Below are 56,593 nucleotides of genomic sequence, written 5' to 3'. Positions count from 1 at the left end.
CGGCCGTGATGGCGCGCTTCACGCGTGCGTCGTTCGTCGAGGTGCTGAACGAGGATTTCGTGCGCACAGCGCGCGCGAAGGGCGTGCACGAGCCGATGGTGGTGCTCAAGCACTGCCTGCGCAACGCGATGATCCCGGTCGTCACGATGATGGGGCTGCAGTTCGGCTTCCTGCTCGGCGGCTCGATCGTCGTCGAGGTCGTGTTCAACTGGCCGGGGCTCGGGCGCCTGCTCGTCGATGCCGTGACGATGCGCGACTACCCCGTGATCCAGGCGATCGTGTTGCTGTTTTCGCTCGAATTCATCCTGATCAACCTGACCGTCGACGTGCTGTACGCGGTCATCAACCCGACCATCCGGTTCAAGTGAGGCGCGCATGAACGCGACTGTCCAGACCGCGGCGCCGGCCGCACCCACCGCGATCCGCACGCCGTGGCGCGAATTCTGGCGCAAGTTCCGCAAGCAGACCGTCGCGCTCGTCGCGGGCGGCTTCGTGCTGGCGCTCGTCGTGCTGGCGTTCGTCGGCCCGCACGTCGTGCCGTTCGATCCGGAGAACTATTTCGACTACGACGCACTGAACGCGGGGCCGTCGGCCGTGCACTGGTTCGGCGTCGATTCGCTCGGCCGCGACATCTTCAGCCGGATCATCACGGGCACGCGCATCTCGCTCGCGGCCGGCTTCTTCTCCGTCGCGCTCGGCGCGGTGATCGGCACGTTCTTCGGGCTGCTCGCCGGCTACTACGAAGGCTGGTGGGACCGCATCACGATGCGCGTGGCCGACGTGCTGTTCGCGTTCCCGGGCATCCTGCTCGCGATCGGCGTGGTCGCGATCCTCGGCAACGGGATGGTCAACGTGATCTGCGCGGTCGCGATCTTCAGCATCCCGGCGTTCGCGCGGCTCGTGCGCGGCAACACGCTGATGCTCAAGCACATGACCTATGTCGAGGCCGCGCGCAGCATCGGCGCATCGGACTGGACGATCATCATGCGGCACATCCTGCCGGGCACCGTGTCGTCGGTCGTCGTCTACTTCACGATGCGGATCGGCACGTCGATCATCACGGCCGCGAGCCTGTCGTTCCTCGGGCTCGGTGCGCAGCCGCCGACGCCGGAGTGGGGCGCGATGCTCAACGAGGCGCGCGCGGACATGGTGACGGCGCCGCACATCGCGATCTTCCCGAGCCTCGCGATCTTCCTGACCGTGCTCGCGTTCAACCTGCTCGGCGACGGGCTGCGCGACGCGCTCGATCCGAAGCTGGAGCGCCGCTGATGCGCATCGCACCGATGTGGGCGGCGACGCTGCCGGCCGGGCCGCGCGGCACGATCGCCGACGTGCCGGGCGTGACGGTCGGCCATTGCACGCTCGATGCCGGCAACGTGCAGACGGGCGTGACCGTCGTGAAGCCGCATCCGGGTGATGTGTACCGCAGCAAGGTGCCGGCGGGGGCCGCCGTGATCAACGGCTTCGGCAAGAGCGTCGGGCTCGTGCAGGTCGACGAGCTCGGCACGCTCGAGACGCCGATCGCGCTGACCAATACGTTCGGCGTCGGCGCGCTCGCGCACGCGCAGATCCGCGCGGCGATCGCCGCGAATCCGCAGATCGGCCGCGACTGGCCGACCGTCAACCCGCTCGTGTTCGAGTGCAACGACGGCTATCTGAACGATATCCAGGCATTCGCGGTCACGGCCGCGCATTACGACGACGCGTGCCGCGCGGCGTCGCGTGACGTCGCGCGCGGCGCGGTGGGGGCCGGGCGCGGGATGTCGTGCTTCGACCTGAAGGGCGGGATCGGTTCGGCGTCGCGCGTTGCGGTCGCGGCCGGCCGGCCCTATACGGTCGGCGCGCTCGTGCTCGCGAATTTCGGCCGGCTGCCGATGCTGACGCTCGGCGGCGTGCCGCTCGGGCGCATCGTCGCGCAACGGCGGGCGGCCGAGGCCGCGCACGCGGTGCCACCCGAACAGGGCTCGATCATCCTGTTGCTGGCCACCGATGCGCCGCTCGACGCGCGGCAACTGTCGCGGCTCGCGCGCCGTGCGGGCGCGGGGCTGGCCCGCACGGGCTCGGTCTACGGGCACGGCAGCGGCGACATCGCGCTCGCCTTCTCCACCGCCTACACGATCGCGCACGATGCGTCGACCCTCGCGCTGCCGGCCCTCGTCGCCGACGCGGCGCTCGATCCGCTGTTCATGGCTGCCGCCGAAAGCGTCGAGCACGCCATCGCCGATGCGTTGCTGCAGGCCGTGACGGTGGCCGGGCGCGACGGCCACGTGCGGCAATCGCTGCGCGGCGCGGTGCCCGATCTCGATCGCCTGTTCAACGAAAGTCACGAAGGACGTATTGCCCAGTCATGAAGATCCTGATTTCGACCGACATCGAAGGCGTCGCCGGCGTGTTCGCCACCGAGCAGACGCGTGCCGGCAATCCGGAATACGAACGCGCGCGGCGCTGGATGACCGCCGAGGCGAATGCGGCGATCGAAGGCGCGTTCATGGGCGGCGCGCAGGCCGTGTGGGTCAACGATTCGCACGGCGGTTTCCGCAACCTGCTGCCCGACGGACTCGATGCGCGTGCGCGTGTCGTGCTCGGCAAGCCGCGCACGCTCGGGATGATGGCGGGCCTCGAACAGCAGCCCGACCTCGTGTTCATGATCGGCTATCACGCGAAATCGCAGACGCGCGGCATCCTCGCGCACACGATCAACAGTTTCGCGTTCACGCAGGTGTGGCTGAACGGCGTCGAGCTCGGCGAAGCCGGGCTGTACGGCGCGCTGGCCCGCGAATATGGCGCGCACGTCGCGCTGGCCACCGGCGACGACGTGTTCGCGGAAGAAACGCAGCCGCTGTTTCCGGATGCGCATTTCGAGACGGTCAAGACGGCCGGCGGCGCATCGAGCGGCGATACGCTCACGCCGTCCGCATCGTGTGCGCGGATCGCAGCCGCCGCGCGCGAGACGGTCGCGCGGGCACTGTCGGCAGGCGTGCGCGCCGGCACCCGTCGGCCCGCGCCGGCCGCCTGCACGTTGCGTGTGCAGACGGCAGCGCTGGCCGACCTGTTCTGCGTGCTGCCGTCGCTGGAGCGCGTCGATGCGGTGACGCTGCGCTTCGACGGGCCTTCGGTCGAGCACGTGGTGCGCACGTTGAACAGCCTGTCTGCGATGTCGTTCATGCTGCGGTGATGCGTGCCGCGGCGATGTCGCCGGCGTGCGACCGGTCAATGGGCGGCTGCAGGGCTCGCTGTCACGGCAAGCAGGAACGTTTCCATGGCCGCGACCAGCGCGAGCGGCGTCTCGTTCATCGGATAGTGGCCCGCATTGCGCAACACGTCGACGGTGGCGCGCGGGTAGCGCCGCAGGTAAGTGCGGGCCATCAGCGCCGCGTCGAACGCCGGATCGTGCTCGCCGATCAGCACTTTCACCGGATGGGTGCCGGCGATCTCGTGGCTGAAATCCGTATCGGCCCACGCGCGGAAGTACGCGCCGAACGCCGGCGGCGACGAACGGGCTGCCGAATACGCGGCTTTCCACGCGACCCAGGCGGCGGGCAGCCGGCCGCCGGTGCTGCGATCGATGATGGTCCGGCGATCGGCGACGTGGTCGGCGGCCCGCTCGAATAGCGCGCGTTTCTCCGCGTCGAACGGCAGGCCGCCGCAAGGCACGGGCGTGACCGGCACGAGCGCGCGCACCCGGTCGGGCGCGATGACGGCGATTTTCTCGGCCGCCATCGCCCCCATCGAGTGGCCGACGACGCTGAAGGTCGGGAATTCGAGTGTGTCGGCAAGCGCGAGCGCGTCGGCGGCGATCTCGTCGATCGTGTAGTCGCCGGCTGTGTCGCGCATGCGGCCGTAACCTCGGTAGTCCATGAACACATAGCTGAAACGCTCACGCGACAGCCACGCTTCGACGGGTTCGAACGCGTGGGCGTCGCCGAACCAGCCGGGCAGTACAAGAACAGGGTGGGGGCCGTTCCCCACGCGATGAAACGTATTCGGCATGTCCGCTCCGATGCAGTGGTAATCCGGCCGATCAGGCCGACGGGTCTTGCGGCCGCGAGGTCGCGCAAGGGGTGGAGCGGATCGTAGATCGCGCGAAGGAGACCCGCCTTCGATATCGGGTCATTGATGATGGAATTCGGGCCGTGAGAAATACGCTGCTAGATCCCTACGAACACATTCCGCGAAGCGTGGTCGTGACCGCGAACGACTACGCGGCGGGTACGACGTTTCCGGAGCACGCGCACGTGCGCGGGCAATTCGCGTTCGCGTCGCGCGGCACGATCAGCGTGTCGACGCCGCACGGGCGCTGGCTGGTGCCGCCGCAGCGCGCGTGCTGGGTGCCGGCCGGCGTGCGGCACGAAATGACGATGACCGGGCCGGTCACGATGCTCAACACGTTCGTGTCCGGCGACGCCGCGCTCGAGGCGGGCCTGCCCGAGCAGTGCGGCGTCTATGGCGTATCGGCGCTGCTGCGGCAACTGATCGACGATGCGATCGACCTGCCGGCTCTGTACGACGTCGACGGGCGCGCGGGCAAGCTGATGGCGCTGCTGGTCGCGGAAATCGCGACGATGCCGCGCCTGTCGCTGCATGCGCCGCTGCCGGCCGACGCGAGGCTGGCGAAGGTGTGCCGGCACCTGCTCGCGTCGCCGTCGATCGCGGCCGATCTCGACCAGGTGGCCGCCGATGCCGGCGTGAGCCGGCGCACGTTCACGCGGCAGTTTCGCGCGCAGACGGGCGTGAGTTTTGCCGCATGGCGCCAGCAGGTGTGCATGCTCGCGGCGATCGCCCGCCTGAGCGACGGGCAGCCGGTCACGCGCGTCGCGCTCGATCTCGGGTACGCGAGCGCCAGCGCGTTCACGTCGGCGTTTCGCCGCATTCTGGGCGATACGCCGAGCCGCTATCTGGAGATTCGGCGCTGACCGGAAGGCATCCGAGCGCACTACGCCGATGTGCCGGTCGCCGAAAAAAAATACGCGTCTGCCAACTTCGGTCAGACGCGCTTAAAGGCACTCGGTCAGAAAAAATGCGCGCACGGCCCGGTGGGCCGATATCGCGCATGACATGCGTAATTGTTGCCGATCCTGATTTAATTCCGTTTGAACGTTGCGGATAACGCAGGATACGCCGCATAACGCGCAAACGATATCCTGCCGGGGCGATGATTCATGTGCAGTCGCAGCATGCGTTTCAATCGAGCGTTCGATGCGGGGGCGGCAGCCCCCGGCGCCGGGCATCGATACCCGCGGCCTGGCGTGCTGCGATGCAGCATCAAATGATGGCGCCGCAACACGAAAAACGCCGCGTGGCGCGATGCCTGTCGGTATCGCGCCACGCGGCGTTGCGGTTTGCGGTAGCGGGCGAAGCCGGCGTGCGCCGGCTCGCGCGTCACACGTCGAAGAACACCGTTTCGTCGGGCCCCTGCATGCGGATGTCGAAGCGGTAGACGACCGGGCGGCCCGGTTGCGCGTCGCGTTTCGCGACGAGCGTCGCGCGACGCTCGGCGGGCACCGCGTTCAGCACCGGGTCGGCGGCGTTCGCGGCGGCTTCGTCGTCGAAATACACGCGCGTGAACGCATGGGTGAGGATCCCGCGCATCATCACGGTCACGTTGATGTGCGGCGCCTCGCCGGCGGTGATGCGGCCCGGCTTCACCGTCTCGACGACGAAGCGCTGCTGTGCATCGGTGCCGGTGCCGACCCGCGCGAAGCCCGTGAAGCCGGATTTCGCGATGTCGTCGCGCGACGCGGGGTAGCGGCCCGCGCTGTCCACCTGCGTGAATTCGAGCACCGCGTCGCCAACGACGTTGCCGTCGCCGTCGAACACCTGGCCGACCAGCAGCACGTGCTCGCCTTCGGCGTGTGCCGCGGCGATCGTCGGCGTGAACAGGCTTTTCAGGTCGTAGTCGTATTGCTGCGGGCACAGGCCGTACGCGAAGTACGGGCCGACCGTCTGCGAAGGGGTTTGCTTCAGCGTCGTCATGGTTCAGCGCTCCATCGGGGTAGCGTCGCGGCCGCGCAGCACGATGTCGAATTCGTAGCCGAGCGCATAGCCTTCTTCGGTGATGTCCATCGAGAAGCGCGAGATCAGGCGGTCGCGCGCGGCCTCAGGCGTGCCCTGGAAGATCGGGTCGTACGCGAGCAGCGGATCGCCGGGGAAGTACATCTGCGTGACGAGACGCGAACCGAAGTAATCGCCGAACAGCGAGAAATGGATGTGATTCGGGCGCCACGCGTTCGGATGGTTGCCCCACGGATACGCGCCGGGCTTGATCGTCAGGAAGCGGTAGCGGCCTTCGTCGTCGGTCAGGCAGCGGCCCGCGCCGAGGAAGTTCGGGTCGAGCGGCGCATCGTGCTGGTCGACCTTGTGCACGTAGCGGCCGGCCGCGTTCGCCTGCCACACCTCGACGAGCGTGTTGCGCACGGGCTTGCCACCTTCGTCGAGCACGCGGCCCGTGACGACCATGCGCTCACCGAGCGGCTCGCCGTTCTTCACGGCGTTCTTCGTCAGGTCGTGGTCGAGCGCGCCGAGATCCTCGGCGCCGTAGACGGGCGCGTACTGGTCGCGCAGTTTCTCCTTCAGCGGGATCAGCGGGCGGGTCGGGCCGCGCTTCACGGACGAACGGTACTCGGGGTGGATATAGGCCGGATGCGACGGCCAGTCGCGCGGCGTGAGGATCGTGGGGGAATCCATCGGGCGTCTCCTGATAGGTATTTCGCGAAGTGGATGGCAGGACTTTAGCCAATCCGGAAAGTTATGCAAAATGACCTTTTTTCGCGAATCGCATAACCGTTCGTTATGTTCGACGCGCCAATGAAAATTCCGCCGGACAGGATGCCTGTCCGGCGGAAAAAGCGATCGGGCTTCGCGTCGTCGGTGACGACCCCGTGCACGGCCCTCCAGCCAGCCCGTCGCTGCTTTTTGTGTTTTCGTTCTTGTTGTTATCCGGCCTCCCTGAGCGCGCCCGTCATGACTGGCGGCCGGGATCGAACACGATCCCGTCGAATTCGAGTGACAGCGTGCCGCCGCGCAGCAGTGCCGCAGGCGTCGCGTCCCGGTCGGCGCCGAGCACGTCGCTCACGTAGTCCGCGCAGAACGCGCGCCGCGTCCGCAGGTTGAAGCGGTTGCCGAGCAGCGCGTCGATCCGTTGTTCCGCCGTTGCATGCACCCGGCGCTGCGCGTCGGCGGTCGGTGCCGCGACGCGGCGTGCCAGTGCGATGCGCCCGCCGTCGGTACGGGCGACGAAGCGCGACAGCGGCGTGAGTTTCGTCCACGCAAACCCGGATTCGGCGATCACGGGCTCGTCGCCCGACGTATCGACGACGACGCCGAAGCGATTGGCCCACGTGCCCGTCGTGCCCGCTGCGTCGCGCGTCGCGCTCGCCGGCACGCGGATGAACACGAGATCCCCGACGTGCGCGCTGGCGGCCAGCGTGCGGATCGTGGCGAGCGGCATCGTGCGATCCGTGTCGCGTGCATCGCGCGGGGCGGTGTGGCGCGATTCGTAGGCGGCGGTTTCGGTTCGGGTGGTCATTTCGGCTCCGTCGTTCGGTGACAGCACGGAGCGGATTATGCAGACAAGTATCCGAAAGTGTTCATTTGCGTGTGCAGGTAGCCTAATATCTGACCTTGAGCATCATTTTTCGATACCAAAATGACCGAAACCGCCCAACTCATCGAAATGCTGAAGCGCCAATTGAAGGCGCAGGGCATGACCTACCGCGACGTCGCGCGGGCGCTCGACGTCTCCGAGACGAGCGTGAAGCGGCTGTTCGCCAGCGGCCGCTTCACGCTGGAGCGTGTCGTGGAGATCGCCCAGCTGCTCGGCTATACGCTCGCCGAACTCGTGCAGGAGGCTTCCGCGTCGGCGCCGAGGCTGCGCGTGCTGACCGAGCAGCAGGAGGCGCTGCTCGTGTCGGACGACAAGCTGCTGCTCGTTGCCGTCTGCGCGATCAACTACTGGACCGTGCAGGACATCGTGTCGACCTATCAGGTGACCCAGGCCGAGTGCGTGAAATACCTGCTGATGCTCGACCGGATGAACGTCGTCGCGCTGCTGCCGGGCGACCGGATTCGCGTACGCGTCGCGCGCGATTTCGACTGGCTGCCCGGCGGGCCGATCCGCCGCTATTTCCATGCGCACGCGCTCGGCGATTTTCTCGACAGCCGCTTCGACGGGGAGGGCGAGACGATGACGTTCTCGCAGGGGATGCTGACGGAGGCTGCCGCCGCGGAGCTCGAGCTGGAGTTGCGCCGGCTGCGCAGCAAGGCGGCCGCGCTGCATGCGGAATCGTCGTCCGCGCCGCTCGCGCAGAAGCACGGGACGAGCTTGCTGATCGCGAAGCGGATGTGGGAGCCGGCCGGTTTCCAGGCCCTGCGGCGTCGCGCGTGATGCCTCGTCGAACGCTTGGGGCGATCCGGAAAGTTATGCAAAATGGCGTTTCATCGTCAATCGCATAACCACCCGTTATGAATAACCGTATCGCCGACGGCCGTGTCAAGTTCCGGCACCTGCAGTGCTTTCTCGCGGTCGCGCAGCTGGGCGGCGTGCAGAAGGCGGCGGAAAGCCTGTCGATCACGCAGCCGGCCGTCTCGAAGACGATCGCCGAACTGGAGGCGATCCTCGGCGTGAAGCTGTTCGAGCGCGGCCGGCAGGGCGCGCAGCCGACCCGCGAGGCGCAGCTGTTCATGCCGCATGCGAACGCGTGCGTGCTGGCGCTGCGGCAGGGTGTCGGGCTGCTTGCGCGTGAGGGCGGAGCCGCCGCGGCGACGCTGGAAATCGGCATGCTGCCGACGGTCGCGGCATCGCTTGCTCCGGCGTTGATGAAGGCGCTCGCCGCGCGCTGGCCGCGCGTCGTCGTGCGGATCACGACGGCCGCGAATGCCGATCTGCTCGAGCGCCTGAAGTCCGGCGCGATCGAGTGCGCGATCGGGCGGCTGTCGGAGCCGGAGCGGATGATCGGGCTCGCGTTCGAGCAGCTGTACAACGAGCCGCTCGTCGCCGTCGTGCGTGCCGGACATCCGCTGCTTTCAAGCGCGGCACCGGCGGCCGAGCTCGCACGCCATCCGGTCGTGCTGCCGCCGTTCGGCACGCTGATCCGCCAGTCGGCCGAGCAGTTGCTCGGCGCCTGCGGCGCGCCGCCGCTGGATTCGTTCATCGAGGTGCTGTCGGTATCGGTCGCGCGCGCGCTGACGCTCGAGAACGATGCGGTCTGGTTCGTGCCGCTCTATGCGGCCGAATACGACCTGTCGGCCGGGGCGCTGGCACGCCTGCCGCTGCCGTCCGCGGGCACCGACGAGCCGGTCGGGCTCATCCTGCGCACCGATGCGCAGCCGTCGCCGGTCGCGCGGACGCTGATCGATGCCGTGCGCGACATCGCGCGGTCGCGGTTCGGCGATGCGCGAGCGCATCAGTCGCCACGCGCGACGCGCAAGCGGGCTCGTCGCGACGAATAACCCGGGGCGGATCGCGCGGCATGCGAGGACCGAGCCGTCCCCGGCTATCGAATTGGCCGTCCGGCCAGTAGCTGTCCCGGTGGTGCTTGGCTTATCGTATCGATTTTGGTACGATGAGTGTCAAGACGATGACGAGACAGCAGATCCAGGTCACGCTCGGCGTGCGGTTCTTCCAGACGGCTCGTGGCAACGAGCCGGTGCGCGAATGGCTGAAGTCGCTTGGGCAAGCGGAGCGAAGGGTGATCGGCGAGGAGATCAAGACCGTTCAACTCGGCTGGCCGCTCGGCATGCCGCTGGTCCGGAAGATGGCACCGGATCTGTGGGAGATCCGCGTGGCGCTGCCCGGGCGGAGTGCCCGTGTGCTGTTTACGGTCGTCGGCGACACGATGGTCCTGCTGCACGGCTTCTTCAAGCAGTCGCGGGCCACGCCGTCGGACGATCTCGATGTCACCGTCGCACGTCTCAAAGCGTTGACGCATGCCATCTGAATTTCCCGGTTGCGCCGGAACGCACCGTCTTCGACGGGCAGGCAGCCGGCAACGCCATGCACTGGAGTACCTCATGACGACCACGAACCATCCGCATATCGGCAGCGATTTCGATACCTTCCTCGAGGAGGACGGCAATCTCGAAGCGGCCACCGCCACCGCGATCAAGCGCGTGATCGCGTGGCAGATCGGGCAGGAAATGAAGGCGCAGCACATCACGAAAACCGCGATGGCCGCGCGGATGAAAACCAGCCGCGCCGCGCTCAACCGGCTGCTCGACGAAACCGACACGAGCCTCACGCTCGCGACGCTCGCGAGCGCGGCCGCCGCGCTCGGCAAACGGCTCAGCTTCGAGCTGGTGCCGGCCTGACGAGCGTGAAGCAGCGGCGTCTGGCCGGGTTCGCGACCGTACGTGTGATGCGCACGATGCGCACGGCGCAGTGGCCGGCCCTCCGGCCGGCGGGTCGGCCATGATTCGCCGGCGTGTCGCCGCAAGCCGGCGAGTGCCGGCCCGCGCGCACATGCCGGGTCACTGGCGCGGTCCGGTCACCCGCAGATAGAGCAGCGCACCGCCCGCGAGCAGCAGCGGGCACAGGATGGCCCAGCCGGTCGTCAGGAACAACCCGGCAACCGCGACCAGCGAAACCCACGCACAGCGGTAAGCGATGCCGCCGCGCGGCAGCAACTTCAGCGCGGCGGCCGCACCGAGCCCATACACCATCACGAAACATCCGGACGTCACGAGCACGAGCGGTTTCGGCCCGACGTCCGAGAGCGTCGTCGCGGCCAGCGCAACGGCTGCGAGCGTGGCGATCACGCCGAGGCTGCGGCGCGGGACGCCGCCGACCTGGCTGCCTTGCGCGAGCCACGCGGGTAATGCACCGTCGCGACCGAGCGCCGCACCGAGCTTGGCCGCGCCCGCGAAATACGCGTTCATCGTGCCGAGCGTGAGCAGCAGCGCGGCCGCGGCGGCGAGCACCTGGGCATGACCGCCGATGCCGCCAGCGATCAGTTCGGCGAGCGGTGCCCCCGAAGCGCCCGCGGAAGGCCCGAGCACCGTCACGCTCGCGGCGGCGACCGACAGATACAGGAATCCGACCACCACGACGGCGATCCCGGCCGAGCGCGGCATGTCGTGTGCGGGCCGTCGGAACTCGGCCGCGAGGTGCGTGATCGCTTCCCAGCCGGCGAAACTCCACACGAGCAGCGCGGCGGCCTGGCCGACCGAGAGCCAGCCGTGCGGGGCGAACGGATGCAGGTTCGCCGTGCGCGCATGCGGCGCGGAGGCGAGCACCGCCGCGAGCAGCAGCGTGACGAGCAACGCCGACAACACGAGCTGCATGCGGCCCGAAACGGTGACACCGAAAGCATTCGCGGCCGACACGGTCGCGATCAGCGCGGCAGCGGTAACGATGACGGTCGTGTGCCCGCCGCCCGTCACGGCCGCGACGTATGCGCCGGCGAACATCGCGGCAGCCGGCGCGCCGGCCGGTACCGCGAAGTAGAAGCACCATCCGACGACCGCCGCGGCTTTCGGCCCGAATGCGCGCCGGGCGTAGGTCGAGACCCCGCCTGCATCGGGATAGCGCGCGCCGAGTGCGGCGAAGGTGGCCGCGAGCGGCCCGGACAACACGACCAGCGCGGCCCACGCGAGCAGGGATGCCGGGCCCGCGACCTCGGCGGCCAGCGCGGGCAGCGCGATCACGCCGGTGCCGAGCACCGCGCCGATATAAAGCGCGGCGCCCTGGAAAATCGTCAGCGAGCCCGCGTGATGTGCGGCGGGCGAGTCGGCGTGCGAGGGCATGGACAGCAGTCTCCGGAAATCTTGTTGTGCTGGAGCGCGGGCGCCCGCGCGGAAAGTCGTTCGATGCTACCCGAAGGCAGGCGGTCGCGCGGCCCCGCGATCAGTAGTCTGTGTGGTGCCGCGTGTCAGCCGATGTCAGTGGCTGCGCGCGAGCCGCAGGCGCGCTTCCTCGCGCGCGGCGGGCGACAGTTCGGGGGCGTAGTGGAACGCCCCGGAAACCAGCGAGGCGACGGGCACGCCGTCGCGGAACAGCACGCGATTTCCCGCGAGGGCCGGCACCTTGTCGCCGGGCAGCAGCGTGCCGGCAAGATTCAGCGGATCGGCGCCCGTCACGCAAACGTACTGTCCGTCGCCCGGTTGCCGCCGCAGTTCGCGCAGGACCGGGATCGCTTCAGGCAGCGCGAACTGTTCGCCCGCGAGCCCGGCGACGAAGCGTCCGCCGCGAATCTCGCCGCGCGCTTCGAGGCGTTGCAGCACGCGCACGAGCTCGCGCCAGTTCGGCAGCCAGTCGGCTTCGCGTTCGAGCAACCGCCAGAACACGACGCCGTAGCGGCGCAGCAGCGTCCAGACGATGTGTTCGAGTGCGTCGGGATCGGTCGCGGGCGCACCGCGCTTCGGTGCCGGCGTTGGCGTGTCAGCCGGTGCCGAAGCGCGTTGCACGAGCGCCCAGCGGCCGGCGTCGTCCATTCCGCCGATCAGCGCACCGCCGCGCCGCGTGCGGGGTGCATAGGTCGCGCTGCGCTTGACGGCAGGCTTCAGCAGTGCGCGGAGGCCCGCGTAGCTGTCCGCATTCACGAGGCCGGCCGAAACGAGTTCGCCGAGCGCCTGTTCGAGTTCGACGGGCAGCATGTGCAGGTCGTCGAGCAGCGCATCGAAGAACATCGCGCCGTGCGCGGCGAGGGTGTCGCGCACCTGGGCGGCCCGTGCGGACAGCGCCGGTTGCGCGTCGGGATCGCGCAGCGCCTGCCAGGCAGAGAGGTGGCGGCGCGGCAGCAGCACGATCGGCGTCGTCTTCACGGGCGTGCCGGCTGCGCGGGCCGGCGCGCCGATGCGCGTCCACACGAGCTTGCCGGAGCGGCACAGCTCGTCGAGCCCGCCCGCCGTGTAGTCGCTGAGCCGCGCGGGCAGCAGTGCGTCTTCCCATGCGCTCGCCGCGGCCTCGAAGCCTTCGAGCTGTTCGACCACGGCCGCGAGTGCATCGCGGCCCGTACCGCGCGTGTCGGGTGTCAGGTGTTGCCAGTGGAACAGGAAGCGCATGAAGTCGGCGCGCTCCACCGGCTCGATTTCGCGGCGCAGCCGTTTCACCGTGTAGCGATGAATGCGTGCAAGCAGATGGCGTTCGCACCATTCGTCGGTCGTCGTGCCCGGTGTGAACCGGCCACGCATCACATAACCTTCGCGCTCCAGCGCCGCGAGCGCCGTCGCGACCGAGGCAGGCGGCAGGCCGAGCGGTGTCGCGATCGCGTCGAGTCCAAGCGGGCCGAAACCGGTGAGCCGCGCGCGGATCACGTCGACGAGCGCGGTATCCGCTTCCCACGGCTGCGCGCAGGCAGCCGGCACCTTGAGCGCCGGCGCGATGCGGGCATCGGGATGCAACGCACGCAGGCACACGAGTCGTTCGACCGGCACCCACAGGGCGCCGCCGCCGGGCGTCACGAGTTTCGTCGCGCGACGGCGTTCGGCAAGTTCCGCGAGCCGGTCGGGCCAGCCTTCGTGCACGTGCGCTTCGCTGTCGGCGATGCATGCGAGCGTGAGCAGCGCGTCGTGCATTTCGTCGGCGTCGCGCACGAGCGGCCAGGCTTCGTCGCGCACGGCATCGATCGCGTCGGCGTCGAGCGCGCCGAGATCGTCGGCCGATTCAGGGTCGCTCCAGCGGCGCGACTGTACGGCCTGCGTGCGGCGCTCTTCCAGCGGCGCGTCGTCGAGGAACGCATACGGTTTCGCGTTCAGGATCTCGGCCGCGAGCGGCGACGGCGCGGGCAGGTCGCGCGCGATCAGCTCGATCGCGCCGCTCTCGATCCGGCGCAGCAGCGCGAGCCAGCCGTCGGTGTCCATTGCGTCATGCAGGCAGTCGTCGAGCGTCTGGTCGACGAGCGGGTGATGCGGTATCTCGCGTTCGCCGACGATGTTCTCGAGGCACGCGACCTGATCGGGAAACACGGTCGCGAGCAGATCCTCGCTCTTCATCCGCTGCAGTTGCGGCGCGGTGCGCTTGCCGCCGGTGAAGCGCGGCAGCGCGAGCGCCGTCGTCGCGTTCCAGCGCCAGCGCACGCCGAACATCGGCGCGTCGAGGAGTGCCTGGACGAGGACGTGTTCGGCGCTGGCCGAACGCAGGTAACGCCACACTTCGTCGAGCGCGAAGCTGTGCGCGAGCGACAGCGACAGGATGATCGCGTCGTCGGTCGCGGCCGCCTGCAACTCGAAGTTGAAGCTGCGGCAGAAGCGCTTGCGCAGTGCGAGCCCCCATGCGCGGTTGATGCGGCTGCCGAACGGCGAATGGATCACGAGCTGCGTGCCGCCCGATTCGTCGAAGAAGCGTTCCATCACGAGCGTGTCCTGCGTCGGCAGCGCGCCGAGCGCGGCGCGGGTGCGGGCGAGGTAGTCGACGATCTGGCGGGCGGCGTCGGGCGACAGCCGGAGATCGTCGACGAGCCAGCGCAACGCCGGCGCGAGGCGGCTTTCGGCGGTGGCGGCGACGACGGTGTCATGCCGCGAGCCGGTCGAGGCGTCGGTATCGGCTTCGATCCCGGCCTTCGATTTCGCCTTCGCACCCGCTTTGGCGTCGGTCCGGGGTACGGGCTTTCCGCCAGTCCCTTCACCGATGCGTTCACGGTTCTTGCCATGTGCGAGCCGTTCGCCGTCCGCGAACAGTCCGTCGAGCCGCGCGCGCAGCCGGCCGACCGCCGCCGACAGCTCGTCGCTGCGCCCCGGCGCCTCGCCGAGCCAGAACGGAATGTTCGGCGACTGGCCCTGCGCGTCCTCGACACGCACGCGGCCCGTTTCCACGCGAATGATCCGGTACGACTGGTTGCCGAGCTGGAACACGTCGCCCGCGAGGCTCTCGATCGCGAAATCCTCGTTGACCGTGCCGACCTGAATGCCCTGCGGTTCGAGCAGCACCGCGTAGTCGGCCATGTCGGGGATCGTGCCGCCCGACGTGGTCGCGGTCATCATCGCGTTGCGGCGCCCGCGCACGGTGCCGCCGACCACGTCGCGATGCAGGTACGCGCCGCGCACGCCGCGGCGGCTCGTGAAGCCTTCGGCGAGCATCTTCATCACTTCGTCGAAGCGCTCGCGTGTCAGCCGCGCGTACGGCGCCGCGCGCGTGAAGCTCGCATACAGCGCGTCTTCCTGCCATTCCGTGCACGCCACTTCGGCGACGATCTGCTGCGCGAGCACGTCGAGCGGCGCTTCGGGAATCCGCAGCGCGTCGAGCTCGCCGCGTTGCACGCAATCGAGCAGGGCCGCGCATTCGACGAGCTCGTCGCGCGACAGCGGGAACAGGCGCCCCTTCGGCACGCCGCCGACATGGTGTCCGGAGCGGCCGACGCGCTGCAGGAACGGTGCGATGCCGCGCGGCGAGCCGACCTGGCAGACCAGATCGACGTCGCCGATATCGATGCCGAGTTCGAGCGATGCGGTGGCGACGAGCAGCTTCAGTTCGCCGCGCTTCAGCCGCTGTTCGGCGTCGAAGCGGTGCTCCTTCGAGAGACTGCCGTGATGCGCGGCGATCGCATCCTTGCCGAGCCGGTCGGCGAGATGGCGCGCCATGCGCTCGGCGGTGCGCCGCGTGTTGACGAACACCAGCGTCGTGCGGTGCGCGGCCGCGAGGCCGGCAATGCGGTCGTACACCTGTTCCCACACGTCGGTGGCCATCACGGGTTCGAGCGGCACGTTCGGCAGTTCGAGCGCGAGGTCGCGCTCGCGTGTGTGGCCCGTGTCGACGATCGTGCAATCGCGCGGCGCATCGGCCGGGCCGCCGACGAGGAAGCGCGCGACCGCATCGATCGGCTTTTGCGTGGCGGAGAGCCCGATACGCGGCAGCGCACGGCCGGCCAGCGCGTCGAGACGTTCGAGCGACAACGCGAGATGGCTGCCGCGCTTGGACGATGCGAGCGCGTGGATCTCGTCGACGATGACCGAGCGCACGTTCGACAGCATCTGCCGCCCCGACGTGGACGACAGCAGCACGTACAGCGACTCGGGTGTCGTGACGAGGATGTGCGGCGCGCGCTTGCGCAGCGCCGCGCGCTCGGCCTGCGTCGTGTCGCCGGTGCGCACGGCGGTGCGGATCGCCGGCACCGGCAGGCCGAGTTGCGCGAGCGAATCGGCGATGCCGGCGAGCGGCGCATCGAGGTTCACGTGGATGTCGTTGGACAGTGCCTTCAGCGGCGACACGTACACGACGAGCGTCGCGTCGGGCAGCGTGCCGTCATGCGCGAGCGCATCGCGCACCAGATCGTCGAGCGCGCACAGGAACGCGGTGAGCGTCTTGCCGGAGCCGGTGGGCGCGGCGACCAGCGTCGAGCGGCCGGCCTTGATGTGCGGCCACGCGAGCGCCTGCGCGCCGGTGGGCGCGGCGAACGTGCGCCGGAACCACGCGGCGACGGCCGGGTGGAACACGTCGAGCGCACGGGCGGCAGGGCGGGTAGCGGTGACGTCCATCGGAGCGTTGAAATAGGGTGCAAGCAGGGCGCAAAGCGTGCGCAAGGCGCACACGAATCGAATCGCCAGTGTGCCAGACGTCGCGCGTGCGTGCCGGGTGCGCGTGTCGGCGAACGGGACTCAAATGGGGGCCTGCACCGTACTTTCAACGGACGGAAAGTTGCATGCGCGCCGGCGTGCCGATAGCACGCCGAATCGCGTCAAATTGCGCCGAATTGCAACTAGACGCGATGCAGCCAGCCGAGCCAGTGTTCGAGCAGCGGCGTACGCGAGCACAACGACTGCGCGAGCCACAGCGTGCCGCCCCATGCGGCGCCCACGACGATCAGGTCGCAACGCCCGCTGTTCCACAGGTTGAGTGAATGACGCCGCCAGATCCACGGTACGCCGAGCGGGTTCGGCCAGTCGGCGAGCAGGTGCATCACGCCGCCGCATGCGAAGCCGAACAGCGGCGCGGCCCACAGCGGATGCGGATGATGGATGAGCCCGTGCCAGCCGAGCGCGAGCAGGGCGATCCAGCCGATGCCCCAGTGCGTGATGGTTCGATGCGTGACCCACAGGCGGCGCTTGCGGCGCCACCATGCGACTTCGAGCCAGTCGGGCGCGGTACCGCCCGCGACGCCCGCCGCGAATGCGGCGAACATGCCCGAATGCCACGGGCCCGTGGCGCCGGTTTGTGCGACGAGGGCGGCGGCGGCGACGCCGGCCGCGAAGCCGGACGCATGATGCGCGTTGTGTGATGCCATAGGAAGCGAGACGAAGAAACGTGAGGCGGCGCGTGAACGAACCAGTGATGCGGTGCGAAAGCGGGGCGCTATCTTCGCAGATCGGATCGTGCAGCGGGACGGACGTTTGCAGATTTTTTTTCACGCGTCACGTGGCCTGTCGCGCAGTTCGCAACTTTCGGTTTTTGTGCGCTGCGTGATGACGTGAACCGGTGTGAGCTGCGGCCGCGCGCCCGGTGCAAATTCGACCTGTCCGCATCCGTGTCGAGAAGCGGCGGCATGACCAGGCGCACACAGCGAATGCGCTTTCATCGTATGTCACGTGTTCGACCCTTTTTGTCCCCCTATACTACGAAACCGGATATGGCCGTCGGTGCGCCGGCGGCCATGCGCGGGACAGGTGCTTTTCCTGCCTGAAGGAGATCCACATGGGGGACATGCAATGACTACGCTGAATCGCTTCAAATCATCCGCGGTCGTGCTCGCGACGGTGGCCGGCATCGGTTTCCTGCCGAACGCACCCGTCTATGCGAAGGGGCCGCAGCCGGCCGTCCTGACGAGCTCGGCGGTTGCGGTGGCCGACAAGTACAGCGCGGATGCCGCGGAGCGGATCTTCAAGGAAGGCGGCAACGCGATCGACGCGGCCGTCGCGATCGCCTTCACGCTCGCCGTCACGTATCCGGAAGCTGGCAACATCGGCGGCGGCGGCTTCATGACGATCTACAAGGACGGCAAGCCGTACTTCATCGACTACCGCGAGCGTGCGCCACTCGCCGCGACGAAGGACATGTATCTCGACAAGGACGGCAACGTCGTCAAGGGCATGAGCCTGTACGGCCCGCGCGCGGTCGGCGTCCCGGGCACGGTCGCGGGCATGTGGGAAGCGCAGAAGCGCTTCGGCAAGCTGAAGTGGAAGCAGGTGCTCGCGCCGGCGATCCACTATGCGCGCGATGGCTTCGTCGTCGACGAGCAGCTCGCGCAGCGCGGCGTCGACGCGTCAAAGGAGTTCGGCGGCAAGACCAACTTCGACAAGTATTTCTCCGGGCTGAAGGCGGGCGTGAACTTCAAGCAGCCCGATCTCGCCGACGTGCTCACGCGCATCGCGAACGACGGCGCGGAAGGTTTCTACAAGGGCAAGACGGCCGAGCTGATCGCCGCGTCGATGAAGACCGGCGACGGCAACGGGCTGATCACCACCGAGGATCTCGCGCAGTACCGCGCGGTGTGGCGCCAGCCGGTGCAGGCGAAGTGGAACGGCTATGACGTGATCACCGCGCCGCCGCCGAGCTCGGGCGGCATCGGCCTCGTGCAGTTGCTGAAGATGAAGGCCGACCTCAAGCAGGACTTCGAGGGCGTGAAGCTCAATTCGCCGCAGTACATCCACCTCGTCGCGGAAATCGAGAAGCGCGTGTTCGCCGATCGTGCGCAGTATCTCGGCGATCCCGATTTCTACAAGGTGCCGATCGCGCAGCTGACCGACGACGCCTATATCGCGAAGCGGGCGGCCGAAGTCAACCCGAAGGAGCCGTCGGATACGAAGAGCGTGCAGCCGGGCCTCGGCACGACGATGCCGGAGAAGGCTGAAACGACGCACTTCTCGGTGGTCGACAAGTGGGGCAACGCGGTGTCGAACACCTACACGGTCAACGGCTATTTCGGTTCGGGCGTGATCGCCGACGGCACGGGCATCGTGCTGAACGACGAGATGGACGACTTCTCCGCGAAGCCGGGCGTGGCGAACATGTTCGGCGTGGTCGGCAGCGACGCGAACGCGATCGAACCGAAGAAGCGCCCGCTGTCGTCGATGTCGCCGACGATCATGACGAAGGACGGCAAGGTGTCGCTCGTGATCGGCACGCCGGGCGGCTCGCGCATCTTCACGTCGATCTTCCAGGTGATCAACAACATCTACGACTTCAAGATGCCGTTGAAGGAGGCCGTCGGCGCGATGCGCTTCCATCACCAGCTGCTGCCGCCGAACACGATCTTCTGGGAGCCGTACCACCCGATCGAAGGCGAACTCGCGAAGCAGATCGAGGCGCGCGGCTACACGCTGAAGGGGCAGGATTTCAGCGGCGACATCCAGGTGATCAAGATCGACGGCAAGACGCCGGAGGCGATGGCCGACCCGCGCGGGCGTGGTGTGACGCGGGTCATTCGCTGATGTGAAGCGATGCGTGCGCGGTTGCGAAGGCGGCCGCGCACGCCGTGTTCCGCGGCTGGGCGCCGGATGCCCGCTGCGGAACGCACTCAGCCGGTCGTCCGGATGAATCCGGCGATCCGCGCCGCGATGGCGTCGGGCGCATCCTCGAAACAGTAATGCCCGACACCCACCAGCCGCTCGACGGGCGCGGACGGAAACAGCGCAGTGAAGAGCGGCAGGAAATGTTCGGCGCCGAGTGTCCGGTCGGCGTCTCCCCAGATCGCGAGCGCGGGTTTCTCGCGTATCGCGCGCAATGCCGCCGCATCGGGCACTTCGAACCGGTGCGCGCCCGCGGCAAACCCGCGGGCCCATCCGATCGCGCCGAGACAGTCGGCCGGTTGCGCGAACGGCGCACCGTATGCGGCGATCCATGTGTCGGTGATGACTGCGTGGTTCTCGAAACCGTTCAGTTTCAGCGTGCTCAGGATGTTGAAGCCGAGCTGACCGAGCACGGTTTCGAGCGTGTCGTCGGCCGCCGCGCGCATGATCCACTGGAACCACGGCGCATCGCGACCGTTCGCATTCAGGCGCTCGACGAGATCGGGCTGGCCGAACGGCGTCGGCCCGTTCGCCGACACGATGCGCCGGATCCGGTCCGGATGACGCGCGGCGAGCCCCATGCCGACCGGGCCGCCGAAATCGTGCATCACGAGCGTGATGCGCTCGAGGCCGCGCGCGAGCACGAAGCGCTCGAGGTTGTCGATATGGTCCTGCAACCAGTAGCTGCGATCCTGCGGCGTCGCGCTTTTGCCGAATCCCATGTGATCGGGCACGACGATGCGGTGCGTCGGACGCAGCGCCGCAACCAGATGGCGGAACAGGTAACCCCACGTAGGTTCGCCATGCAGGCACAGAACGGTTTCGCCGTCGTGCGGACCTTCGTCCACGTAGTGCATCCGGAAGCCGGATGCGTCGTCGAAATGCGGGGTGAAAGGAAAGGTGCCGTCGAACGTGGCATCGGACCGGATCATCGAACGCTCCTTCGGTAGTCGGATAGTTTGGTTTCAAGTTGAAACCGAATCGAAGCGTAGGATATCGGGTTTCAAGTTGCAACCAAAAAGAGGGCCGCGGCAATCGACGGATGCTCGGCACGTTGGTGCGGGATGATGTGCCGGAACGGGGAAATGCCGGAATTTATAGGCCAGATGTACGAACTGAAGTGCCAATGAGACCCGAATCGGCCATGGCGTTCATCGATCGGGAACAGTCGAGCCCCGCGCGATTGATCTTTCGTGTGACGAGTTTTATATTGCAACCATTCATTTCAACGAGCGTAACCGCCGTTCCGGCCGCATTCCCGGAACGGCATTGCCTCATGCATCGATGAACAGACGAACCACGCACGAAGATTCCCTTTGCGGCGTTGCCCGCCCGCTGGACGCGATCGGCGACTGGTGGTCGCTGCTGATCGTCCGCGACGCGTTCGACGGGTTGCGCCGCTTCGGCGAATTCCAGAAGAACCTCGGGCTGGCCAAGAACATCCTGGCCGCGCGTCTGCGCAACCTGGTCGCGCACGGGATCATGGACATCGTGCCGGCCGCGGACGGCGGCGCGCATCACGAATACGTGCTGACCGAGAAAGGGCGCGGCCTGTTTCCGCTGCTCGTCGCATTGCGGCAGTGGGGCGAGGATTTCTTCTTCGAACCCGACGAGGCGCACGTGCTGCTCGTCGACCGGAAGACCGGGCTGCCCGTCAGGAAGCTCGAGCTGCGTTCGCAGGACGGGCGCGTGCTCGGGCCGGAGGACACGGTCGTGTTGCCGCCGCCGGACTGACGCGCCTGACGTGCGGCGATCGGCGATCGCGTCCGCGTTACCGCTTCAACAGCGCATGCGCGTGCACGATCTGCTCGGCGAGCTGGTTGATCGAGATGCGCCGCTCCATCGCCTGCGAGCGGATCTGCTGATATGCCTCTTCCTCGCTGATCGCGTTGTGCTGCATCAGCAGCGTCTTCGCTTCCTGCAGCGTGCGCGCGGACATCACGCGCTGTTCCAGCTGCGCGATGCGGCGCCGGTATTCGTCGTGCCGCCGGCTCTGGTGACACGCGAGCGCCATCGCGCTCAACAGGCCGAACGAACGCACCGGCGTCGTTACCGCGCTCTGCGCATCGATTCGCAGCATCAGTTCGAGGATCGTCGGGCTTTCGTAGGTCGTGACGGCGATGAGCGGCGGCCGCGCATCGTCCTCGAGCCATGGGATCGACAGGTGCAGCAGGTCGGGCCGGACCGCGAGGATCACGAGGTCGACACTCTCCGGCAGCGCGGCGGGCGGCGGCCAGCGCTGCTCGCTCGGGCAACCGATGCGCGAGAGCTGCTCGACGAGCAGCAGGCCGTTGTCGTCATCCGGGTAGTACACCATCACGCGCAGCGAGCGCAGTTCGGCGAGCAGGCGCGGCGTCGAGCGGATCGGGGTGCGGGCGCGCATCGTCGGTTACGCCTTCTGTTCGTCGGGCGCGTGCACGCGGTCGCCGAGCGAATGCGTGACGAGGTACGGATCGGGATGCACGCGCCGCGTCGCTTCGCGCACGATCGTGAAATTGCCGTCGGCCGTCGCGCAGCCGATGCGCGGGTACAGGCACGTGTGCTGCGTGAGCCGGTCGATCTTCACGCGGCCCTGCGGCGCGTCGAATTCCGCGTCAGCGAGATGTTCGACGAGGCGGTCGCGCTGGTCGGTGCCGGCGCGCGCGAGTGCATTGGCGAACAGGTGAACCTGGAAATACGCGGCTTCCCACGGCGCGGAGGCGTTCGCGTCGTCGCCGAAGCGCGCCTTGAGCTGCGCGATGCAGCGCCGGTTCACGTCCGAATCGATGGTCTGGAAGTAGGGCGACGACGTGTAGTGGCCGGCCGCGGCCGCGCCCATCTGACCGAGCTCGATCTCGGAGGTCGTCAGGCTCGCGATCGGCATCCTGCGTGCATCGAGACCGGCTTGCGCATACGCACGGTAGAACGCGGCCGTGCTGTCGCCGACGAGCGTGCTGAACACGAAGTCGGGCGCCTTCGCGCGGATGTCCTCGACGACCGCCGCGAAATCCTGCTCGGACGCGACGAGCGGCATGTAGACCTCGCCGAGGATCTGGCCTTCCGGATGCTGCGTGACGAGGTCGATCATGATGCGGTTCGACTCGTACGGGTAGATGTAGTCGGACCCGACGAGATACACGCGCGCACCGAACTGCGCGGTCATGAACGCAGCGAGCTGCACGCTGTTCTGGTTCGGGGCCGCACCTGTGTAGATCACGTTCGGCGAGAACTCGAAGCCTTCGTAGAGCGTCGGGTAGAACAGCAGCTTGTCCCACTTCTCGACGATCGGAATCAGCGCCTTGCGGCTGCTCGACATGTATCCGCCGAACAGCACGTTCACGCGCTCGGTGGCGATCAGTTCCTCGGCGAGCCGCGCATAGACGGCCGGGTCCGAACAGGCGTCGTGCACGACGGGCACGATCTCGCAGCCGTTCGCGCCGCCCGCTTCGTTGATCTCGGCGATCGCCTGCAGCGTGCCGCGCAACTGGCTCCGGCCAAGGTGCGACGTGCATCCGCTCTGCGAGAACAATACGCCAACCTTCACACTGTTCATTCGGTCGTTCCTGTCTCTTCCGGGTGGGGCCGTCACGCGGTCAGTCGTCCGGCCGCGTGCGCGACGACGGCCGGCAATGCGTCGCCGTTCGCCGCGTGCACGCAGCGCGGGCCGACGCCAAGTATTGTAGACAACCCGGGCGGCTCGCCGAACGACAGACCGGCAATCGCGACACCGCGCCGCCGGCCCAGGCGTGCCGCGTGACGCGCATCTTCGACGAGGTAGCGTGGGTCGAACACGTCGACGTCGGCGGCTTCGCCGTCGCCGATCAGCAGCACGGCGGCCCGCGCGCTCGCGGCTTCGCGGCGCAGCAAGGCCAGCGCATGCCGCAGTGCCGCGCCCGTGCGCGTGCTCATCCCGCTGTCGGCCGCGAGCAGCGCCGCGCGGCGGCCGGCGTCGAACGCTTCGCCGAAATCCTTGAAGCGCGCGTAGTACACGCGATGCCGTCCGTCCGACGTGTAGCCGTGCACGGCCCAGCGGCGCCGCTGCCGGTCGAACAGGTCGCCGAGCACGAACGCCGCGCGTTTCTCGAGCGTGGCGACCTGCGCGGCCGTCGACGCCGACAGGTCGAGCAGAATCAGCACGGGCCCGCGCGCGTCGTGCGGCACGCGGCGACGGAACACGCGCGGATCGGGCGCGTGCCCGGCGCACCGGGCGATGCGTGCGGCGATCGCCGCATCGACGTCGAGCGCATCGCCGTCGAGCTGGCGGCCCACGCGCCGCAGCAGCTCCGATGCGCGCGCGGCCGGCATTCGCTTTGCCGCGCGCCGGTCGGCGTCGATCAGTGCGGAAAGCGACGGCGGCGGCGCCGACGTGGCGGGCGCGCGTTCGACGATCGTTGTCCAGTCGCGTCGTTCGCGCTGCGTGTGGCAATTCCACTCGGGATAGTGCGGCGCATCGGGTGCGGACGGCGGTGCGTCGTCGCGCTCGTCGCTGTGGCCGCCGGTCGAGGCCGACATCTCGACGCCGTCGTTGCCCGCCTGTTCGGCCGCCGCGGTGGCCGGCTGCGCCCACAGCCACGCGTTGTCGTCGCGATAGGGCAGCCATGCGCCGTCGTCGGGTTCGAAGCGCACGCGCATCTGGCCGAGATCGTTCGCGAGCCTCGACGCAATCGTGCGAAACGCACGGTAATCGTCGAGCGTGTCGCGCCGCTCGGCGAACAGCTGCGCGCCCTTGTCGACCCACGGGTTGCCGTCGCGATACGACGGATCGAACAACGCTTTCGCGAGCCGCGCGCACAGGCAGCCGAACGTGAGCCCTTCACGGCCGATCGGTGCGAACGCCGGCGCCCAGAACGTTGCGAGCCCCGGCCATTCGCGGGCCAGCAGCGCCTCGACGCGCGCATCCTCGATCACGCCGGCGACGGCCGAACCGATCTGCGTCAGCGTGTCGGCCGGCTCGCCGGACGGCGAGTGCCGCCAGTGAGCCAGCGCGTGCGCGGCCGCCGCGATGCGCGCATCGGGCGGCAACGCACGGGGCACGCGCAGCGCGGCATGGCCGAGCGTCGCGCGCGGCGCCGCGTCGTCGAGGCGCACGTCGGTCTCGTGCGCGGTCATCCCGTGCAGGAAGCGGGCGAGTGGCAGTGCGCTCATGTCGCGAAGTACGCGGCGGCCATCGTCTGCAACGCGGCACGCGTGTCGGCGTCGTCGGTCGCCGCGTCGCTGATCGCGATCCGGCAGGCATCGAGTGGCGCGAGCCCCGCGACGATCAGCCTTGCCGCGTGCACGAGCAGGCGAGTCGACGCGCCTTCGTCGAGCCCGTTGCCTGCCTGCGCCAGCGCCCGCGTGCGCTGCGCGAGATCGACGAGCCGGCGCGTGGTTTCGCGGTCGGCGCCGCTTTCGCGCACGACGACGTCGGCCTCGTGCGCTGCATCCGGATAGCCGAAGTCGATTGCGACGAAACGTTGCCGCGTCGACGGCTTCAGCCGCCGGTGCTCGCCGTGATAGCCGGGGTTGTAGGAGATCACCAGATGGAAATCCGGATGCGCATGCACGACTTCGCCGAGCCGGTCGAGCGGCAGCACGCGCCGAGAATCGGTCAGCGGGTGGATCACGACCGTCGCGTCGGGGCGCGCCTCGACGATCTCGTCGAGATAGCAGATCGCGCCATGCCGTGCCGCGAGCGTGAGCGGCCCGTCGGCCCAGTAGGTGCCGTCGGCGTCGAGCAGGTGGCGGCCCGTCAGGTCGGCCGCCGACGTGTCGTCGTTGCACGCGACCTGGATCAGCGGCAGGCCCATGCGCCACGCCATGTATTCGACGAAACGCGTCTTGCCGCAGCCGGTCGGCCCTTTCAGCAGGACCGGCAGGTGATGGCGGCAGGCCGTCTCGAACCAGTCGGCCTCGGCACCGGCCGGCTGGTAGAACGGCACATCGGCGATGCGGTGCCCGGCGAGCGGATCGGTGGCCAGCGGCGTATCGCGTGCGCTCATTACCACCTCCCCGTCATCATCAGCATGCCGGGCAGCCAGCAGGTGCCGACGCCGATCGCGATCGTATAGCCGGGCAGGAAGCGCACGGTCCGCTTCAGCCCGAGCGCGACGAAGAACAGGAACCACAGGCTCGACCACAGCAGCCACATCGCCCCGAAACGCGCGTCGCTCGACGTGCCCGCATAGACGAGTGCGCTGATCGCGACGAACAGGCAATACCAGCCGAGGCCGGCGCCTTGCAGCCCGCGCCACTGGACGGCGGCGAGATACAGGTACGTGAACGCGAACAGCAGCCCGCCCGCGCTCGAGAAAAACTGCGGCGGCGCCGACGCCTGCACGAGGCCGGCGAGGTTGATCAGCAGCGCGAGCAGTCCGACGAGCAGGTTCAGGCCGGCCGCGTCGCGCGGTTCGATGCGGCCGGTGAGCGCGACGCCGTTGACGACCAGCACCGCGCCGATGAAAAAGAGAGCGACACCGAGCATGATGAAGGCTCCAGAGTGAGACGGCGCCGTTCGCGCAGGCAGCGCGAACGGCCGGGCGGGGCGCGGGTTCAGCGATGCGCGGGCGCTTCGGACGGAATGCCGTCGATCGGGCATTCGGGCGTGCCGGGTGTCGCGCGTGTCAGGCGTTCGACGGCCTGGCGCGTGCCGTCCGGGTCGTTCACCCAGTTCGCATAGAACTCGAACGGGCATTGCGCGACGCCGTTCGGCGATTCGCCGGAACCGATCTTGCCCGTGTAGCCGCGGTGCAGCAGCTTGTACAAGTGGTTCTGCGACTGCATGTTGCGGCGCGCGTCGCGGATCAGGCTCACCGACAGCTCCGCGTACTGCACGCCGTTCTCTTCCTCGCCGCATTCGCCGAGCGTGCGGCCGTCGAAGCCGACGATCGCCGAGTGGCCGAAATACGAGTACACGCCGTCGAATCCGGACGCATTCGCGACTGCCACGTAGCAGTTGTTCATGAACGCCATCGCTTTCGACACGAGCACCTGCTGGTCCTTCGCCGGATACATGTAGCCCTGGCAGCGCACGACGAGCTCGGCGCCGCGCATCACGCAGTCGCGCCAGATCTCCGGGTAGTTGCCGTCGTCGCAGATGATCAGGCTGATCTTCAGCCCCTTCGGCCCTTCGGCGACGTACGTGCAGTCGCCCGGATACCAGCCTTCGATCGGCACCCACGGCATGATCTTGCGGTACTTCTGCACGATCTTGCCCTGGTTGTTGATCAGCACGAGCGTGTTGTACGGCGCCTTGTCCGGGTGTTCCTCGTGGCGCTCGCCGGTCAGCGAGAACACGCCCCACACGTTCGCCTTGCGGCACGCGGCCGCGAAGATGTCGGTTTCCTCGCCGGGGATCGTCGATGCGGTGTCATACATCTCCTTCGCGTCGTACATGATCCCGTGCGTCGAATACTCGGGAAACACGATGAGGTCCATGCCGGGCAGGCCGCGCTTGATGCCGACCACGCGCTCCGCGATTTCGCGGGCGTTCGCGATCACGTCGGCGCGCGTATGCAGGCGCGGCATCTTGTACTGGACGACGGCGACGCCGACGGCGTCGTTGCTGCTGGAAATATCGCCATGACGCATGGTGTGCTCCTGGTTCGGGTGAAGACGTGCGTTTTCGAAAGACAAAAAAAAGCCCTTGCCTCGACGAGCGAGGCAAGGGCTTCTTTGCCGGTCCGTTCATCCGACAACGCTGTCGGATAACGGGAATGCGGATGGGCGGCCCGAAACGGGGCCGGCGAAGCGCGGGCTAGCGGGCGCGCGCTGCGCACGATCGTGGGACGTCTTTGTCCGCCGGATCGATGGGATGCACTCTAGGCAAAGTTTTTTTTGGACGCAACATCGCGTATACCCCTGCACGCGGTGAGGGCGCGGCGTGCGCCCGGGATCGTGTATTGCGCCGCGCGATCGAGCGGGGTCGGACGTACGCTTGCGTGAACGACGGCGCATTGTCGTTCCGCGCCGGCTTCGATGGATCGGCCGGCCGGCGCGTCGGCATCGGCCATCAAGGTTGCGTGTACAACCTTTTTGCGCGATGCCGATGCGCGATGCGCGCCGACCCACGCTCAACTACGCTTAACCGCGCTCGCTCACCGCATTGCTTTCGAGAAAGCTGTCCACCGCGATCAACGACTGCTCGTCGAGCGTGCCGAGCACGCTTTTCAGCTTCAGCTGCAGCTTCAGCGCATCGAGATAGCTGTCGAACAGCTTCTGCCGGATACCCGAGATGTCGCGCCGCAGGTTCAGCGTTTCGTACGTCGTGCTGTAACCGACCTGATGCGCCTTCATCGACGAATCGTATGCGAGCCGCGCGGCCTGCAGCGACTGCTGCAGCGCGCGGATGCGCTTGCCGACCGATTCGAGCGCGGACAGCGCCTCGCGATGATCGGTGCCCAGTTGCTCCTCGACTTCGCGCAGCCGGTTGCGGTACTGCTCGGTCACGTGCTCGGCTTCCACCTGCCGGTAGTACACGCTGCCGCCCGAGAAGATCGGGATCGTCACCTGCACGCCGACCGCGCTCTGATGGAAGTCGGAGCGATCGGTGAGCCCGCGCAGGTTCGGGTTGAGCCCGCGCGAATACGACGCGAACAGGTCGACGGTCGGCAAGTGCTCGGCGCTGACGCGCTTCGCGGCGAGCCGCGCGACCTGGACGTCGCGGTACGCCTGCCGGTACGCGGGGTTGTCCTGCGGCGCGTATTCGCCCGACGGAATGCGCGGCGACGAGCCGCGCATCGCGAGCCGCGGCCAGCGCGAGAAATCGATCGTCGAACCGAGCAGCGTCTCGTAGCGCGCGCGGCGCGCGTCCACGTCGGTTTGCGCGAGGGCTTCGTCGGATTGCGCAAGACTGCGGCGCGCCTCGATTTCGGCCGTGTCGCCGATCGTCTTCATGCCGAGCTGTGCCATGCGTCGCGTATCGCTTTCGAGCCGGGTGAGCGCGTTCACTTCGTCGTCGGCCGACTGCAGTTTCTCGCGCGCGCTCAGCAGGTCGAAGCACGCGTTCGCGACGCGCAGGATCAGGTCCTGCTTCGCGACTTCGAGTTTCTGTTTCGCCGATTCCTCGTACTCGGTCGCGCGCCGCATGTCGTACAGGTAGGGCACGTTGAACAGCGCCTGCGTGACCTGCGCGGAACCGTATGCGGCATTGCTCGATCCGCTGACGTCGATGCCGAACAGGTTCGCGTGCGTACCGTAGCGTCCCCATTCGAGTTGCGCGGCGGCCTGCGGCAACATCTGCGCGCGTGCTTCGGGGAATTTCTGGCGGGCCGCATCGTATTCGCTGCGCGCCTGCAGGTAGCGCGGATCGTGCACGACCGCGTACTGGTAGGCGGTGTCGAGGCAGAACGCGCGCGCGTTCGCCGACAGGCCGGCTATCGTTACAGCGAACAATGTCACGGTTGCAAGTCGGGGATTCCACCTAGTCGTAAAACTTGATAGGGAATTACCCGAATTCCGCGTCGCCGATCCGTAATTCGCGCGCCTCGTTTCAAACATGGCCGTCTCCGTCTCCTGCCCGTGCCGCAATGCATCGCGGCGGGATTTAAACGTATTGAAATTGAAATTCAAACAGAATGAATGCCTGCCATCCGTGGCGCACCGGAAAACGCGCCTGTAAGAGTGTGTCCTCCATTGAATTCCGATGCGCCCGCATGATAGCCTGATTTCGGCTCGTAATCGCAGTGATTATTAGATTAACAAGTCGCTAGGGATTAAAAGCCGTTTGTCTTTCAATGAAGGTTCTTTGCATCATCTTTATTTTTTACGAGGAGAGAATGATGAAGGTCATGACGACGGAACAGGTCAGGAATGTGCATGGCGGCGGTGCGATCAGCTCGCTGGGTAGCCTCGCCGTTGACGCCGCGCCGGTGGTGACCGCGCTCGGCCAGTTCCTGCCGAGCCTCGGCAATTACCTGCAGAACCCGAAGACGTTCAATAACACCGGCAAGTAACCGCCGTGCGCGGGGAGGCGCCCCCCGCGCGAAATGCTGCGATACAGAAGGAAAAGAATCGATCGCCGAAGTGGCAATAAAGCGAATCCGGAATGCATTATTTCCGGTTCGGGCGATTATCAGGAGGCGGGAGTGCCAGATTATCCCCGTAATAAAGTTAACGGCCATTGAGATTGCAATTGGCTGACGGTGGCGGGCATTCCGACAATATAAAGGCCACAACAAATGCGAGACATCACGGAAGAACAGGCCCGCCAGATTCGCGGCGGCGCGTCGCTTTACTCCAATTCGGCCGCCTACACGGTCGATCTCGTCAACCAGTCGATCGGGACCACGCTGCAGGGCCTGATGACCCAGTACCAGACCCGCGCCGTCGAACAGTTCCGGATGTCGCTCGGCTCGTCGCGCTGAGCGGCCCGCCAGGCGGCCGGTAACACCGGTCTTCCGTCGCAGCCGGCAGCGTGCCGGCTGTGCCCTTGCGTATCGCGCACGACCCGCCACGGGCCCGCATCGGCAGGCCCGGGCGGCGTGTCGTCGCGCCTCGGGTGCCCGACCATGCTCTTCAATACGCGTAAAGTCCGTCCGGTCCTGCAGGACGAGGTGACGGAGTGCGGCCTGGCCTGCCTCGCGATGATCGCGTCGTGGCACGGGCGCGAAACGACGTTGCGCACGCTGCGCAACCGCTATCCGGTCCGGATCGATTCCGGGCTGTCGTTCTTCGACCTGATGGAGATCTCGAACGATCTCGGCCTGCGCGCACGCGGGCTGCAGTTCGACGCGGGCGAACTCGACGCGCTCAAGACGCCGTGCATCCTGCACTGGGGGATGAACCACTATGTCGTGTTGACGAAGGTCGGCTACGGCAGCGTGCACATCGTCGATCCGGCGCTCGGCGAAACGAAGCTGCCGCTCGCGCAGGCGCTCACGCACATCACGGGCTACGCGCTCGAACTGAATCCCGATATCGGCTTCACGCGGGCGGGGCGGGCCGACCGGATCCGGCTGCGCGACTACCTCGAAGGGCTGACCGGCATCCGCAAGAGCCTCGCGATCGGCATCGCGGGCGGCGTCGCCGCGCAGTTCCTGCTGCTGCTCGGCCCGTCGTACGTGCAACTGACGATCGACGAGGCGCTGAAGAAGACCGACGTCGACATCCTGTACCTGCTGACGATCCTGTTCGCGATCGTGTTCCTGTTCGACACGCTCTACGCGAACCTCGTCGGCAACATCAAGAGCTACCTGCGCAACATCGTGTCGCAGCAGTTGTCGGCGAACATGGTCGGGCATCTCGCGCGGCTGCCAATCGGCTATTTCCTGTTCCACAACACCGGCGATTCGATCTCGCGCGTGTCGTCGGTGTCGGAGGTCGGGCGGTTTCTCGTCGACGGGTTGGTCGGCGGGCTGCTCAATATCGTCACCTGCACGCTGACGCTCGTGCTGATGCTGTACTACAGCCCGGTGCTGGCCGGCATCAGCCTGGCCGGGATGGTGCTGTTCGCGCTCAGCCGGCTCGCGATCCAGCCGCAGCTGCAGGACGCGATGTCGCAGATCCTCACGCGCGGCGCGGAAGCCGACGCACTGCTGATCGAGAACATCCGCTCCGCGCACTCGATCAAGCTGCTGTCGGCCGAAACCGCGCGCAGCAGCCTGTGGGTCAACGCGTTCACGCAGAAGCTGCAGGCGATGCGCCAGCAGGAGCGGCTGCAACTGCTGTTCGATGCGGTGTCGAAGGGGATCGTGCACGTCGAGCAGCTCGTGATCGTCACATACGGCGCGTGGCTCGTCATGCACGGGCAGAGCACGATCGGCGTGATCTACGCGTTCATCCAGTACAAGAACCTGTTCGCGGACAAGTTCATCGATTCGATCCAGCTCTACGTGCGCCGCAAGGTGTTGCAGGTGCACATGGACCGCGTCGCCGACGTGTTGCAGACCGAGACCGAGGAACCCGCGCCGGACGCGGTCGTGCGGCCCGTCGACGGTTTCGACGGCACGCTCTCCATCCGCGCGCTGTCGTACACGCCGAAGGGCGGCAACCGCCCGATCCTGCGCGACATCGCGCTCGACGTGCCGGCCGGCAGCAAGATCGCGATCGTCGGCCGCACCGGCAGCGGCAAGACGACGCTGCTGAACCTGATCTGCGGGCTCGTGCGGCCGGAGCCCGGCACGCTGTTCGTCGGCGGCGTCGATCTCGCGGAAGTGAACCTGCGGCAGTACCGCAAGCATCTCGCGGCCGTCACGCAGTCCGACCAGCTGTTTCGCGGCACGATCCGCGACAACATCACGAACTTCGCGCCCGCGCCGCGCATCGGCGCGATGTTCGACGCGGCGAAGCTCGCGTGCATCCACGACGAGATCGAGCGGCTCGACCATCGCTACGACACGCCGCTCGGCGATACGCAGAAATTCCTGTCGGCCGGGCAGATGCAGCGGCTCCTGATCGCGCGGGCGCTGTATTGCGAGCCGCGCCTGCTGATCCTCGACGAATTCTCGTCGAACCTCGATCAGGCGACGACCCACGAGATCTGCCGCAACGTGCTGACGCTGCCGTGCACGATCGTGCTCGTCACGCACGACGCGTCGATCCTGTCGATGGTCGACCGGATCTACCAGATGCACGACGGCGTATTGACCGACGCGACCGATGCGTGGCGCGCGGCCGAGGAGGCACGGTGATGCTCGGGCGACTCTTCCTGCTCAATCCTTTCTCGTATGCGTTCCTGGTGCGGCGCGCGGTGCGGGCCGTCGCGCTGCGCACGTCGCCGGCGCGCGGGCTGCGGCTGATGCGCTGGTGCTCGGGCGCCTGCCTGCGCTGCTTTCCGTGCATTCGCGAGTCGATCGAGCGCGCGGTCGCATACATGCTGAGGGCGCACCTGAACGACGATCCGCGACGCGTGCGGGACGTCTCGGCGGCGATCGTGCGCGAACTGTTCGAAGCGGAATTCGCGGGGCTCAAGCTGCGCACGCACAGCCTCGAATCGATGAAGTCGATGATCGACGGGATGGCGTGCGAAGGCGACGAGCAGCTGCGGGCGGCACTCGCGCGCGGCGGCCCGCTGATGCTCGCGGGGCTGCACTTCGGCAACCTGATGCTGTTCGTCACGAAGCTGCGCTTCATGATCCCCGACGACCGCAAGCTGATGGTGATCCTGCACCGTGATGCACCCGGCGCGTTCTTCGACGATGCGCTGCGGCTCGTCGCCGAATACGGTGCCGGCGAAGTCGAGTTCATCGACATCGAGGAGCGCGTGCACCTGCGGCGGCTGATCACGAGCCTGCGGCGCGAGGCGCCCGTGTTCCTGCTGTTCTCCGACCTGCACGGCAAGTTCGGCAAGACCAACCGCTGCCGGCTCGGCGGCCGATGGGTGCGGATGGCCGGCGGCGGCGTGAAGCTCGCGGTCGAGCAGGGGATTCCGCTGCTCGTCGCGTATGCGACGGGCGTGCCGTTCCGCGATCGCTGCGCGGTGCATTTCACCGAGCTGGCGGCCAGCCCGCTCGCGCCGATGCTCGGCGCGGACGACGACGCGTCGCCGGTGCGCGCCACGCACCAGCGCATCGTCGACCGTCTCGAACAGGCGCTCGTGCGGCAGCCCGAGCAGTGGCATTTCTGGGAACACTTCACGCCTTACCTGATGCCGACGCCGCTGCTCGATGCGGCCGCGCGGCGTCGCTCCTGACGAGCCTGCCCCATGCCGACCTGGAACTCCGCCCTCCGAGAACACAAGCCGTCGCGCAAGCTCGCGCGCGGCACGACCTTCGGCACCGTGATCCACGGTGTCGTCGACGTGCCGGTGTCGATGCGCTTCTTCTGCTACCTGTCGCTCGCGATGTTCGCGATGTTCGTGACCGCGCTCGTCGAACTGAGCTACGCGAACACCGAGAGCGTATCGGGGATGCTGACGCCGCGCTCGGGGCTGATCGGTGTCAGCGCGCCGCCGGGCTGGGCCGTGCGCGACGTCTACGTCGGCAAGGACCAGCACGTGAAGGCCGGCCAGCGGCTGCTGGCGGTGACGCGCGACACGAGCTTCGTGAGCCAGGCGAACAACGTGCAGGGGATGCGTGCGGCGCTCGACCGGCAGCGCGTCGAGGTCACGCAGCAGATCGACGCGGCACGCCTCGAATACCGGTCGTCGGTACAGCAGATCAACCAGCAGATCGCCGCGCAGGGCGAGAGCCGCGGGCTGATCGACCGGCAGATCCAGGACCAGAAGCGCATCGTCGACGAGTACGGCGAACGGCGCGCACGCGTGAAGCAGCTGCTCGACGAACAGGTCGTGACGCTCGAGCAGTACAACCAGGTCAACACGCAGTACCTGCAGGCCGGGCAGGCGTACCAGGACCTGCTGCTGCGCCGCGCCGAGCTCGCGAAGAATGCGATGAAGCTGCGCGGCGACCTCGACACGATGCAGAGCAAGTACGACGGTGCGAACGCGGAACTGAAGATCAAGCAGGAGGAGCTGAACGCGAAGGAATACAACATCGACGAGAACGTGAACCAGGTGCTGTACGCGCCGGCCGACGGGCAGATCGTGCGGCTCGACGTCGTGCAGGGCGGCGTGATCGACCCGCCGGGTACGCGCGTCGTCGAGATCCTGCCCGCGAAGGCGGACGGGCTGATCGCCGAGGTCTACATTCCGTCGTCGAAGGCCGGCTTCGTGAAGAAGGGGCAGGAGGTGAAGGTTGCGTACGCAAGCTATCCGGTCGAGAAGTTCGGCACGTATCGCGGCAAGGTGCTGTCGATCTCGCCCGTCGCGTTTTCCGCGAAGGAGCTGAACCTGCCGGGCGATGCCGCCACGCCGCAGACCTACTTCAAGACCTGGGTCGAGCTGGCCGACCGCACGCCGGCGTTCGAAGGGCGGCCGCTGTCGCTGCGGGCCGGGATGATGCTGAAGGCCGACATCGTGCTGGAGCGGCGCAGCCTGCTCGAATGGCTGTTCGAGCCGTTGTACCGCATCCGTCAACGCCTGTTCGGCGTGCCGGCCTGAGCCGATGGCGAGCCGGGACACGTACCGCCGCCGTGCGCGGCCGGGCGCCGTGCGTCCGCTGTCGCGCTGGCTCGGCGCGACGCTGTTCGCGTGCGCGGCCGCCGCGCATGGCGCGCCGCAGCCGGACGCGGACGCCGAACCACGCTGGCAGGCCGGCGCCGACGGGATCGGCTTCTGGCCGGGCGGTGACGCGGACGGGTTCGATGCGAGTGCATGGGCGACCGACGCGGGGCCGTCGCGCGACGGGCACGGCAGGCTCGGCAGGCACGGAGAAGCGGCCGACGGGCCGCAACCCGACGCCGTCCCGTTGACGGCGCGCAAGATCACGCTTGGCCAGCGAACCGGCGGGGCGGGGCGCGCATGCGCGGCAGCGCCCGACGACGGCGCCGACGGCATCGGCTTCGACGACGGCGGCGCCGGTGGCGTCGTTGGCGGCTGCGATCCGGCCGCGCCGCGCGACGCGGCGGCGAGCGACATGCCGGCGCCCGGCGTCGTCCATGCCGACCGGATGCCGTACGAACTGCATCCGGTCGATCCGTCGCGGCTGCCCGATCTGCCGGCCGCCCAGGCGCCGCCGTTGCTGACGCAGCTGATGGGCGACGACCGCAACATGGTCGGCCTCGGCTGGCACTTCGTCGGCACGACCGGCCGATCGACGCCCGTGACGACGCACACGGACGCACTCGGGCTGAACAGCTTCGAGAACCAGGGGTCGCAGCTGTCGCTCGGCAACACGAACACGCTGGCGTTCACGCTGACGCATTTTTTCTCGGAGAACTGGGCGGCCGAACTCGGCGCGGGCATTCCGCCGGTGCTGACGCTGCGCGGGCACGGCAGCATCGCGCTGCCGCTCGACCGGATCTTTTCAGGCGTCCAGGGGCGCTTTCCGCTGATCGATCTCGCGAACACGCAAAGCAACCCGCTCGCGACCACGCGCGCGTGGCTCGGGTCCGTCGTGTTCAAGTATTACCTCGGCGAGCGCGACGACCGTTTCCGCCCGTTCGCGGGCATCGGCGTCAGCTATACGCGCTTCACGAACACGAACCTGAATCCCGTGTTCCAGCGCAAGCTCGCGTCGCTCGGCGGGCTGCTCGCGGCGGGCGCGGACATCGGCAGCCTGCAGTCGCTGCTGCTCGACCCGTCGCTGTTCCAGCGGATCTGGGATGCCGGCGGCGACCTGCTGCTGTCAGGCAAGACCAACGTGTCGGCGAAGGTGAAGAGCGTGTGGGAGCCGGTGTTCACCGTCGGCGCGAGCTACCAGATCACGCGCCAGTTCTGGATCACCGGCATGGTGACCTATATCCCGTTACGTACGAAGATTACGCTGGATATCGACCAGCCGAACCGGCAGCTCGCGTCGAACACGTTCGATATTGCCGCGAACCCCGTGCTGGCGAGCGTGCTGCTCGCGTTCCGCTTCTGACCGGTGCGCCGGCCCTTTTTCATGAATTTGACGCGCGACGCTGGGATAATGTCGGCGTTTGGCTGCGTCAACGATGGAAGGAGGCCCCATGGGCGACAACGATAACCGCACCGAGACCGACAACCGCACCGATCTCGAATCGATGGAAGCGCGCCAGCGCCGCTTCGAGGAAGACCTGGTCGACGCCTACGACGAAGAACTCGAGATGGAGCTCGACGATCGCCGCTTCGACGACAGCGACGACCTGCTGTTTTCGCAGGAGCGGCGCGAAGCGCGCAAGCAGTATTTCCGCGAGCTGTTCCGCCTGCAGGGCGAACTCGTGAAGCTGCAGGACTGGGTCGTGAGCACGGGGCACCGGCTCGTCGTCATTTTCGAGGGGCGCGACGCGGCCGGCAAGGGCGGCGCGATCAAGCGCATCACGCAGCGGCTGAACCCGCGCGTATGCCGCGTGGCGGCGCTGCCGGCGCCGAACAACCGCGAACGCACGCAGTGGTACTTCCAGCGCTATGTCGCGCATCTGCCGGCCGGCGGCGAAATCGTGCTGTTCGACCGCAGCTGGTACAACCGCGCGGGTGTCGAGCGCGTGATGAACTTCTGTACCGACGACGAATACGAGGAGTTTTTCCGTTCGGTGCCCGAGTTCGAGAAGATGCTCGTGCGCAGCGGGATCCAGATCGTCAAGTACTGGTTCTCGATCACCGACCACGAGCAGGAAGTGCGATTCCAGAGCCGGATCGAGGATCCGCTCAAGCAATGGAAGCTGAGCCCGATGGATCTCGAGAGCCGCCGCCGCTGGGAAGCCTACACGGCCGCGAAGGAAGAGATGCTGCTTCGCACGCACATTCCGGAAGCGCCGTGGTGGGTCGTGCAGGCGGTCGACAAGAAGCGCGCGAGGCTGAACTGCATTCACCATCTGCTGCAGCAGGTGCCGTATCACGAGGTGCCGCACGCACCGATCGACCTGCCGCCGCGCGAGCATCACGAGGACTACATCCGCCGGCCGGTGCCGGACCACATGATCGTCCCCGATACCTACTGAATGACCGACTGACCGGCGACGGGATTCGTCCGGCCACGCGGGGAACGCGGACGCGTTCCCCGCGCGTCACGTCGCCGGAAATCCCGAGCGCCCTTGCGTCAGGTCGAACAGCTCGGTTCTTGCCGCGGCTTCGGCGTTTTCCGGCAGCTTGATCGAGAGCTTCACCGTCATCCCGTACGCGCTGTCCACGAGCGCGTATCCGGCCTGTTCGATCCAGCGGCGCACGCGTGCCTCGTCCGGGTAGCCGATCTCGATCGCGAGCCGCGTGTAGCGGACACGTTCGACGCGCTCGGCGTCGAGCAGCGCCGATGCGATCGCATCCGTATAGGCCCGCACCAGCCCGCCCGCGCCGAGCTTCACGCCGCCGTAGTAGCGCACGACCGCGCCGAGCACGCCGTCGAGATCGTGATGGCGCAGCACTTCGAGAATCGGCCGGCCCGCGGTGCCCGACGGCTCGCCGTCATCCGACATGCCCGACTGCCCACCTGCCAGCAACGCCCAGCATACGTGGGTGGCCGCAGGATGCTCGTCGCGCAGGCGCTGCAGCGCGTGCATCGCGGCGTCGCGATCGTCGACGGGGATCGCGAACCCGATGAAGCGGCTCTTGCGGATCTCGAGTTCCCGGATGTGTGTGGTCGCGAGCGTGTATATCATGGTCCGGGTGAGTAAAACTTTAAGTAAATCAATGGTTTTTGCAGTCGCCTGCTTGAATCCGTGTTGATTGATGTTGACCTAAATGGGCATAATTTGCCTACATGGTGCCTACATGGACGGGGCTAAATGAAGCGAGAGAATTTTACCGTGGCGCGCGTCGATGCATTTCGTTGCGACCAAAACAAGAAGCAGACGATCTACTGGGACGCGAAAGCGCCTGGGCTGGGATTGAGAGTGACGTCAACTGGTGCACGGGCATATGTGTTCGAATCCCGGCTTTTTGGGAAAACGGTTCGTTTGACGATTGGCGATCCGCGAACATGGGATCTCGCGGCTGCGCGTTCGGAAGCTGCGAGGATGAAGACGCTTGTCAATGAGGGTAAGGATCCGCGCGTGTTGAGGGCGGAGCAGCGAGTTGCCTACGAGGCACAGGAGCGCAAGAAGCGGCAGCAAGTTGTCACGATGGGCGAGGTTTGGGATCAATACGTCGGCGCCAGAAAGGCGCAATGGAGCGAGCGGACTTACCGGGACCACGTTCGCCATTCGGCAGTCGGGGGCAGGGTCAAGTTGCGCGGCAAAGGTGACACGAAGCCAGGGGTATTGGCATCTTTGCGGGCCGTGCCCATGGTCGAGCTGACGGCGCGACGCGTTTCTGTGTGGCTCGAAGCTGAGACCCAAGTTCGTCCGACAGTAGCAAGTCTCGGCTATCGAATGCTGCGCGCTTTTATTCGGTGGGCTGCGGATGAGCCCGAGTACGCTGGTCTTGTATCTTCGGATGCGTATAGGGGGCGTACAGTGCGGAAACTTGTTCCCAAGTCAAATGCTAAGCATGGCGATGTTTTACAGCGTGAGCAACTGTCGGGATGGTTTGCGGCAGTGCAGTCAATTCCGAACCGTGTTCTATCAGTCTATTTTCAGGGACTGTTAATCACTGGCGCTCGTCGGGAGGAGCTGGCCGCCCTTCGTTGGGAGGACGTCGACTTTCAGTGGAGAAGTCTGAAGATCGCGGACAAGGTGGAGAAGGTTGATGGGCGAACCATACCACTTACATCTTATCTGGCAGAGCTTCTGGGGGAGCTGAGAGAATTGGCAAACGAGAGCGATGCCAAATGCTTGAGCAGTGAAGCGGGTTCGTCGCCATGGGTATTCCGCAGCCAGAGATCCGCAACCGGTTATGTATCTGATCCAGGGTTAGCGCACCGGCTAGCGTTACGTGATGCAGGGTTGCCACATGTAACTTTGCATGGACTTCGTCGATCATTTGGTACGTTATCCGAATGGATCGATGTCCCAGTTGGTGTGGTCGCTCAAATCCAGGGGCATAAGCCGTCTGCCATCGCTGAGAAGCACTATCGCCGACGTCCGCTGGATCTTCTTCGTATGTGGCACGACAAGATCGAAGCTTGGATGTTAGAGCAAGCGGGGATCGCGTTCGAGTCGCCGGAGAAGGGCTAAGCCACGACTGCCGGTGGGGTGCCTGATGCTCTGTATCGGGTTGCGCGGTTGATCGGCATCTGCTGCGCGATTTATGGCACTTTCTATATCGCTAACTGTTCGGACCGAACCGAGTAGGGGCGCCGTTGGCGTGCGGCGATTCTGACGATCGTGGCACGTTTGCGCATGATATAGCCTGGTGTTCTTGGCGGCGAGCATTGATCAACGATGCTCGAAGCCCCATGCCCCAATAAATCGATGTAGAATCCTGTCTGCCGCTCTGTCACAGGTTGCGGCTTAAGTATCAAGACACCCAAGCGCTTCACCAATACACCCATTTGGGTTGCGGCTGCTTGCAGCCTATACACCCTACCCGCTTAGCTGTAGTGAAGCTGGCCGCTGATGGTCAGCATTGTCCGAATGCGCATGAAATTTTTTGCGCCTCGGATGCCTCTTGTCGGGCGGACGCTCGATCGAGAGTGCCACTGCACGCCCCTATATCCCATTGTTGTCGACTAGTTGTTGCCGTTGGCCCGCTTCTTTGCCCGTTGCGGTCACTGGGGCTTTGCGTCTTCAACAGGCATCTGCGTGACATTGTCCGACACGCAGGCTGCAGGGATTTTTCGGACCTTACTCAACGTAGATTGCTGCTGTGACCAGTGATCGTTTTGAGGGGTCACAAATGACTTCGATTCATAAGCGGTGCAAGGGTGTAAGTAAAAACTTGACGTGTATCGAGCAAGGGGATTTTGATGTTCGGGCTCAGAGCACGCTGAACCACGCGCTGGTTGCAAGCGATTTTGCATCTCCACATTTTGAGCCGCGCCTGACGACAGAGCAGGTCGCTCGCGTCTTTGGAATTGAGCCGCAGACGGTGCGAAAGCGCTGGTCGCAAACGGGCTCATATTTCGGTTTAAAGCCTATCAAGCTTCCAAACCGGCGGCTCATATGGAGTGCTGACGCCGTGGCAAAATTTCTGCGCGGGGAGGCTCTGTGATGAACGGATACCTTCTCCCTAGCGTGAATGCGGATGTCGGAACGGGTCTGCCGCAAATTGCAGGTACGCGCTTCGTGCGGGTATTTGACGAGCTTCGACACAACTTCCGTACGGCGGATGAACTGACGCTGTTCTTGTTGCTCGGAATGACTACCTTCGCATGTCAGGATGGTGCGTTCGTTCGCCTGAGAAACGGAACGCTATCGCCGCTCACGGGCTACTTCATTGTCAGTGCGCCTCCAGCGAGCGGAAAATCAACGGTGCTCACGCGCTTGTCGCAACCATTCGGGCAGGCGGAGATCGAGGCGAAAGAAGGCGGCGCGCAGCTTCGTCGCCACTACCGAGCGAAACGAATCGTGTGGAGGTCGCAAGTCCGCCAGCTTACCCGCGAAATCGACGAGGCAATTGCGGCTGGCAAGGATCCTGTTTACCTCGGTGCACGACTGAGTTCGTTACTTCCCGGAGAGCCCCAGCTGCCGCGCACCGCGTCATGGCTTGCTGAGGACGCAACTATTCAGGCGTTGCGTCGTCGTTTGCACACTACGTGGCCATCCGCTGGGATTGTGCTTGACGAGGGCGTTCGTTTTTTCACAAGCAAGCTGTCAAGCGCCTTTGCAGATTTCTGCACGCTACATGACGCACGTCTTGCGAAGAACGAACGAATTTCCACAGGTACTGAGTCCATCCAGCAGGCGTTCCTTTCGATGGTCATCGCGACGCAGCCCGGCCCACTGTTCGAGTACTTGCACAGGCATGGCGCGAACGCATTCAAGACTGGTTTTCTGTCGCGTGTCCAGCTTCTGGACGTGCCGTCTCGAAGCCCGATGGTCGCACCGAGCGGGCACACGCTGGAGAAAGCTGCACTCGAGGAATATGACGATCGCGTCGTCTCGTTGGCACGTGAAGCGCGTAAGCGCATGCGTAGCGATGGCACCTTCGACCCGATAGTTCTTGAGTTTTCCGAGGCCGCAGGTCGCATGCTCGATAGCATGCCGCACATGATCAGGACGCGGCTTTGGAGCGCCGGACAATTGCCTGAAATGGAGCCGTATCTACTGAGGCTTCCCGTTCTCATGACGCGAATCGCTGGCGTCCTTCATCGCTTCGAAGGCGATGACGGACTGATCTCGGATGCAACGATGCGGGTTGCTGCTGAGCTGGGGTTCTGGTTGGCGCAGGAGACGAGCCGGGTGATTTCGCGCTCGAAAGAACCCTCAGCAGCAGACAAGCAGGACATTGACATACTCGTGCACATGTTACGTGTCCATGTTCTCCGGTACCGCCGTCCGTTTGTCGCGAGACGAGAGCTCTCGGACATGGCCCCCGGATTTGGTCTCGACGAAGCCCGCTGCAAGCGGGCGCTGCACGCCTTGTGTCAAGCCCATTGGGTGTCGCTGGACAGCCGCGGGAGTGCTAAGTTCATCCGCCTGTCGCCGCAATATTTTCCCGGCTGTTAATTCCGATTGAACCGTTCGCCTGTTCAGCGCCATCAAGTGCTGACGGGCGGCGTATGCCCGCCGTTGAGCTTGAAACTCCGGCAGATGCCGGCTATTTCATCGAATCGCGGCGGACGAACGAAAAGGATTTACCGTGAACACGTACTTGAATTCAGAAATGGATGTTGATCATGGTGCTATGAAGACTTGCGGTCTTCTACCAGCAGTAGGTTGGGCGCAGTCTCGTGCGCTAACGACGCTGGCTCTCGCACTTCTTACCACGGCGACCTCGGTCGGTATCGCAGTGTTGTCCGGCTTGCAGCGAGCAGTAGGTCTGCAGGAGCAGGCGGTCAGTGTCGCACTGGCAGTGGCGGCGGTCATGGGAACCCATTTGCTTCCTGCTTTAGGGCGAGGGCGATCCATTTCTGTCCGTTATTGTGCGATTGCACTTTGCGCGGCGAGCTTCGTCGTAACACTGTATGGCCAGGTGTCGTTTTTCCTCACGACTCAGCGCGATGCCGGAAACCAGCGTGTGCACGCTGCTGAGGTTTCGTCTGCCGTTCCGCAAAAGGAGCCGGTGCCAACGCGCGATTTGATGGCGATTGCCGTAGACATCGAGCGCACTCGGACAGAGATGGCTAACAACGACTCGAAGCACTGCACTTCGGACTGCCAGATGCAGCGTAAACGTCACGACGTACTCGACGCCAAGCTCCAGCGACTTTTGGTCGAGGAGAGGCAAGCATATCGCCGCGAGACTGAAATCGATCGTCGGGCTGACTTGCAGGAACGGCTGCAGGACTCGATGCGGCAAGATCCCACGACTGTACGACTTTCGCATGTGACTGGGGTTGATGAGCAGACGCTGAACCTGCTGCTCGCCCTCGTTTGTGCGGGCGTGCTCGATCTGACTGGCGGCCTTTGTTGGTACTTGACATTTGGGAGTGGTCGCCGACACATGGGTGCAGTGGTCGCTCCGGTCGTCGCAGGCGCAACTGCGGGTAGTCGCGAGCAACCGTCTGATACTGACATAGTGACTCCCGATGTTGGCGCGCAAGTCGTCGAGGAGGTCGATAGACGACTATTGCAGCTTGTTGACGATGTTGCCAATGGCAAGGTTCGTCCGACGGTCGATGGTATCCGGGAGCACTTCAATTGTGCCCAAAAGACTGCGAGTCACCTCCGTCGCCGATACCAGGCTCTGTGTGACGCTACTCAATCCACTACGCTGCAGAGTTAACAGGAGCCTGCCATGACTATCTATCAGTATCGACGCGAAACCCCGTGGATTGCGGCAGGTGCCTACTACGTGTATTCGGACGACGACAATCAGCTGCGCCAAGCCGTGCTGACGTACAGCACTGTGCGCCGTAGAATTCTCAATCGTATCGACGACGACATGATGAGTGCCGTCGTGGAACACGAGGGCGGCAGTTTGCGGATTCTTTCTGAGGCATTCGGGGCGTTGGCGCGCTTCGTAAGTCTGATGGACTGGCTTACGTGGCTTGTCGTAAGCAACGAAGGAAACGCGTACGATTTTGAGCGACGTGAGGAGGATGGCAAGGTCATTCGGGTCCAGGAGCATGCGTTGGGACGTTACTACGGCTTGCTTCTGCCTCTTGTTCGCGCGGTATTCGATCCCGAGTTGGATCTCGATCGGTTTAGGTTGCCACCGTATGCCGAACTTTTTTGCCATGTGATCACCAATCTCGTAGGCAGAGTGCCGACTCTTGGTGATTGTTTAAGTAAACAACCAACATTTTTTAACACTGATGTGAGGTTGTTTAGTGGAGAACTCGTAAACGAGTTATTCAGATTAATCCGGCGCGAGGCTAAGGCCCGATTGATTGGAAAAATTGTGTCGTCGCGTAAAGATGACGGAGTGCGGGCGACTAAACGGATGCAGAAGTTTAAAAATGAATGTTTCCAACAGTGCCCAGAACTGAACGTAATGCTGCTCGAGTGTACTTACCGACCGCCTGAAAATCCAGCACTTGAGATCCCCGTCTCACTTGGCCAAGCCAAGAGAGATCACGGAAGATTCGTCAACCGGCTCCGAGCCGACGGGAAATTCGCAGCCGTCGCAGTAGGTGGTATTTGGTCCTTGGCATGGGGGCGGCATAAAGGGCATCACCATCGCTGGATATTCCTGCTCGATGCTTCGATGGTAAAGGACTCGAGAGAGTGGTCGACTCTCGTCGTCAGTGTTTGGAAAGATGTGGTTGGCGTTGATACCGCATATGTTCGGGTACCAGGGGTGAACGACGCGTCTTCCCCTGTAACAGGGCTCGTCGCTGTTGACGATGTAAACAGGATGAAATCGCTGGACGATGAGTTGGGATATCTAGCTCAGAGAGATAGTTTTATTCAACTAAAAGAGACTGAGGGTGTACGCTCATGGGGCACGTGGGTTCCAGCCTACACACGTATAGATCGCCGCCGCAAGGCGCCGGAGGGAGCAACAGGCATCGATCGTGACGGGAGCGACGGCGGAGACGCGTAAGTCATACACTCGTTGAAGTCGAAGTTGGATCATCGCGAGGGGTTCGTTTTTTATGCCCGTCGCGGTGGCCACCAGCTGCAATTTAACGTGGGCTGGTGACCGGAGTGCCCTACGAATTATGCTGACGCATAATTCGTAGGGCCTCGATGCCTATGTGTTCACTTGTGGGGTAGTGATTGAGATAACGAGTCCTCGAAGATTGACGAGCATTTTACAAATCGAGCGTGCCCGAAGACTAACAACTGACTGTGCCAACCCGGGGCTTGCGGCACCTTCCCGACAACTAGAGGATCTCGGTCGGGACTCGTTGGCTGGCTTGGGGGTGCTTAAGTTAAGTGCATGGTGCGACTGGCGGCGCGCATGATCCAAATTTGGTGGCACTCTCCCCAGCGGGAGAGTTACATGGCGCTCAACAAACTACTCCGATTCGAACGATAGGGCGGCTACGCCCGATAGTTTGCATCGGAGTAGTTTGTTTATCAAAGAATAGATTGGGTATAAAAATATATCGCCTTAACTGTATATCCTATAGGAGTGATGCTTCAGCATCACGTTTCTTCCTCTTTTTTCCTTTGGGAAAAGGAGGAAGAACCTACGGAGATGGAGAAAAAGGTCAAACTTAGTGAGCGAGTGAAACGAAGCGATCTAATAAGCGAAGCGCCCTATGTGCACGTGAGTGCACGGGCGCGAAGCGCTCCCCTTTTATCGGTGACCCATAAAGGTCACCGACTAACTTTAATAAGCGGAACGAGGACTCCTCGTGGAGCGTCAACTTATCGAGTCCCCGGAGTGGGGCGAGATCTAACTTTGAAATAGCGAAGTGTCCGACGCGCCTTGTGGGCGCTAAGGACACGCAGCGTAGTCACCAACTCGAAGTGGTCGAGTCGACCACGAGACTGATTTTTAAAAATAAGCAGTCTATCCACCCTATGTCCAACAGGGAAATCGAATGCCATCCTTCAGTATGCGCATCATGGCGATCTTCGCCATCAGAGCAGTTTGAGATACCGAATCTCCCCGATCCGAGGTGAATATTTTAGGATCACGTCAGCAAGGTACTCTGGCTGGGAGGTTGTCGATAAACGGAGACGGTAACATAGTAAGGGCTATGTTACCCTTCATTTCTGGACATCGAGCGGACGCCCCAGGCTCGTGGGGCTCACACGAGTAAAGTTGAGTCGAGGCGCCCGGCTGCCGGTGGCGGGCAGAGGGGAGGCAGGAGACGCGGCACGAACCGATGCCGTAGTCCGCGCAGGTCGGCCGGGCAGATTCGGCTGGAGAAACAGTCAGGTTGTGTGACACCGGAAGCCGGACCACGTAATCAGCGCGAGTGATGACGCCCGCACCGCCCCGCTGGTTGTGTGAGCGCTGGCCGGGCGGAAAACGTTCGCGATTGCTCTGGGCAAGCGTGGCTGCGACAGGTGTAAGCCGGAGTTCATTGGTGGGCTGCCCGCCGCAGGCAGTGGTGGGGCGGAGGCCAGCGATTTGCGTGTGTGCAGCGGGATGAGGTAGGGTGCAGCTTTGACTTTGTTGCCGAGGCTGTTCATGAACAAGCAGGAACTCATTGACGCGGTCGCAGCGGGCGCGGGCGTCAGCAAAACCGACGCGAGCAAAACCGTCCAGGCGGTCCTGGACGCGATCACGGACGCGGTGACTCGCGGCGAATCGGTACAGCTGATCGGTTTCGGCGCGTTTTCGCAGGGGCAGCGCGCTGCCCGCACCGGACGTAATCCGACGACGGGCGCGGAGATTGCCATCCCGGCCGCGAATACTGTGAAGTTCACCGCCGGCAAGGCGTTCAAGGACGTGGTGAACGCACTGTGACGCAGCGTGACGTCGGGCAGGCCGCTTATGCGGGACTGCACCGTGAAATTGCCGATGTAGTCGCGTCGGCGCGCGAGGCGACGGCTCGCACGGTGAACGCCCTAATGACGGCGACCTATTGGGAGATCGGGCGACGAATCGTTGAGTTCGAGCAGGGCGGGGAGGAACGGGCCGCTTATGGCGAGGCGGTGATCCGCCGTTTGGGCGCCGATCTGTCAGAGCGATTCGGTCGCGGCTTCGGATGGCGCAATCTCGCACAGATGCGCGCCTTTTACTTGACGTGGCCTGCGGATCGGATTGTGCAGACATTGTCTGCACAATCCACGCCCGCTCGGATTGTCCCGACAGCGTCTGCAAAATCAACCAAGGCGGCGGTGAAGGCGCCGCCGGGCGTGGCGTTTGAGCCAAATTCTATCGCTCAGGCTTTTCCGTTGCCCTGGTCCGCCTACGTTCGTCTCCTCGCGGTGAAAGCGCAAGCTGCTCGCGACTTTTACGAGGCTGAAGCGCTGCGTGAGGGCTGGTCTGTGCGGCAGCTTGACCGTCAGATCAGCAGTCAGCTCTATGAGCGGCTGGTGCTGTCACGCAACAAGGCGTCATTGCTCGGAAAGGCGGCTGTAGTGCAACCCGGCGATCTTCTCTCGCCTGAGGAAGCGATCCGCGATCCGTTTGTCCTCGAATTTCTTGACATGAAGGACGAATATTCGGAGTCGGATCTCGAAGCGGCCTTGATCCAGCACTTGGCGGATTTCCTCCTCGAGCTCGGCGATGACTTTGCGTTCATAGGTCGGCAGCGGCGTCTACGGATCGATGACACCTGGTTTCGAGTCGATCTCGTGTTTTTTCACCGGCGCTTGCGATGCCTGCTCATTATCGATTTGAAGGTCGGGCGCTTCAGCTATGCGGACGCGGGGCAGATGCATCTCTACCTCAACTACGCGCGTGAACATTGGATGAAGCCCGGCGAAAACCCCCCGGTTGGCTTGATTCTTTGTGCTGAAAAAGGCGCGGCCGAGGCGCATTATGCACTCGACAACTTACCGAACAAGATACTCGCAGCGGAGTATCAGACGGTCCTCCCGGATGAGGCCACGTTCGCGCGAGAATTGGAACGTACCAGGATCGAACTGGAGCGCCGGGGTCGCAAGGCGTGACTTCCCGTCCGAGGTTCCGAGGTGCTTAAACACGCGCGGATCGGCGAATACGATGAAGCGGTCGCCCGGTTAAATTTGATGTTGCTGGCACGGCAATCAAGCTATGCGAAAACACTCAACCGTGCGCCGACGGCCACTGACGAAGGCGCAACTACTACCTCTTCCGGTTGACCAGGTCCGTCGTCTTTCTCTCAAACACCACCTCGCACTTGCACTGCTTTGCGGCGGCAGTGGTGATATTGAGTCGATCGCCACGCTGTCCAATATGCTTGCGCTCGCGTTCTATTTGCGTTCCGACGGCGAAGCGGAACTGTATCGCTCCGCGGACTTCGCACTCAACCAATGCATTGAGCGGGCAGAGCGGGGTGGCAAGTGGACTTTTACAGACGCGGAACGGACTGCACTCGAAGCGTTGCTTCGTGTTCATGATAAGCAACTTGCTGCGGTGCCGGTCCATCGCTATCTTGAAGCGCTGGAGCAGGTGCAGCATGTTGGCATGCCTTCCTTTAACTTGCCGATCGAATCGGACTGATGCTGAACGTTTTCTGCCTGTCGCGGCGAATACGCCGGCGGTTGATGTGCACGGACAAATCTGCGAGTTGGCGCAGCCAATGGGTGATCCGTGTGTGGACCTCGTAGTCGACAGTTTCTACGTAGAAACTCTAGGAAGCGAGTCACGGCGTGTGTAGTTGTATCGTCAAAAGGCACCGCGAGGCTCTTTGTCGAAGTGGTTCTGTTCCATGGCGGGATCTGGCGGACTGAAGCTCGAAGTTACCAGCGGGCCGCACGGCACCGCTCGAAGTTTGTCGCTGGACGAGCTGTTGAGGACCACGACCGGCGGCTGCCGGCCGAGGTCGTGTAAAAACGCGCAGAACGGCCGACCGGTGACGCCCAGTTGGGCGAGCAGTTATTTTCGACCGAGGTGCAGGCAGATGAAGTGATCGTGCTTTGCGGGTATACAGCGTCGGCTCGCGAGTTCACGCGCCTGCCAGCTTCATCGCTCGCATCGTCTTTGCGAATCCGAGTATCCTGATGACCCGCTTGAGGTTGTAGGCCAGTACATGCAAACTCATTTCGGCCGCAACATGGCCCAAACCGCGAGTCTGGAAGTGCGTTGAGCCCATCCAGTGTTTGAGTGTGCCGAACACGTGTTCGACTGTCCGGCGCCGTATCGTCATGGCGTCAAGCTGGCGATCCAGTCTTGACTGCATTGCCTCAAGCTGTGCGATTCGCAGACATCATTTCACTTTTTTGAAGGCCGTTTCTTTGGCGCGTCGGAACCCGTGGCGCCCGTAGGGAACATGGGTTCCGACGCGCGCCGATGATGTTCGCCGAGGATTTTGTCGACCCGCCATTCGCGGTGCCGAATGCGCTCTTTCCGCTCGTCGTACGCACTTTCCACCGCTTCCGCGAGAGGTGTGATTTCACCCAGCTCCGCAATGCGGTCAACCGGAGTCTTTGCGCCGAGTGAGCCGTGTGGCCGACGCCAGTTGTAGTCGAACTGCCACTCTTCGATTCGCAAGTCGATTGCCCCCTCTGTAAGGGCATGGTGGAACCAGAACTCGTTCAGGTCAGTAAGCTGCGAACGTTCAACTTTGCCATTGAGGTGCGGCGAGCGTGGTGGAATTGGCCGGAATTTAATGCACTCGTTCATCAGGCGCCGCTGCACGGATTCAGCGAAGAACTCACCGCCGCGGTCGGTCTGGATACGTTGAATCGGAAACGGCATCTCCTCGATGACGCGATCAAGGAAAAGCAGCGTATTTCGGGCATTTCTTCGAGGAAAACGAGTAACGGAAACAAGGGGCTCTGCGGAGCCCCTTGCTCCATCTGGCTTTCGCACCTCGAAGCCTTTATGGTAAAGGGTTTGAGCCGAAAGTTGCGTTTGTCAGGTGTCTTGCCTGCACTTGACGAAATAGGCGAAAACTTGGCACTCTGGCGTAACATTTTCCTATGCCAGACCGAAAAGCTACGCTGCGGTCCCGGCTCACAACAAAAACCTACGCCGACCGCTGATGAGATTCGACGCACGAAACGCGAGCAAGCTGCCTGCCGGGCAGCACATGACCTTTGACGGATTCCCGGGACTCCGCTTTCAGGCCAGCGAGAGCCGTCGCTCCTGGATCTACCGATATAAATCCCCCATTGACGACCGGATGCGTCAGGTGAAGCTCGGCGAGTGGCCGGCCATGGGGTTTCCCGCAGCGATTTCCGAATGGGAGCAAAGGCGAGCGGAGCGCGATGCCGGGGCCGATCCTGCTGCTGCAAAGCGCGAGAAGCGCGCTGCGGTTGCCAATTCGCGCGCCGTCGACGCATACACCGTCAAGCAGGTGTGTTTCGACTACATGGGCGGCTATCTGGAGCCGACCCGGAAGGATAAGGGCGTGATCGAGGTTAGGCGGATGTTCAAGGCGATGCTCGGCCCGATCGAGAGCGTTCCGGCTGCGTCGATAACTCGTGCGCAGGCGTTCGAATTCTTGAATTCCTATCGTGCCACGCCGGCGCTCACCGCTCGCCTCCGCATGGAGTTAGGCGGAGCATGGGACTATGCGATGGATGCTGGGAGGCTGCCTGACGGCACGCCGAACTGGTGGCGAATGATCCTGCGCGGCAAGCTTCGCAGCAAGGGGCGTACGATCGACGGCGTCGCCATGGGCACAAAAAAGCGGGTATTGAGCGAGGATGAGATTGGCACGCTGCTCCGTTGGCTGCCGAATATGAGCCTAACGGTTTCCGACGCAATCACGTTGTATCTGTGGACGGGCGCCCGCGGCGGCGAAATCATTTCTATGGAGTCGCACGAAATCGCCGACGAGGCGGACGGCCTCTGGTGGACCGTGCTGAAGGAAAAAACCAAGAACTCGTGGCGCGCGAAAGCAGGGGATTTGCGGGTGCCGCTCGTTGGTCGAGCTGAGGCCGTTGTCCGTCGACGCAAGGACCAGGCTGTGAACGGCTTTCTGTTCCCGACGTCGACCGGCGAGATGATGAAGCAGACCGTTATTTCGCACGGCATTTACTATCATCAGCCGTACTGTAAGCAGGCGCCGAATCATAATCGGCCGCGGCTACCCGTCACGCACTGGTCGCCTCACGATTTGCGGAGGACCGCCCGAACTATGCTTGCCGCACTTGGGTGCCCGCATGATGTCGCGGAGGCGGTACTTGGTCATGTTCAACCGGGTGTAGCCGGCGTGTATAACCGGCACCACTACGATCGGGAACGTCGAGAGTGGCTCACGCGCCTGTCGCAGTTCCTTGATGAACTCGCGCTGCGATATCCGACTAAGTAATCTGTTGTGTAAGGCGAGGTTAGACCAAACGGACAGCGTCAGATCGTCTGACTCTGTTCGGCCATGACCGGTCATTCGCCAGCAACACCAGATGACGATGCGAGTGTCCGCTCAAAGTAAAGGAACGGCCCCATTTTTTTAAATTTGTCTTCATCGTGCCCTGCGCGAGGCACCTCGGAAACTGCTGCTCGGCCTCGATTCCCCATGCGCCTGCCACATGACCGCGACGTGGCGTGGCAGGTAAAAGGGACGATGCTTGATTTGTGATGCCCTCATCGGCTACGGTGCCGACCCGTTGCTCGGTTGTATGGGACGCAGATATTGGGCTATGCCATACGCCGCTTCCCGCGCGCAACGCATTACACCGATGAGCGTAGCCGAGGCGGCCCCGCACCACTCGCCATAGCCGACCAGCCACAAGCGTTTCTCGTCTCTGGCGTGCGTCCCATCCGTCCTCGGCAAGCCCTCGACGTCACGGATCTGTAGCGGGTCAAGATGTTTGAGTGCAGGGCGGAACCCGGTGCACCAGATCACGACATCGATGCTGGAATGCCCGCCATCGCTCCAGACAACGCCATCCGTGTCGAATCGGCTGAACGGACGTATTGCATGCAGCACACCTCGCACACGCGCCTCCCGTACAGGAGGCACCATGACGATGTCGCCCAAACCACCTACTGGTGCCGTGATCGTGTGCCCATCGCGTAGAGCCTGCCATTTGGCGGTCGCGCGTTCGAACAAGACCCGGCCATCCACGTCGTCTGGAAGAAAATCAGGTTCCTGCAGCGTCACCCACGTAGCATTGCAGACCGTTGATACCTCCGCCAGGATCTGTGCGCCCGAGTTGCCGCCACCCACTACCAGCACGGATCGTCCACGCAGGTCGTCCGGATTGCGATACTGCGCCGAATGCATCTGACGACCACGAAAGATCTCGCGTCCAGGGTAGTTGGGCACATACGGTGCGCTCCAGGTACCGGTTGCACTCACGACCGCCCTGGCCAGCCATTCCCCGTGATCGGTACCGACCAGCAAGCCACCCTGAACCCGTGAAACGGATTCGACATGAACTGTGCGCCGGACAGGTATGTGATAACGCTCCTCATATCGCGCCAAATAGTCGATGACCTCGTTGCGCGACGGGTACGTGTCGCGCGATACGGGCGTCTGCCAGCCTGGTAGCGAACTCCATTGCGCCGGCGAAAACAGATGTAGCGAGTCCCAGGTATGTCGCCAGGCGCCTCCTGGGGCGCTCTGGTTATCCAGCACGAGATAGTCGAGCCCCGCACGACGCAGGAAGTAGGCCGTGGCAAGCCCGGCTTGGCCACCGCCGATGACGACAACATCAAGGTCTGCAGGCATGCGCTTTCGTCCCATCTCCTGATTCGAATTCGGGCGGTCACGCGTCCCATTGAGCTTAAAGGCGGTGGGCGGTGCACTGCACTACTTGGTCGCCCGCGACGTAATCACGTGCTCGAGGCCAGCTGGCCCGACCGGTGCCTCGGCGAGCCACGGAATGAGCGCGGTGCGCTGCGCCAGATCGTCCGCCACGCGGCGCACGAACGGCACCTCGTAAGTGCCCCGCTGGCACAGCATCGGGTCGGTCGTACCGCTCGCCAGCAACGACTGGTTGATGACCCACGCGTACGGCGTAATTCCCGCGCGCGCGAGGTCGGCGCTCAGCCGTTCCGCTTCGTGAACGGGTGTCGCTTCCGGCAACGTGACGATGAGAATCCGGCTGTAGTTCGGGTCGCGCAAGCGCGGCAGCAACTGGCGGACCGACTCTGGCATGTCGCCCTGGGTGCGCATCACTTCGCGGTGATAGGCCTCTGCTGCGTCCAGCAGCAGAATGGTGTGCCCGGTCGGCGCGGTGTCCAGAACCACAAAGCCTGATTTGCCTTGATCGACCGTGCGCGCGAAAGCCCTGAAGACGGCGATTTCCTCCGTGCAGGGCGAGCGCAGATCTTCTTCGAGCATCGCCCGGCCGCCCGCATCGAGATGGGATGCCGCTTTGCCCAGCACTTCTTCGGTGTACTGCTGCACTTCGCGCACCGGGTCGATGCGAGTGACGCTCAGCCGAGGCACGACGCCATCGACGGTCGCGGCCACATGCGAGGCCGGGTCGGTGGTCGAGAGGATCACGTCGTGTCCGCGGCCCGCCAGCGCAACTGCGATTGCCGCCGCTACCGTGGTCTTGCCCACGCCGCCTTTGCCCATCGTCATGATCACGCCGTGACCCGCCGCCGACAGCTCATCGACGAGGCCGCCCAGGCCCGGCGGCAAGATGGTTTCGGGCATCCGGCGTTCGGTCGGCATGCGCACGCGCTCGGGATGCGCCATGTCGCACAGCGCGTCCAGCCCGACCGTGCCGCGCGGCAGAAACGGAATGCGCGTCTGCGGTAAGCCAGCCAACTCGCGCGGCATGTCGGCCAGCGCCTGTTGCGCGTGCTGTGCCATGGCGGTCGCAATCGCGTCGTCGGTGCGGTCTGTGGCGAAGAGGCCGTTGATCGCCAGCACCAGGTTGCGAATACCGAGTTCAGCCAGCTCGTGCCGCGTGCGATTCGCTTCGCGCAGTGCGGCGACTTCGGGCCGGCTCACCAGGACGACGGTCGTTTGCGCTGCGCTCGACAGGCGTTCGACGGTCGCCGCGTACAGCGCCTTCTGCTTTTCCAGTCCGGCTAACGGTCCGAGGCAGGAGGCACCGCCCGTCGACGACGAGATGAACTCGTTCCACGCCGAAGGCAAGGTCAAGAGGCGCAGCGTGTGCCCCGTCGGCGCCGTATCGAAAATTACGTGATCGAAATCGGCCGTCGCGGCTGGGTCGCCGAGCAGTTTGGAGAATTCATCAAAGGCCGCAATCTCGACCGTGCAGGCGCCGGAAAACTGCTCTTCCATATTGCGGATCGCCGCCGCGGGCAAGACGCCGCGATAGGGTCCGACCATTCTGTCCCGATAGGCCTGCGCGGCCGCTTCGGGGTCGATATTCAACGCGAACAGGCCCGGCGCGGCGGGCACCGGCGTCGGCAACTGACTCAAGCCGACGCCGAGTACCTCGTCGAGATTGGAGGCCGGGTCCGTGCTGACGATGAGCACCCGCTTGCCGGCATGTGCCATGGCGAGGCCGGTGGCACAGGAAAGCGAAGTCTTGCCGACGCCGCCTTTTCCGGTGAAAAAGAGATATCGGGTTTGCGTTTCAGGCAGGGACATGGTCGCTCTCTAGCAACAGCCTGAGCCCGGCGCGCGGCAACTGCCGGCCTTGATGTGCGGTTTTTCCGCCGTGGTCAGCGCGATGCCGAGTTTCTGCGCAAGCTGCTGGCGTGACGGATACATGCCCGTCGATACGATGTGGCCATCGATCACGAGGATCGGCAGTCGTTCCATGCCGACTTCCATTTCCTTGACCACCGCGGAGTTGGCGGCGAACGCCTGCGGTTCCTGGCCCAGGTTGTAGCGGGACACGGTGACGCCGTGTGCTTCGACCCATTTCAGGTCCGCGGCGAATTGTGCCAGCACGGGGTCCACATCCACACCGCAAACACCCGTCGAGCAACACATCGCGGGATCGAACACTTCGAGTTTCTTCATGGCAGCGCCTCGGAACAATCGGGATTCAGCGGTTTCCACAAGCACGGATGCGTCTGCGGGCAAAGGTGCGTGAATTCCGGCAGACCGCGAATCAGCTCGGGAATTTGGGTTCGCTCGATCTGCGTGAAGCCGCGCCGCGCAAAGAAGGTGCGGGCGGCTTCATCATTCGGAATAAGGTAAAGCGCACGCAGCGATCGCGTTTGCGCTAGCGCAACGGAAGCGTCGATAAGACGGGTACCCAGACCGGATGCGCGCAGTCGCGGGTGAACTGCGACCGAACGCAACAGGGCCGCGTCGCCGGCTTGTTCCAGTCCCGCCACCCCGACGATCCCGGCGCCGCACGCGGCGACGTGGAAGCCGTCGAGGCTCCGTGCCGTGAGATCGCTCGCCGGTAGCCCGCAGGTAGCCAGCAAGGTGCGGATATGGTCGAAGTCCGTGGCGGCTGCCCGGCGAATGTACTCAACAGGCGTACTCATTTCAATTCTCCGCTGCGTTCACGGCGTAGAAGCGTCTGCCGGATGGTGATGAATCGCGTCCGGATTGTGCCCCGCCATCGCGTCGTGTCCGTGGTCGGACAGTTGGGCATCGAACCAGTCGTGCAGCGCGGCGACAAGACGAGGCTGCTCGCTGCGATACACGATTTCGCCGCCGCGGCGCACGTCGTGATATTCGATCGTCAGCTCGCCGCGCCGGGCTGCACGCAATTCAGCGAGGCCTGGCATGTCGTTGCCGTGGATCTGCTCAGGCGCGCCGAAGTCTCCCGCCGAGAAGCGACGGGCGATCGCGGCGAGATGTCTGCGGATCAACGCGACCTGCCGCGCGTCGGGACGTTTCGTGACGACCCGCTGGATGCCGCCGTCGGCCGTCTTCGTGAAGATGTGGGTGGTCGCCGCGAGCGAGAACGGCATCACGTCCGCGCCATGTTGCTCGACCTCCTTCTGGCGTGTGGTGGTATCGCCAAGGGCGAACGACGAAACAACCGCCATGCCGAGCAGAACCAGAATCGATGCAGCGACGACTGTCGCCGAATGGCGTTTCATGGAATATTCCACCTGGAATCGTGCCGGAGCCCGGCGCCAGCATCCTGTTCGACGGTTGAGTGAAATCATACGGCGTGCCCGCGCTTATTCGCTCCACCGGGCGAATGCCGGCATGACGCGATAACGACTACGCGAATTCATGGCAATCGCAGCGACTGCGACCGCAGACACGAGGGAGACGAGCCGCACCGTCCACTCGACGCCCCCGTATCCCGATCGATGTCTTTCAAGCCAACCTCCCTGACCTGTCACTGATGGTGGCTCTTTCATCACCTTGATTCAGGTTGCCGGGCGATGATGGTGCCTTAACGTGCAGTGAGGAGGCACGCGACCGAGCTCGTGCGAGGCCAAGCTCCGTTGTGCAGTTGAATGGGTGCCCTAACACTGGAGCTTTTCGACCTCGGCAAGCAGGTCGTCCGCTCGGGCTTTGAGCATGCGCTGGTTGTTCCGCTCGGCTCTGTCACGGATGTCCTGGAGTCTCATGCTCCAGTACTTCGGATCGCCGACTACGGTTCCGGGCGGGAATTGGCCCCGCTTTTTTTCGAGGATCTGAATTGCGTTACGTACATGATCAAGTTCTTTTTCGATTGTGTTGTACCAGTTCATACATGCCCCGAGTATGTTTTTTTGGCGATGGTGCCGCGACGCCTGGACGACGCATTTGATCTGGCTCAAAAGATAGATTCCGGCTGATGCCACGGCAGTTCGGGACCCGATGGCAGTGCAGATTCGAAGGAGACGCTGTTAATCCGGCTCGATTATTTGTTGTTGAACTGCGTAGCGGATCAGCGCAGCGTCACTACGGAGGTCTAGCTTTGCGAGCAGGCGCGCCTTGTATGTACTGACCGTCTTGGAATTCAGACCCAGATCCTTGGCGATATCCGAGATGCCATCACCGTATGCGAGGCGTTTGAGCACTTCGTTCTCTCGAACAGTCAAGCGCGCATGCAATGGTGCATCGGGAGGGAGGTCAATCGTACGAATCATGAGCTCGGCGACCTGAGCGCTCATGTACTTGTGCCCGGCAAGCACGGCGTGCACTGCCTGGACCAATTCGACTGCGGTGCTGTCTTTCGTGACGAAGCCAGACGCACCAGCGCCGAACACTGACTTTGCGCGAGTCGGTTCGGCCTTGCTGCATAGCGCGAGTATCAGCATCTTCGGGGCACAAGCGACGAGTTGGCTAATCAGTTCGATGGACCTGACGCCAATGCTAGTGAGGTCAACAATCGCAACGTCAAATGTTTCATTTTTGGCTGTCGCAATTAGTGCATCGCCGTCGGACAACTCGCGAGCAACTTGATACTCACCAGTTCTTTGAAGTATGTACCGAATTCCGTCACGCGTAATCGCATGACGTTCCGCGAGAAGCACTTTCTTCACTTTCGAGCCTCGTAGCGTCTCGCGTACGCTGGCCGCAAACGAACACGTCGATTTGCACGCGCACGCCTGCTCTCGTGCCGTCGTGGCACGTGGCGTTTTGTTATCCCCGAATCAATGAAGCGAAGCTGATCGGCGACGGGCATTCGCCGCCTCGTTACGCGGCTTCCACGATTGGCACCGCGATGGAAGTCGCTTGCGGAGCACGTCCCCTCGCAGAAGACATGCCGATCTTCAATAGTAGGTGATCAGTTTGATAAATTTCAAACAGAAAGCGCCGCCCCGTCGAGTAATTTGGAGCGTGAGCGAGGCTGGGATTGACTGCTGTTGAGGTCAGTCATGACGTTCGTACGAATGGAGTGGAAGACTGAAACGGGTCGATTTCCGTCGGTTGCTTTCGATTGTGAGGGCACGTATCGGGCCGTGCGAGCGTACCTGGACAACCAAGCGGCGTAAAAACAACGGGGCCGGTGGCCCTGCCTCTCAAACAATGCACCGGCCTGCGTATCGGTTTCTACGCAACAGCCAGTTTCGCGCGCTCCGCAACGAAACTCAGCCGATCGAAGTTCA

50 protein-coding genes and 2 pseudogenes (1 of these 52 cut by a window edge) are annotated in these 56,593 nt (G+C 64.6%); 28 read left to right on the top strand and 24 right to left on the bottom strand.

Going from position 1 to position 56,593, the window contains the following annotated elements; genetic code table 11:
• The 4 genes in view from gsiC to ACTJLD_RS27990 are tightly spaced (at most 7 nt apart) and all read left to right on the top strand, a layout consistent with a single transcriptional unit that may run on beyond the window.
• Positions 1–368, top strand: partial view of a glutathione ABC transporter permease GsiC gene (gsiC, locus tag ACTJLD_RS28005; RefSeq protein ID WP_042972832.1) — the 3' end only. 553 nt of this gene lie to the left of the window's left edge; only the last 368 of its 921 coding nucleotides appear in the window; its start codon lies off the left edge, out of view; it ends in the stop codon at positions 366–368.
• Positions 369–375: 7 nt separating this feature from the next.
• Positions 376–1,269, top strand: coding sequence for a glutathione ABC transporter permease GsiD (gsiD, locus tag ACTJLD_RS28000; RefSeq protein ID WP_021156639.1), 894 nt, complete (start codon positions 376–378; stop codon positions 1,267–1,269).
• Positions 1,269–2,351, top strand: a complete 1,083-nt coding sequence (locus tag ACTJLD_RS27995) for a DmpA family aminopeptidase (protein WP_440660072.1) — start codon at positions 1,269–1,271, stop codon at positions 2,349–2,351. Before gsiD ends, ACTJLD_RS27995 begins: the two co-directional genes overlap by 1 nt.
• On the top strand, positions 2,348–3,175 hold the full coding sequence (locus tag ACTJLD_RS27990; protein WP_226180773.1) for a M55 family metallopeptidase: 828 nt from the start codon (positions 2,348–2,350) through the stop codon (positions 3,173–3,175). The genes ACTJLD_RS27995 and ACTJLD_RS27990 overlap by 4 nt, the downstream gene beginning before the upstream one ends.
• A 35-nt stretch (positions 3,176–3,210) precedes the next feature.
• Here the strand turns inward: ACTJLD_RS27990 and ACTJLD_RS27985 are convergent, their stop codons facing one another.
• Entirely contained in the window at positions 3,211–3,990 is a 780-nt protein-coding gene (locus ACTJLD_RS27985; RefSeq protein WP_440660071.1) for an alpha/beta fold hydrolase, read from the bottom strand.
• A gap of 143 nt (positions 3,991–4,133) precedes the next feature.
• Between ACTJLD_RS27985 and ACTJLD_RS27980 the strand changes: the two genes are divergently transcribed.
• Positions 4,134–4,913 (top strand): AraC family transcriptional regulator, encoded by a 780-nt coding sequence (locus ACTJLD_RS27980; protein ID WP_027791368.1) that lies wholly within the window; start codon positions 4,134–4,136, stop codon positions 4,911–4,913.
• A gap of 466 nt (positions 4,914–5,379) precedes the next feature.
• Here the strand turns inward: ACTJLD_RS27980 and pcaG are convergent, their stop codons facing one another.
• From pcaG to ACTJLD_RS27965, 3 genes are all read right to left on the bottom strand, one after another.
• Positions 5,380–5,973, bottom strand: coding sequence for a protocatechuate 3,4-dioxygenase subunit alpha (gene pcaG, locus ACTJLD_RS27975; RefSeq protein ID WP_060194675.1), 594 nt, complete (start codon positions 5,971–5,973; stop codon positions 5,380–5,382).
• A gap of 3 nt (positions 5,974–5,976) precedes the next feature.
• On the bottom strand, positions 5,977–6,684 hold the full coding sequence (gene pcaH, locus ACTJLD_RS27970) for a protocatechuate 3,4-dioxygenase subunit beta (protein WP_059683235.1): 708 nt from the start codon (positions 6,682–6,684) through the stop codon (positions 5,977–5,979).
• Between the two features lie 274 nt (positions 6,685–6,958).
• The gene (locus tag ACTJLD_RS27965) at positions 6,959–7,525 is read right to left on the bottom strand and encodes a YiiX/YebB-like N1pC/P60 family cysteine hydrolase (RefSeq protein ID WP_440660070.1); all 567 of its coding nucleotides are present in this window, start codon (positions 7,523–7,525) and stop codon (positions 6,959–6,961) included.
• Between the two features lie 120 nt (positions 7,526–7,645).
• On the opposite strand from ACTJLD_RS27965, the gene ACTJLD_RS27960 reads away from it, so the two are divergent.
• The 4 genes from ACTJLD_RS27960 (at position 7,646) to ACTJLD_RS27945 (ending at position 10,305) form a co-directional block, all read left to right on the top strand.
• The gene (locus ACTJLD_RS27960; protein ID WP_027791371.1) at positions 7,646–8,383 is read left to right on the top strand and encodes a helix-turn-helix domain-containing protein; all 738 of its coding nucleotides are present in this window, start codon (positions 7,646–7,648) and stop codon (positions 8,381–8,383) included.
• Positions 8,384–8,460: 77 nt separating this feature from the next.
• Positions 8,461–9,447, top strand: coding sequence for a pca operon transcription factor PcaQ (pcaQ, locus tag ACTJLD_RS27955; protein WP_226253197.1), 987 nt, complete (start codon positions 8,461–8,463; stop codon positions 9,445–9,447).
• Between the two features lie 128 nt (positions 9,448–9,575).
• Entirely contained in the window at positions 9,576–9,935 is a 360-nt protein-coding gene (locus ACTJLD_RS27950; RefSeq protein ID WP_059696549.1) for a type II toxin-antitoxin system RelE/ParE family toxin, read from the top strand.
• A gap of 73 nt (positions 9,936–10,008) precedes the next feature.
• Entirely contained in the window at positions 10,009–10,305 is a 297-nt protein-coding gene (locus tag ACTJLD_RS27945; protein ID WP_027791374.1) for an XRE family transcriptional regulator, read from the top strand.
• A gap of 159 nt (positions 10,306–10,464) precedes the next feature.
• Here ACTJLD_RS27945 and ACTJLD_RS27940 read toward each other — a convergent pair whose 3' ends face one another.
• The 3 genes from ACTJLD_RS27940 to ACTJLD_RS27930 form a co-directional block, all read right to left on the bottom strand.
• Entirely contained in the window at positions 10,465–11,739 is a 1,275-nt protein-coding gene (locus ACTJLD_RS27940; RefSeq protein WP_059696385.1) for an APC family permease, read from the bottom strand.
• 135 nt (positions 11,740–11,874) lie between these two features.
• Positions 11,875–16,404: a DEAD/DEAH box helicase gene (locus ACTJLD_RS27935; RefSeq protein ID WP_440660066.1), complete on the bottom strand. Its 4,530-nt coding sequence runs from the start codon at positions 16,402–16,404 to the stop codon at positions 11,875–11,877.
• 221 nt (positions 16,405–16,625) lie between these two features.
• The gene (locus tag ACTJLD_RS27930; protein ID WP_027791377.1) at positions 16,626–17,150 is read right to left on the bottom strand and encodes a metal-dependent hydrolase; all 525 of its coding nucleotides are present in this window, start codon (positions 17,148–17,150) and stop codon (positions 16,626–16,628) included.
• A 421-nt stretch (positions 17,151–17,571) separates the two neighbouring features.
• On the opposite strand from ACTJLD_RS27930, the gene ggt reads away from it, so the two are divergent.
• On the top strand, positions 17,572–19,293 hold the full coding sequence (ggt, locus tag ACTJLD_RS27925) for a gamma-glutamyltransferase (protein WP_027791378.1): 1,722 nt from the start codon (positions 17,572–17,574) through the stop codon (positions 19,291–19,293).
• An 86-nt stretch (positions 19,294–19,379) separates the two neighbouring features.
• Here the strand turns inward: ggt and ACTJLD_RS27920 are convergent, their stop codons facing one another.
• Complete coding sequence (locus ACTJLD_RS27920; protein ID WP_124814848.1) at positions 19,380–20,303, bottom strand: alpha/beta fold hydrolase; 924 nt, start codon at positions 20,301–20,303, stop codon at positions 19,380–19,382.
• Positions 20,304–20,655: 352 nt separating this feature from the next.
• Between ACTJLD_RS27920 and ACTJLD_RS27915 the strand changes: the two genes are divergently transcribed.
• Positions 20,656–21,105, top strand: a complete 450-nt coding sequence (locus ACTJLD_RS27915; RefSeq protein ID WP_027791380.1) for a winged helix-turn-helix transcriptional regulator — start codon at positions 20,656–20,658, stop codon at positions 21,103–21,105.
• A gap of 37 nt (positions 21,106–21,142) precedes the next feature.
• Here the strand turns inward: ACTJLD_RS27915 and ACTJLD_RS27910 are convergent, their stop codons facing one another.
• The 7 genes from ACTJLD_RS27910 to ACTJLD_RS27880 form a co-directional block, all read right to left on the bottom strand.
• A complete protein-coding gene (locus ACTJLD_RS27910; protein WP_027791381.1) occupies positions 21,143–21,754 on the bottom strand; it encodes an ANTAR domain-containing response regulator in 612 nt (203 codons plus the stop codon).
• Between the two features lie 6 nt (positions 21,755–21,760).
• Positions 21,761–22,903 (bottom strand): transporter substrate-binding domain-containing protein, encoded by a 1,143-nt coding sequence (locus tag ACTJLD_RS27905; protein WP_060194670.1) that lies wholly within the window; start codon positions 22,901–22,903, stop codon positions 21,761–21,763.
• Positions 22,904–22,935: 32 nt separating this feature from the next.
• Positions 22,936–24,495 carry a nitric oxide reductase activation protein gene (locus ACTJLD_RS27900; protein WP_440660062.1) on the bottom strand — a complete coding sequence of 520 codons (1,560 nt, stop codon included), beginning with the start codon at positions 24,493–24,495 and terminating at the stop codon, positions 22,936–22,938.
• Positions 24,492–25,331, bottom strand: coding sequence for a CbbQ/NirQ/NorQ/GpvN family protein (locus ACTJLD_RS27895; protein WP_440660060.1), 840 nt, complete (start codon positions 25,329–25,331; stop codon positions 24,492–24,494). Before ACTJLD_RS27895 ends, ACTJLD_RS27900 begins: the two co-directional genes overlap by 4 nt.
• The gene (locus ACTJLD_RS27890; protein ID WP_021159494.1) at positions 25,331–25,813 is read right to left on the bottom strand and encodes an AmiS/UreI family transporter; all 483 of its coding nucleotides are present in this window, start codon (positions 25,811–25,813) and stop codon (positions 25,331–25,333) included. Before ACTJLD_RS27890 ends, ACTJLD_RS27895 begins: the two co-directional genes overlap by 1 nt.
• Positions 25,814–25,881: 68 nt before the next feature.
• On the bottom strand, positions 25,882–26,919 hold the full coding sequence (locus ACTJLD_RS27885) for an aliphatic amidase (RefSeq protein WP_440660057.1): 1,038 nt from the start codon (positions 26,917–26,919) through the stop codon (positions 25,882–25,884).
• Positions 26,920–27,411: 492 nt separating this feature from the next.
• Positions 27,412–28,827: a TolC family protein gene (locus tag ACTJLD_RS27880; RefSeq protein ID WP_060085144.1), complete on the bottom strand. Its 1,416-nt coding sequence runs from the start codon at positions 28,825–28,827 to the stop codon at positions 27,412–27,414.
• Between the two features lie 278 nt (positions 28,828–29,105).
• Between ACTJLD_RS27880 and ACTJLD_RS27875 the strand changes: the two genes are divergently transcribed.
• The 7 genes from ACTJLD_RS27875 to ppk2 all read left to right on the top strand — a co-directional run bounded on the left by ACTJLD_RS27875 (position 29,106) and on the right by ppk2 (position 36,729).
• Complete coding sequence (locus ACTJLD_RS27875; protein ID WP_006479216.1) at positions 29,106–29,282, top strand: hypothetical protein; 177 nt, start codon at positions 29,106–29,108, stop codon at positions 29,280–29,282.
• A 225-nt stretch (positions 29,283–29,507) separates the two neighbouring features.
• Complete coding sequence (locus ACTJLD_RS27870; protein ID WP_027791386.1) at positions 29,508–29,693, top strand: hypothetical protein; 186 nt, start codon at positions 29,508–29,510, stop codon at positions 29,691–29,693.
• A gap of 144 nt (positions 29,694–29,837) precedes the next feature.
• Entirely contained in the window at positions 29,838–31,958 is a 2,121-nt protein-coding gene (locus ACTJLD_RS27865) for a peptidase domain-containing ABC transporter (RefSeq protein ID WP_146253257.1), read from the top strand.
• Positions 31,955–32,959, top strand: a complete 1,005-nt coding sequence (locus ACTJLD_RS27860) for a hypothetical protein (protein WP_440660054.1) — start codon at positions 31,955–31,957, stop codon at positions 32,957–32,959. Before ACTJLD_RS27865 ends, ACTJLD_RS27860 begins: the two co-directional genes overlap by 4 nt.
• Before the next feature lie 12 nt (positions 32,960–32,971).
• A complete protein-coding gene (locus ACTJLD_RS27855) occupies positions 32,972–34,267 on the top strand; it encodes an HlyD family secretion protein (protein WP_059696366.1) in 1,296 nt (431 codons plus the stop codon).
• A gap of 4 nt (positions 34,268–34,271) precedes the next feature.
• A complete protein-coding gene (locus ACTJLD_RS27850; protein ID WP_440660052.1) occupies positions 34,272–35,690 on the top strand; it encodes an OmpW/AlkL family protein in 1,419 nt (472 codons plus the stop codon).
• An 88-nt stretch (positions 35,691–35,778) separates the two neighbouring features.
• Positions 35,779–36,729, top strand: a complete 951-nt coding sequence (ppk2, locus tag ACTJLD_RS27845) for a polyphosphate kinase 2 (protein WP_027791391.1) — start codon at positions 35,779–35,781, stop codon at positions 36,727–36,729.
• A 66-nt stretch (positions 36,730–36,795) separates the two neighbouring features.
• Here ppk2 and ACTJLD_RS27840 read toward each other — a convergent pair whose 3' ends face one another.
• The gene (locus ACTJLD_RS27840) at positions 36,796–37,383 is read right to left on the bottom strand and encodes an IMPACT family protein (protein ID WP_431641476.1); all 588 of its coding nucleotides are present in this window, start codon (positions 37,381–37,383) and stop codon (positions 36,796–36,798) included.
• A 126-nt stretch (positions 37,384–37,509) separates the two neighbouring features.
• On the opposite strand from ACTJLD_RS27840, the gene ACTJLD_RS27835 reads away from it, so the two are divergent.
• From ACTJLD_RS27835 to ACTJLD_RS27800, 8 genes are all read left to right on the top strand, one after another.
• Positions 37,510–38,838 carry a tyrosine-type recombinase/integrase gene (locus tag ACTJLD_RS27835; RefSeq protein ID WP_431641477.1) on the top strand — a complete coding sequence of 443 codons (1,329 nt, stop codon included), beginning with the start codon at positions 37,510–37,512 and terminating at the stop codon, positions 38,836–38,838.
• A 661-nt stretch (positions 38,839–39,499) separates the two neighbouring features.
• Positions 39,500–39,814, top strand: coding sequence for a helix-turn-helix domain-containing protein (locus ACTJLD_RS27830; protein WP_431641479.1), 315 nt, complete (start codon positions 39,500–39,502; stop codon positions 39,812–39,814).
• A complete protein-coding gene (locus ACTJLD_RS27825) occupies positions 39,814–41,271 on the top strand; it encodes a DUF3987 domain-containing protein (protein WP_440660048.1) in 1,458 nt (485 codons plus the stop codon). Before ACTJLD_RS27830 ends, ACTJLD_RS27825 begins: the two co-directional genes overlap by 1 nt.
• A gap of 133 nt (positions 41,272–41,404) precedes the next feature.
• Positions 41,405–42,490, top strand: coding sequence for a hypothetical protein (locus ACTJLD_RS27820; protein WP_440660046.1), 1,086 nt, complete (start codon positions 41,405–41,407; stop codon positions 42,488–42,490).
• A gap of 12 nt (positions 42,491–42,502) precedes the next feature.
• Positions 42,503–43,753 (top strand): hypothetical protein, encoded by a 1,251-nt coding sequence (locus ACTJLD_RS27815; protein ID WP_431641481.1) that lies wholly within the window; start codon positions 42,503–42,505, stop codon positions 43,751–43,753.
• Positions 43,754–45,298: 1,545 nt separating this feature from the next.
• The gene (locus ACTJLD_RS27810; protein WP_431641482.1) at positions 45,299–45,577 is read left to right on the top strand and encodes an HU family DNA-binding protein; all 279 of its coding nucleotides are present in this window, start codon (positions 45,299–45,301) and stop codon (positions 45,575–45,577) included.
• Entirely contained in the window at positions 45,574–46,728 is a 1,155-nt protein-coding gene (locus ACTJLD_RS27805; protein WP_431641483.1) for a PDDEXK nuclease domain-containing protein, read from the top strand. Before ACTJLD_RS27810 ends, ACTJLD_RS27805 begins: the two co-directional genes overlap by 4 nt.
• A gap of 103 nt (positions 46,729–46,831) precedes the next feature.
• Positions 46,832–47,260 (top strand): hypothetical protein, encoded by a 429-nt coding sequence (locus ACTJLD_RS27800; protein ID WP_431641484.1) that lies wholly within the window; start codon positions 46,832–46,834, stop codon positions 47,258–47,260.
• Positions 47,261–47,705: 445 nt separating this feature from the next.
• Here the strand turns inward: ACTJLD_RS27800 and ACTJLD_RS27795 are convergent.
• Together ACTJLD_RS27795 and ACTJLD_RS27790 are read right to left on the bottom strand one after the other, a co-directional pair.
• Positions 47,706–47,948, bottom strand: a pseudogene (locus ACTJLD_RS27795) (transposase); the annotation flags it as partial.
• 23 nt (positions 47,949–47,971) lie between these two features.
• Positions 47,972–48,514: pseudogene (locus ACTJLD_RS27790) on the bottom strand (integrase core domain-containing protein); the annotation flags it as partial.
• Positions 48,515–48,743: 229 nt separating this feature from the next.
• On the opposite strand from ACTJLD_RS27790, the gene ACTJLD_RS27785 reads away from it, so the two are divergent.
• Positions 48,744–50,018, top strand: a complete 1,275-nt coding sequence (locus ACTJLD_RS27785) for a tyrosine-type recombinase/integrase (RefSeq protein ID WP_431641486.1) — start codon at positions 48,744–48,746, stop codon at positions 50,016–50,018.
• Positions 50,019–50,297: 279 nt separating this feature from the next.
• Here ACTJLD_RS27785 and ACTJLD_RS27780 read toward each other — a convergent pair whose 3' ends face one another.
• The 5 genes from ACTJLD_RS27780 to ACTJLD_RS27760 all read right to left on the bottom strand — a co-directional run bounded on the left by ACTJLD_RS27780 (position 50,298) and on the right by ACTJLD_RS27760 (position 54,643).
• On the bottom strand, positions 50,298–51,380 hold the full coding sequence (locus ACTJLD_RS27780) for an ArsO family NAD(P)H-dependent flavin-containing monooxygenase (protein ID WP_431641487.1): 1,083 nt from the start codon (positions 51,378–51,380) through the stop codon (positions 50,298–50,300).
• 81 nt (positions 51,381–51,461) lie between these two features.
• Entirely contained in the window at positions 51,462–53,225 is a 1,764-nt protein-coding gene (arsA, locus tag ACTJLD_RS27775; protein ID WP_226192414.1) for an arsenical pump-driving ATPase, read from the bottom strand.
• 9 nt (positions 53,226–53,234) lie between these two features.
• Positions 53,235–53,603 (bottom strand): arsenite efflux transporter metallochaperone ArsD, encoded by a 369-nt coding sequence (gene arsD / locus ACTJLD_RS27770; RefSeq protein WP_431641490.1) that lies wholly within the window; start codon positions 53,601–53,603, stop codon positions 53,235–53,237.
• The gene (locus tag ACTJLD_RS27765) at positions 53,600–54,079 is read right to left on the bottom strand and encodes a GNAT family N-acetyltransferase (RefSeq protein WP_124629040.1); all 480 of its coding nucleotides are present in this window, start codon (positions 54,077–54,079) and stop codon (positions 53,600–53,602) included. Before ACTJLD_RS27765 ends, arsD begins: the two co-directional genes overlap by 4 nt.
• Positions 54,080–54,097: 18 nt before the next feature.
• Entirely contained in the window at positions 54,098–54,643 is a 546-nt protein-coding gene (locus ACTJLD_RS27760; protein ID WP_222214728.1) for an aspartate carbamoyltransferase, read from the bottom strand.
• 369 nt (positions 54,644–55,012) lie between these two features.
• On the opposite strand from ACTJLD_RS27760, the gene ACTJLD_RS27755 reads away from it, so the two are divergent.
• The gene (locus tag ACTJLD_RS27755) at positions 55,013–55,336 is read left to right on the top strand and encodes a hypothetical protein (protein WP_185730972.1); all 324 of its coding nucleotides are present in this window, start codon (positions 55,013–55,015) and stop codon (positions 55,334–55,336) included.
• Between the two features lie 51 nt (positions 55,337–55,387).
• Here the strand turns inward: ACTJLD_RS27755 and ACTJLD_RS27750 are convergent, their stop codons facing one another.
• On the bottom strand, positions 55,388–56,026 hold the full coding sequence (locus ACTJLD_RS27750) for a response regulator (protein ID WP_431643072.1): 639 nt from the start codon (positions 56,024–56,026) through the stop codon (positions 55,388–55,390).
• Positions 56,027–56,593: the final 567 nt, after the last annotated feature.

Origin of the sequence: Burkholderia sp. 22088 (assembly GCF_052045915.1) — a bacterium.
Classification (GTDB): domain Bacteria; phylum Pseudomonadota; class Gammaproteobacteria; order Burkholderiales; family Burkholderiaceae; genus Burkholderia; species Burkholderia cepacia.
Note: the sequence above shows the minus strand (reverse complement) of the source record. Positions and strands in the feature narration are given on the sequence as shown.

Excerpts from the sequence above, each read along its gene's own strand:
- gsiD (WP_021156639.1), top strand. The coding sequence starts at position 376 with ATGAACGCGACTGTCCAGACCGCGGCGCCGGCCGCACCCACCGCGATC.
- ACTJLD_RS27995 (WP_440660072.1), top strand. The coding sequence starts at position 1,269 with ATGCGCATCGCACCGATGTGGGCGGCGACGCTGCCGGCCGGGCCGCGC.
- ACTJLD_RS27990 (WP_226180773.1), top strand. The coding sequence starts at position 2,348 with ATGAAGATCCTGATTTCGACCGACATCGAAGGCGTCGCCGGCGTGTTC.
- ACTJLD_RS27985 (WP_440660071.1), bottom strand. The coding sequence starts at position 3,990 with ATGCCGAATACGTTTCATCGCGTGGGGAACGGCCCCCACCCTGTTCTT.
- pcaG (WP_060194675.1), bottom strand. The coding sequence starts at position 5,973 with ATGACGACGCTGAAGCAAACCCCTTCGCAGACGGTCGGCCCGTACTTC.
- pcaH (WP_059683235.1), bottom strand. The coding sequence starts at position 6,684 with ATGGATTCCCCCACGATCCTCACGCCGCGCGACTGGCCGTCGCATCCG.
- ACTJLD_RS27965 (WP_440660070.1), bottom strand. The coding sequence starts at position 7,525 with ATGACCACCCGAACCGAAACCGCCGCCTACGAATCGCGCCACACCGCC.
- ACTJLD_RS27960 (WP_027791371.1), top strand. The coding sequence starts at position 7,646 with ATGACCGAAACCGCCCAACTCATCGAAATGCTGAAGCGCCAATTGAAG.
- pcaQ (WP_226253197.1), top strand. The coding sequence starts at position 8,461 with ATGAATAACCGTATCGCCGACGGCCGTGTCAAGTTCCGGCACCTGCAG.
- ACTJLD_RS27950 (WP_059696549.1), top strand. The coding sequence starts at position 9,576 with ATGACGAGACAGCAGATCCAGGTCACGCTCGGCGTGCGGTTCTTCCAG.
- ACTJLD_RS27945 (WP_027791374.1), top strand. The coding sequence starts at position 10,009 with ATGACGACCACGAACCATCCGCATATCGGCAGCGATTTCGATACCTTC.
- ACTJLD_RS27940 (WP_059696385.1), bottom strand. The coding sequence starts at position 11,739 with ATGCCCTCGCACGCCGACTCGCCCGCCGCACATCACGCGGGCTCGCTG.
- ACTJLD_RS27935 (WP_440660066.1), bottom strand. The coding sequence starts at position 16,404 with ATGGACGTCACCGCTACCCGCCCTGCCGCCCGTGCGCTCGACGTGTTC.
- ACTJLD_RS27930 (WP_027791377.1), bottom strand. The coding sequence starts at position 17,150 with ATGGCATCACACAACGCGCATCATGCGTCCGGCTTCGCGGCCGGCGTC.
- ggt (WP_027791378.1), top strand. The coding sequence starts at position 17,572 with ATGACTACGCTGAATCGCTTCAAATCATCCGCGGTCGTGCTCGCGACG.
- ACTJLD_RS27920 (WP_124814848.1), bottom strand. The coding sequence starts at position 20,303 with ATGATCCGGTCCGATGCCACGTTCGACGGCACCTTTCCTTTCACCCCG.
- ACTJLD_RS27915 (WP_027791380.1), top strand. The coding sequence starts at position 20,656 with ATGAACAGACGAACCACGCACGAAGATTCCCTTTGCGGCGTTGCCCGC.
- ACTJLD_RS27910 (WP_027791381.1), bottom strand. The coding sequence starts at position 21,754 with ATGCGCGCCCGCACCCCGATCCGCTCGACGCCGCGCCTGCTCGCCGAA.
- ACTJLD_RS27905 (WP_060194670.1), bottom strand. The coding sequence starts at position 22,903 with ATGAACAGTGTGAAGGTTGGCGTATTGTTCTCGCAGAGCGGATGCACG.
- ACTJLD_RS27900 (WP_440660062.1), bottom strand. The coding sequence starts at position 24,495 with ATGAGCGCACTGCCACTCGCCCGCTTCCTGCACGGGATGACCGCGCAC.
- ACTJLD_RS27895 (WP_440660060.1), bottom strand. The coding sequence starts at position 25,331 with ATGAGCGCACGCGATACGCCGCTGGCCACCGATCCGCTCGCCGGGCAC.
- ACTJLD_RS27890 (WP_021159494.1), bottom strand. The coding sequence starts at position 25,813 with ATGCTCGGTGTCGCTCTCTTTTTCATCGGCGCGGTGCTGGTCGTCAAC.
- ACTJLD_RS27885 (WP_440660057.1), bottom strand. The coding sequence starts at position 26,919 with ATGCGTCATGGCGATATTTCCAGCAGCAACGACGCCGTCGGCGTCGCC.
- ACTJLD_RS27880 (WP_060085144.1), bottom strand. The coding sequence starts at position 28,827 with ATGTTTGAAACGAGGCGCGCGAATTACGGATCGGCGACGCGGAATTCG.
- ACTJLD_RS27875 (WP_006479216.1), top strand. The coding sequence starts at position 29,106 with ATGATGAAGGTCATGACGACGGAACAGGTCAGGAATGTGCATGGCGGC.
- ACTJLD_RS27870 (WP_027791386.1), top strand. The coding sequence starts at position 29,508 with ATGCGAGACATCACGGAAGAACAGGCCCGCCAGATTCGCGGCGGCGCG.
- ACTJLD_RS27865 (WP_146253257.1), top strand. The coding sequence starts at position 29,838 with ATGCTCTTCAATACGCGTAAAGTCCGTCCGGTCCTGCAGGACGAGGTG.
- ACTJLD_RS27855 (WP_059696366.1), top strand. The coding sequence starts at position 32,972 with ATGCCGACCTGGAACTCCGCCCTCCGAGAACACAAGCCGTCGCGCAAG.
- ACTJLD_RS27850 (WP_440660052.1), top strand. The coding sequence starts at position 34,272 with ATGGCGAGCCGGGACACGTACCGCCGCCGTGCGCGGCCGGGCGCCGTG.
- ppk2 (WP_027791391.1), top strand. The coding sequence starts at position 35,779 with ATGGGCGACAACGATAACCGCACCGAGACCGACAACCGCACCGATCTC.
- ACTJLD_RS27840 (WP_431641476.1), bottom strand. The coding sequence starts at position 37,383 with ATGATATACACGCTCGCGACCACACACATCCGGGAACTCGAGATCCGC.
- ACTJLD_RS27835 (WP_431641477.1), top strand. The coding sequence starts at position 37,510 with ATGAAGCGAGAGAATTTTACCGTGGCGCGCGTCGATGCATTTCGTTGC.
- ACTJLD_RS27830 (WP_431641479.1), top strand. The coding sequence starts at position 39,500 with ATGACTTCGATTCATAAGCGGTGCAAGGGTGTAAGTAAAAACTTGACG.
- ACTJLD_RS27825 (WP_440660048.1), top strand. The coding sequence starts at position 39,814 with ATGAACGGATACCTTCTCCCTAGCGTGAATGCGGATGTCGGAACGGGT.
- ACTJLD_RS27815 (WP_431641481.1), top strand. The coding sequence starts at position 42,503 with ATGACTATCTATCAGTATCGACGCGAAACCCCGTGGATTGCGGCAGGT.
- ACTJLD_RS27810 (WP_431641482.1), top strand. The coding sequence starts at position 45,299 with ATGAACAAGCAGGAACTCATTGACGCGGTCGCAGCGGGCGCGGGCGTC.
- ACTJLD_RS27800 (WP_431641484.1), top strand. The coding sequence starts at position 46,832 with ATGCGAAAACACTCAACCGTGCGCCGACGGCCACTGACGAAGGCGCAA.
- ACTJLD_RS27785 (WP_431641486.1), top strand. The coding sequence starts at position 48,744 with ATGAGATTCGACGCACGAAACGCGAGCAAGCTGCCTGCCGGGCAGCAC.
- ACTJLD_RS27780 (WP_431641487.1), bottom strand. The coding sequence starts at position 51,380 with ATGCCTGCAGACCTTGATGTTGTCGTCATCGGCGGTGGCCAAGCCGGG.
- arsA (WP_226192414.1), bottom strand. The coding sequence starts at position 53,225 with ATGTCCCTGCCTGAAACGCAAACCCGATATCTCTTTTTCACCGGAAAA.
- arsD (WP_431641490.1), bottom strand. The coding sequence starts at position 53,603 with ATGAAGAAACTCGAAGTGTTCGATCCCGCGATGTGTTGCTCGACGGGT.
- ACTJLD_RS27765 (WP_124629040.1), bottom strand. The coding sequence starts at position 54,079 with ATGAGTACGCCTGTTGAGTACATTCGCCGGGCAGCCGCCACGGACTTC.
- ACTJLD_RS27760 (WP_222214728.1), bottom strand. The coding sequence starts at position 54,643 with ATGAAACGCCATTCGGCGACAGTCGTCGCTGCATCGATTCTGGTTCTG.
- ACTJLD_RS27755 (WP_185730972.1), top strand. The coding sequence starts at position 55,013 with ATGGGTGCCCTAACACTGGAGCTTTTCGACCTCGGCAAGCAGGTCGTC.